This window comes from Nocardia xishanensis NBRC 101358 (genome assembly GCF_001613365.1).
In the GTDB taxonomy this organism is placed as follows: domain Bacteria; phylum Actinomycetota; class Actinomycetes; order Mycobacteriales; family Mycobacteriaceae; genus Nocardia; species Nocardia xishanensis.
In genome coordinates this window covers 1-56,146 of sequence record NZ_BDCF01000008.1, presented here as the reverse complement: position 1 = coordinate 56,146, position 56,146 = coordinate 1, and the positions used below count along the sequence as shown (strand labels likewise).

The following is a 56,146-nucleotide window of genomic DNA, read 5'->3' as shown; positions in this document are numbered from 1 at the left end:
GGTAGAACGAATTGCTCGACGGAAGGTGTTGTGCAGCAGTTCGTTCCGGTGTCAGCTGGGTTGGGCAGCGCGCAGGATGAGCTCGATCTGGGGTCTGATGCCGGAGATCGTTGTGTCGATACCGTTGTCGTGTTGCACGGCCATGCCAATGACCGCGGTCAACAGGAACGACACCACCAGGTCGACATCGATCCCCGGCCCGGAAGTATCGAAACTGACTGTGGCGGTGATCAGTTCGGTGACCGCATCACCGATGACCGCGACCCGGTCGCTGACCTCGGTGCGGCTGGTGTCGTCGAGGGCGGCCAGGGCGAGTTCCAGCGACACCCATCCGGGTCGGGTCACCAGCACACTCGCCCAGATCGCCAGGATGGTGATGAGGTGGTCGGTGTCGCGGGCGACGGTCCGCGCGACGCGGTGGGTCGTACGGGTGGCGAGGGTGTCGGCGACCTCATGAGCGATGTGGCGTTTGCGGCCGAAGTAGTGGGCGAAGCTGCTGCGACTGGTCCCGGCAGCTCGGCAGATCCTGTCGACGTTGGTGTCGGCGTAGCCGCGGGTCAACAGCAACTCGGTCGCCGCACGCAGCAAACGGCCGCGGGCCGCGGAGACGGGGCCGCGAGCGCCGGTGTCCGCAGCACCCAGCACACAGTCGGGGCGGTGTTGATCGAGGTTCACAGCGGCACAACCTGCTGTGCGGCGGGACCTTTCCGACCCTCGCCTCGGACGAACTGGACGCGTTGTTCTGGCTGGAGGGAACGCCAGCCCTCGGCCTGGATTTCGGAGTGGTGGACGAAGACGTCCCCGCCGCCGGTGTCGCTGGCGATGAATCCGAAGCCCTTGGCCTCGTCGAACCATCTGACGGTGCCGGTTTCCATGGGGTTCCTCCAAATTGGTGGGGATTGGGTTGGGGAAAAGCGGGTGGTGAATGGAGTTCGGTGGCTGTGGCTCAGCAGCGGTGGTCGGTGCCGTAGCCGCTGAGGACGTTGGAGGTGTCGGTGAGCGCGCGTCGGCGGGTGATCGTGGTGATCAGCTCGCCGATGACGACGGTGATGGCCGAGCAGGCCAAGACGGTCAAGACGAAACGCAAACGCATAGTGTGGAACTCCTGGTCAGGCATACGGGTTGTGTTGGGCGGGATAGTTTCTCGGTATACGGCGACGTTCACCGAGGATCGGTGTCGAGGACGAGCGCGACGTGGGAGCGAACTGTTGCGGCGGTGAGCAGCTGCTGGTCCTCGCCGGGTTCGGAGGCGGCGGGGTCGTTGCTGCGGTTGACGGTCACTGCGGAAGTCCTCCTCTCGGAATCTTCTGAAACTGCTGAGGGATTGAGGCAGGGAGAGAGAATCGCGGTGTCAGGGAAGGGTGCCGCGCCGCGTTGCCAGGAGTAGGTCGTGTGCGGCGGTGAGCACGCTGGTGGCCGAGGGCAGGCGGATGCCGAGGCTCGGCTGGGTCCCCAGCCACTTCCAGCCGATCGAGGAATCGGTCATCGGTAACCAAATCCGTTGACCGACATCGAGGATCCGCACGCCAGCGTCATCGAGTTGGTCCAGCACGTGACTGGTGAACCGGCGCCCGGCCGCTGGTCCGACGAGAAATATCTGCTCGGTTTCGGGGCCGGACCGCGACCGGCCGATGACCAGCGTCGTGGTCGGGGTGGCGTCGACGTCGAGCCCGCTACGCACGCCGTGGGCGAGGTAGGAAGGCACAGCGACCCCACCCAGCCGCGGGGTGGCAATCAGCGCGACGCGTCCGCCCACGCAGGTCACGGTGAACCCGAGCGCGCGATAGACGCACACGACATCATCGGGAGTATGGCAGTTCTCGAACATCACCTCGCCCGTTTCCCTGCCCGAGGGCCGATACCCAGCTCGAGACGGCGTGGTTGTGCGATCGGCGGCGCACCGTGGGAGCGGCGGCGAGGCTGGCGACGATCACGGGCAACGAGCGCGCCTGTCAGCGCGTCGTATCGTCGACCGAACTCCAGGAAGGCCGGGCCGGCGGGGCATTCGCCTTGCTGCGGCGGCCATTGGTCGAGGAACACGACCAGCATGGTGATCCGACCCACCAAATCACCCACGGTGACGAGCTCGAGGTCGTCCTCGACGAGGATCACCGCGTCGGGCCGGTTGCCCAGATGCCAGGTCACTTCGTCGTCGATCACACGTGCGATGTCGCGTTGCAGGCCGGTCGCTTCACTGGCGAGGCCGTCTGGCTGCCGGTCGCCGAGGTTCGCGGGATCGAGGTAGCTCGCCCACATGGTGAGCATGACGCAGGTTGCATGTTCCAGTGATGTCGCCGATGGCAGCGAACCGTCCCACACCGCGAGCAACCGGTTCATGTCGGGCAGCGACATCAGGGCCATGCTCACCGGCCCTCGTCACGCGACCGGCGATACAGCAACCACCGGCATCGGCGCCGAACGGAAACGACAACGAAAACACAGAAGTCACAGGGAATCCTTCACGGGGGAGAGAGTCGTCGGTCGGTGTCGCGGGCGGGGGGTGGGTCAGGGGTAGGCCGGGATCTGTTGTGGTGGGCGAGGGGCGCCGTCGTTGCTGCCGACGTCGACTACCCGGACCAGGGTGGTTCCGGTGCACAGCACAGCTCGTCCAGCGGGCAGGTGGGCATTGTCGGGGACGACGATCGCCCAGATGTCGGGGTCGCGGGCGGCGCGGCGGATCAGTGCGCCGACGGTGTCACTGCTGGGGCGGTGATCGAGATAGGTTCCGCCCCAGGCATATCCCCACCCTTCGGCGCGGTGACGCATCCGGGCACCGATCAGCGCGATGTTCGACCTTGACAGGAGCCGGGTGTTGATGTAGCCGAGGGCGATCGGCGGTGACGGAGGTGGTGGCGGCTTGCGCGGCAACAGGCTTCTCATGGCAGTATCCGAGCCTGATGGGCGGGCGCGGGCAGACGCACCCGTCCGGTGATTACCTGCTTGACCAAGCGGTTGTAGACGCGCGCTTCCTCAACGAGAATTCCCAGTGCGGTCGAGGAAGGCACCAGCTCACCGTTGTCCGCGGTCGCCAGAGCCCAACGGCGCGTGTGGCGCGAGAGCACGGTCCCGATCCCGCACGGGTGCACCGCGGCCTCGGAGAAGTCGATCCCGAGGGCGAGCACCTGGTGGTGCACGACGGTATCGACGCGGGCGATCAGGGCGCGGATGTCGCGGCTGGCGTCGGCGAAGAAGTCGGTGACCACCCGCCACTCGCCGTTCCCGAACTCTGTGCTGGCCTGGGACATTCGTGTCAGCTGACCGAGGGCTGTGTCGTGGCGGTGGTGGGCATCGAGCAGCCCGACCGCGGCGGCCACCACCTGCGGGTGGGCGTAGTCGCTGGGATCGAACACCGGCGTGCGCAGCGCACGCCACAGGACGCGCGCGCTCGGTAGCTGGTCATGCCAATCTGGGGTCACCAGGTTCCTCCCGACAGCAGCTGGGCCAGCTGCTCGACGCGGTCGCTGTAGGCGCGCTGAGCCGCGAGCGTCGCGGTCAAGGCGGTCTGGTCGCCAGGACGGGCGGCATAGCCGATCCAGCACCGCGCCATCTGCGAGACCAGCGCACCCAACCCGACCTCCGCAGCAGGTTTTTGGACGATCGCGGCGGACTCGATGTCGATGCGACGAACCGCGAACGCGATGCGCCGGTCGATGCGCGTCTGCTCGTTCGGGTCCTCGGTCGCGGCGCGGCGTGCGTGGTCATCGACAAGGTTCGCGGCGAGCATGAAGAACCACACCGGCAAATGCGCCCGCGGCCGCGGCCGTGGCCGGGCGACCACCAAGTTCAGCGCCCACCGCCACAGGGCTTTGATGGCGTCGCCGAGGCTGCGCTGGAGCGGCCGGTGGGTGGCGAACTGGCTGATCCAGTCTTTGGCCTGGGGAAGCCCACTCAGGTGCAGGGCATCAGAATCCACTGTGAGCGTTACTCCTCCGGTAGTCAGGGGGTTGGGGTGATGCCGCGCCATCCCAGCGGCAGTTCGACGCAGCGGGCGTGGATGTCGGTGACGAGATCGCTGTAGCCTTCGCGGATTTGGGCTAGGTGGAACCACGCTTCGTGGCGCAGCTGCTCGTCGTTGGTGTGGCGGATCGTCCACCAGGCCGCGGCGAAGTTCTGCGCGACGTGGCTGATCACCTCACCGAAGGAGTGGGTGTGCCTGCGCGCGCCGGTGGGGCGTGGCAGATGAAACACCGCCCAGGAGTCGATGTCGGTGATGACGCGCACGATCTGCTCGCGCAGCGCGGCTTCCTCGAAATCGGCTGGCTGCAGGCCAGGATCCCGACAGCCCGGCAACAGCGCGGCGTGCAGATCACCGAGCTCACGCGCCCACCCGACCAAGGCCGACCCGTCATCGAGATGCCCGGAAATCGCGGCCAGCAGATGCTCCGGTGCCAGCACCACTTCCGAGGCGGACACGTTGATCCGGATCTGTGGTGATCGCATCGGCTTCACCGGTCCGACCGGCCTCGCCTCGCTCATGACCGGCTCCCGAGGCATTCGACCGGTCGGGGATTCACCGTTGGCGTGTCCAGGGCGGCCAGTGTGCAGCGGGTGATCGTGCGATCGCGTTCGGTGAAACGTTCGGTGTGCTCGGCCAACGCGGTCAGCTTCGGAGACGGGTCGTCGTTGCGGTGGCGCATCTCTTCGAGCTCGACCACCAGTCGACCATCGTCGCGGAGTATCAGCCGGATCATCCCGTCGTTGCCGCCGGATCCGAACCCGAGCTGCCCGACGGCTGCGGCCGCGGCGTTGGCATCGTCGATCAGTGCCACATACAGCGCGTCGACGGCATCCACCCGTGACGACTCGCGGCGGCGGGTCAGCTCGGCGACCATGTCCAACCTGGTGACGGCGGGAATCGCGCCCACGCGAGATTCCACCAAGATCTGCTCACCGCGGCGCGAAGTGTCCGCGGGTACTGGCAGTTCCTCGCCGGCGGACTGACGATCGGTCGAGGCGGCGGTGTCGAGGAAGTAAATGTGCGCCTGCGGCATTCGTGTCAGTCGTTGAATCACCGCGTTTCCCGACGGGCCGAGCCGGGTGAGATGCTCGCGGGATGGCACGATCAAGTGGCCGCCTCCGGCGCCTTCGATGGTCTCCATGACGTGCCACAACACTTGTGTGCGAGGAGAATCAGCGGCGAACACTCGCCCGAGGTCGATGTCCCAGGACACGGCGAGCTGCTCGAGCCGTGGCATCGTCGAGGCTGCAGGGTCGCGGCGGTCGGTCTCTGCGAGCATCGCGCGCAGCACCTGTTCGGGTGCGGTCGGCTCGACGAACAGCTCACCAGAACCGAAACCGAAATATGTCGCGTACTCGACCATCGCCTGCCGGACGGCAACCCGAGCCCGACGCTCGGGCAACAGTTCCGCTTGTGCGTATCCGAACCACATCTCAGCGCCCCCGACTGGTACCCACCGGAGCGGTGGTGTCGGTCGGCATGAAGGAGTGGATGTGGTCGAGATCGGCGGAAGCTGTCAGCCCGCGGATCTGTTGGTAGAACCGATTCCTGGCTTCGACGAAATCCACCGGCACCAGCCGGATGGACGCCGCTGGCTCGGTCGTCGCTGCTGAGCCGTCCACGACCTCGGCGAGCGGGCGGCTCAAGCGGTCCTCGTTGGGGCCGTCCCATGCCTGGAGCGCGCAGTTGTAGCGCGTGAGCAGCTCGGCTGTGGCGGCACAGGAGACCGGGCACGGGGGGCCTACGAGCGCGGCCCGTTTCGGCAGTTCTCGGCGTGACATTGTGGCCGAACCTCCGGTGAATCGAGGGCTGTAGGTGCGCCCGGCCCCTGAAACAACTCCTGAACGGGAATGGAGAGTTGTTCTCCGGGCGCGGATTCAGACAACCAGCTGCGGTGGCGGAGATATACGACGTTTGATGTCGTACGTCGTCGTATGCGCCAGCGGCAGTGGAGTATTTCGTCGACTTCCTGCTGTCGTTCCGACGATCGCTCGTCAGGCGCCCAGCGCTCAGTACGATGACAGGATGAGCGAAAGGCGCTCCAACGATGCGCTCCGTCGACTTCTCAATGAGATCGGCTGGTCTCCATACGAGCTGGCTCGAGCAGTCAATCGTGTTGTGCCGCCCGACCGGCGAGTGCACGCCAAAACTCCGTTCGCGTGGCGCGACCGAGGAACGGTACCGCGAGATCCACTGCCCGCTGTCGTCGCCGGAATCCTGACGGAGGCCCGCGGCAAGGTCGTCACCGTCGACCAACTCTGGCCCGGCAGGAATCACGGAACGGAGGTCTGGCTGCCTTCGATCTCTGGGATTGCGCAGGCGCCTTGGTCTCCGGATGAGACGCTGACACTACTCAGCGAATGCCAAATCGGCCCGGGCTCCCGGACGTTCTTCGCAGTTTCGGGTGGCGAACTGAGCACCATTGCGAACGGGTGGGCATCGGCAAGTCACTCGCTAGCGGCGGACCGCACCCGCTCAACGTCCGCCGGAGGCATAACTCACGATCTGATTGCCTACCTTGAGCAGGACTTGTCGCAGTTGCGGCGATTGGACGATGGCCACGGCGGTGAACTGGTCTTGCGTACCGTAACCCACCGCTTGAGTCTGGCCAGCGACATGCTGGCGGAGTCCTCTTACGAGGCCGGAATCGGAAGACGGCTGCTGTCAGTGGTGGGCCAGATGGCGCAACTAGCCGGCTGGTTAGGGTTTGACCTGGGCCGTCACGGAATCGCACAGCGAATGTATCTGTTGGGCTTGCGTGCCGCCGCAGCCTCCGGCGACCGGCAGCTCGGCGCGCTGATACTAAGCTGCATCGCCTTTCAACAAACCTGGCGGAACCGTCCGCACGATGCTGTCGCAATCATGAGCACGGTGACAAGACAGCTGCGCGGCACGGCAACTCCACGGGTGCGGGCGTTGATCGCGATGCGCGAGGCCCGCGCCTTCGCGACCGCTGGCATGGCACGCGAGGCTTCTGCCGCGCTTGATCGCGCACACGACGGCGTTGCGCGTGGGCACCACGAAAACGATCCTGCCTGGACCTATTGGATGGACGAAACAGTCCTCACGAGCGAAGCAGGACGGTGCTTCCTGCAGCTTGGAGACATCCGGCAAGCAGAATCGAAACTCGCCAACGGCCTAGCCCAGCTCGGAGACGAAACCTCTCGTGATCGCGTCCTGTACGGGCTATCGCTCGCTCTGGCGCACGCTCGGGCCCAGGGAAGTCAGCAGGATCTTGAACTGGCCTGTTATGAGGCGAACAGAGTTTTGCCGATGTTGCCGATAGTTGGGTCTGTGCGCTGCCGAAATCTCATCGCGACGATCAGAACGGAGCTTCGTCCGCACCGCAAGACTGCTTCGGTACGTGACCTCTTCGCGAGCCTAGAAGAGCCTACGAACGCCTTCATCTGCTAAGTCTGGATACATGCAATCTTCATCGGCACCACCGCAGACCGTCGCACTCGTGACCGTGCCCTATCAGTCTTCGGACGCGGAGTTGTTGATCGCGAAGGCAAACGCTTTCAACGCCGAGTTGTACGGACACCCCGACCAGACGCCTGTGTCTCCTGACGAGTTCGATCCCGTGCGCCGGGGGACCTTCGTTGTCGCCTACCTGGCGGGTTCTCCGGTAGCGTGCGGAGGATATAGGAACCATATCGACGATTCCACTGGTTTAACAGCTGAAGTCAAACGAATGTATGTCGAGCCAGGGTTTCGTCGAAGCGGCATCGCGCGCGGACTCCTGGCGGAGCTGGAGAGTCAGGCGCGATCAGACGGCTATCGGGCTGCCATTCTCGATTGCGGTAGTAAACAATCAGCCGCACATCACCTGTATGAGAGCTGCGGATACAACCGGACAACCAGCTTCTCAATCTACAAAGACAGCCCGGGCAACCGTGCCTACCTCAAGTCGCTTGTCTGACGAAGCGAGTGCGCGACCATGAAAGACGTGACGGCCTAGCGGCATTACCGTTCGACTTGAATCCGAAGGACTCGCGCGCTGGAGCAAGATTCGTCCGATTCCGCTCCCGAACCGGTCCGGTGGGGAGCATGCGGTTACGCAACCGCATCGGGCCTCTGCCATTGTCCAACCGGGCACTTCAGAGCTCGAACAGCTGACCCGTCCACATCCCTCCCGCCGACCACGACTGGGCGGAGATCGTGAACGAACTCGTTGACCCCATGCACGGCGCCCGCCGGTTGCACAGCTTCGCCAGGGTATAGGGGTCGCCGCGTTTCAACTCGCCATCAGTCGCAGGGGTGCCGCGGGTTGGCCTCGTGCGCCGCCGACCGGCCGTGGGCGTTCCAGGTGTTTCGGGCAGGCTAATCGTCTACTTTCTGTCTGGCGTCTGCTGTTGTGCTGTGATCAGCTGGCTCTGTTGGTGGATGAGGTCACCGCGGGTCCTCAGGGTGTCTTCGTGATCCGGGCCGAGCACTCGGTTGCGCGTGTCGAGCAGTTGCTGGAAGTCGGCGGCGGCGCCCTCGTGGTCTCCGGCGGATGACCGGGTATCGGCCAGCATGTCCAGTGTTCGCAATGTGTCCGGGTTGTCGGGTCCGAGCACATTTGCTCGCCCGTCGTACACCTGCAGGTAATCGGCGATGGCTGCGGTGTAGTCACCCATCATGGCGCGGGAGGTGGCCATGTTGGAAAGCATGATCAACGTCTCCTCGTGATCGGCGCCGAGAATGCGTACTCGGGCGGCGTGTAGTTGCTCGTAGCTGGCGGCCGCGCCGGCGAAATCGCGGCAGTCGAAGTGGAATTCGGCCAGTCGGCGCAGGCTGGTCAGGGTGTCACGATGGTCAGCCCCCAGTACGCGAGTCTGGTCAGCGATCAGCTGCTCGTAGTCCGAGACGATGCTCACCCTGTCCACGGTACGACCGGAAAGGCGATTTGCTCAGCGCTTTTCGGCGCGAAATGTCGCGGTTCCTGGCGTCCTGCGGGCGGCGCGGCTCTTGCCCGCCCGCCAGGCGTTGTTCGAAGCGTTCTATCGAGGCGTGTCGGGACAGCTTCACGGGCATCGGTGTGGGCGCCGTCCTCTTCAGCGTGCGTCAGCAGGGAATGCCGCGTCCACCCCACCGACGGGTCGACTCGCTGGTGGATCCGGTCAGCGCCCCGGCGCCGACCGTCACAGCGCAGTGCGAAAGGGCGTGGATGACTCCGCTACTGGGACCACCATTCACATCGTTGCGACAGAGCATTGCGGCGGCCCGCAGCCCAAACTCGTTCACCCCGCTGGTGGATCACCGCGCCGCCACCCACATCACCGGGCCAGCGCATCATGAACTCAGATACGCTGGCAACAGGATCGAGGAGGACGGCCGCAGGTTGATAGCCTGCTTGAACCGGCCTGTTCCGACTTCGCTCGCACGACAGTAGGTGGACACCATGCCCGCGGATAGCCCCACGATCTTGGCAACTTCGATGGGATTCAACCGGGCTCGCGCCCGCTGGCAGCCCTTCTCCGATCTTCCAGTACGCCTTCGAACTGACGAGGGTGGCGTCGCGGCCCCTCTTGTGCATCCTTTCCACGGGTACTGGTGACCGACCGACGAGCATCGAAGCGTTCCATGCCGCCTTCGCAACCAGCGGTGTCGACACCAGCCACGTCAGCTTGTTCGACAAGCCGAACATCTCCGACCTATCCGAGCACCTGAACAACCAGGATGTTGTCTGGATCGACCGGGGGAGCGTGGTGAATCTGCTCGCGGTGTGGCGCGCGCACGGCCTCGACCGGATTCTGCGCGACTGCTGGGAGCGCGGTGTTGTCCTGGGCGGTGAATCAGCAGGTTCGTTGTGCTGGTTCCAGGCCGGAACTACCGACTCCTACGGCGAGGTTCAACCGTTCGACAACGGCATGGGATTCCTCCCGTTCGCGAATGCTGTGCACTACGGAGACCGTCGCGAGCAGTTCCACGAGTACGTCGCCTCTGGACCCGTTTCGATCGGGTACGCCACCGATGCTGGTGCCGGACTGCATTTCTCCGGTACCGAACTCGTGGCTGCGGTCAGTGATCGGAAAGGTGCTGGCGTATACAAGGTCTCACGCGGGCCGGATGGCCAGGTCGTGGAAGATGCCCTCGAGGTCGTGCAGCTCAAACGCCAGTCCTAAGCCGCCGGACAACAGCCCCGACATCGTCGCGGCCGCGCCACCGCTGAAGCGTCGGTAGTGCTCGGCGCAGTTCGCTCAGCGCTGACAGCGACCCGAGCCGCTCGATATCGTCCAACGCTGCGTGGGCCATCTGGGCAGCTTCATCCGATTGCCCAGCATTTGCGTAGGCTCGCGCGAGCTTCGCCCGCGTGATGGTGGCGGTGCGCGCCGAGGACACCGACAGCGCCGATAGACGTGGCTCGAGGATCGGTACGACGCGTTGCCCGCGGCCGAGGTAGATGTCACAGGTGGTGCGGAAAATCGCGAACAACCCGTCATCAATTGCGCTGCGTTGCCCGAGCAGCTCGCCGGATTAGCGGGGGAACCTCACCCCGCGGTTCGACATCCACATAGCGCGCACCCTTTGAACGCCACCCCTCTCCGTCATCCACCGCCCGGCGATCTTCAGGTTGGAAGCCAGTACTGGCAGATTCCGTCGCTGGTGATCGCGTCGAGTTCACTGCCGCAGGCGGTGATGACGCGGCGGGAGGCGAGATTCTCAGCACGGCAAGTCATCCGAGCGTGGCTAATGCCGAGATCCTTTGCCAGAGGCAGTGTCTGGCGCAGGATTTCGGTGGCGACTCCTTGCCTTCGTCGGTCGGGGACGACGACGTAGCCGATATGGCCGCCCCAGTGCATCAACTGCTCGGTGAGTACATGGCGGATATCGCTGCTGCCGATGATCTGCCCCGAAGTGTCCTCTGCCATCAGGAACGTGCTGGCCACCGCACCGGGATCGAGGTCGATACCGCGGCGAGCCCTGTCGAGCCGATCCAGGTAGGCAGCCCAGGGGCCGCTGTAGTCCTTGGCGAAGGTGAAGCCGTCGGCGTGGAGGCGCTGGCGGACCGACAGAAACTGCTGCTCGTCGCCCGCCCCGAGCAGCCGCAGCCGGATACTCACCGGGCTGGTGGTGCCGGAGATCAGTGGCAGTGACATCGCGATCTCGGTGGTGTCGGGGTCGTCGAGCGCTTGCTTGCGTTGACCGGTCTCGTTGAACCCGTGCTGGGTGTACAGCGCGCGAGCAGGATCGTTGTCCTCGACGACCCACAGGTGCAGCTGGCGATGCGTGCCTGCGCGTGCCCAGTCGACGACGGCGCCGACGAGTGCATCCGCGACGCCGGTGCCGCGGGCGCTGGGATGGACCCACACCGATACCAGCGAGGGCTGCCCGTTGTCGAGGAGCCCGCCAGCCGAACCGATTAGCACATCGTTTGCCTCGGCGACGAACAGCACCTGCTGGTCCATCCAGTCCCGCCACTGCCCCTCGCTCCACGCCGAGGCGACCTCGAACGCCGAACCGAACACACCGAACCGCGCTTCCCGCAACGCTTCCAAACGCACAGCCCGCACGAGCTGCCAATCGTCGGCAGCCACCCTGAATACCCTCATCGCCTGAGCCTGGCCAGCGCCGATCAGCAGCGCAACACATTATCGCCTGGCCCTCCAACTGCGCCGCCCTCATTCGCTCGCGCCTACTTCACCTGCCAACTCCACGAGCTGGCCTGCCGGCTGCAGCGGTACCGCACGAACATGGTGGGACAGTTCGTGGATCACCTCACCGAGGTGCTCCACGAAATACATCACAGGGTCGGGCATGTGGTACTTGAACCCGGCCATGTACTGCTGTGAGTGCGGAGAGCAGTTGGCCGAGTGGCGTTCCCGCGCGTTATGAGAGGTGCCGTGCGCGACTCGCGGGCCGTGGGCGCGGCTGAGCATTTGTCGGCATTGGTAGGACGCAGTGTTCTCCGGCCGGAGGTTACTCGGGCCTGGAAGTAGATACCCCTCGAAACGAGGCTGCTTCCGGCTGCCCCGGTGAACTCTGGAGTCGCCCACGATGGATCAGGTCAGTCACAGCGAACCTGTAGCTGCCCCGCACCTGCCCCTTTCACGGCTCGACGGCTTCCCATGCCACGGTGCGTTCGGCAGCGCGGAGGCGGCGTGATGAACGAGATGGCAGCCGCCGTCGTCGCGGCTCTGGCGCCCGGCGGGGTGGTTGGTGCAGTGGCGGTTGTGCTGGTGCGGTGCGGGCCTATGCAGTGCGCCGACGCGCTAGCCGGGTTACGGGTGTGCTCGCGATTCCTGTCGCACTGTTCACCCGGGACCCAGCACGACGTGCTGCGGCGATGGAATTGGCTCGGGGGCAGACGACTCCGCACGCACGGCGCCGGTGACGAGGGGCCAACTCGGGTGAACGTTTCGTGGTGACCGCGCTGTCGACTCCACTGCCGACCGGCTGGAACTGGACATCGTGAGGCAATGCCGCCGCATGAGCGGCTATTTCAGAACTGCTGCTGTCGGACCAGCCGCCCCTCGGTGCGATGGAGAGCACCACGCGCTGCTCTTTTCTGCACGATCGCCCACACCGGCGTCCAAAACAGGCAGGTGACCAACGACAGGATCAGATGCAAGACGTGTTTCGGGTTCGATCCGCGGACGACCACTGCGTAGCCGTCGGTATGCATCTCAACCCGCTGCCGACGGTGTACGGGCCGCGCAGGTGAACGATCTGAACAACGACACTGCCAGGGTCGTATTGCCCGACGTGTCGACGATTCCCCATGCATCGCAACGGATTTTGGCATGCTGGTGAATCATGATCAGTGTTCTTGTTGCGGTCGTCGGTGTTTTGGGAACTGCCCTCGGGGCTTCGCTCACAGCCATCATTTCGGCCCGCACCGAGAACCGCCGACAGGCTGCCTTGGAGCGGCAGCAGGCGCGGCAAGAGCTGACTCAAAAGGGCAACCAGGCTCTCGAAGTACGGATCGAGCATCTCCGGTGGCGCCGCGAGCGCCGCCAGTCTGCCTACATCGACTTCCTCGATGCCCTCAACGCTGCAGATCGGACCAACCAGCAGTACTTCCGTGACCGCCGCGCCGCGCCCGAACCGGTGCCTGTTCAAGAAGCCCGGGTTGCGGAAATCAGGCAACTGTTCAAAGAGACGGAGCACGCTGGGAACAAGGTTTTGCTCGAAGGACCAGCGGACGTTGCTGAAGCGGCCTACAAGTTGGTTGGAGTGCAGGGTGTTCTGGTCCGGGAAGTACAAGAATATGGTGAGGCACATGCAGCTTCGGCGGGAACCTCCCATGAACGGGCCAGGGCAGCCGAGACGACCGGACTCAACTATCTGGTTGCCCACCACGAGTTCATCGGCGTCGCACGCGCAGCACTCGACGAGGTGATCGACGCGAGTTGATCCTGGCGACTCCGAAATGCGGGACAACCCGAACACCATATTCCCGGAGCTGTTAGTCCGGAGAAATCGTTCCAGATCCGCGCCGACTGCGGGATGTCGGTGCGGACCAATCCCGGGTCGACCTCGCTGAAGGGCATTACGTGCCCGCCCGTCCGCTACGCCGAGCAAGGCCGGGTGGCTGCCAGGTCGAGTCGGCGCGCAGCAGCTCGAGGTGCGCACGAAACAGCGTGCGCGTTGCGTGATGCGGGCGACCTCAGCGGTGCCGCTGACCAATTCCAGCGCAGTGTCCGCAAGCGCAAGGCGACAACGTTCACCCGGACACATGCGGTAACGCTGGGCTACCTTGGCACCGTACAAGCCCGCAGCGGGCAACTCGAACAAGCCTGCGCCACATGGACAACAGCGCTAGATGTCATGGGAGGAGTGCAGTCCGCACGCACCCGCAACGTCGCCCGCGACATCCGCGCAACGGTGGCACCGCGCCTCGGTCAGCCGATCGCAGGGGTACGAGAAATCAACGAGCGGGCCGCGCAATACCTCGCCACAACAGGGAAGTAGGACAGGAACCGTATGGCAGACGAAGCGTTTAAAGTAGTACCGATTGCTCATGTGGTGGGTGGTCGCCGTGAACCGACCGACGATCACTGGGGCGGAACCCAGTCCATCATTCGCATCGATGACAGCCGGTTCTCCGAAGAGTCAGTACAAGGCTTGGAAGAATTCAGCCACCTCGAAATAGTCTTCCGTTTCCACCTGACCGACCAAACGGATCTGCATTTCGGTGCGCGCAGCGCACGCGACAACCCGGAATGGCCCAAGGTCGGCATCTTCGGCCATAGGAACATGCGGCGCCTCAATTGGCTTGGTGTATCTCGAACAAGGCTGCTACGGGTAGACGGCCTCGATCTGCACGTGGCCGAATTGGACGCCGTCGACGGCACTCCCGTCCTGGACATCAAACCCTGGTTCGCGGAGTTCGGTCCCCGAGGAGAGGTCCGGCAAGCCCGGTGGTCCACCGAGATGCTTAAAGACTATTTCTGACAGACACGCGGCCTGTATGAGTCAGGCGGCTCGACGGCTTCGCGCGATGCCGCCCAGTTGGCGTACCGCCACACCTGCACTTGCGGTGGGGCGCGGCGCGCCTGCGGATCACCCTGCAGCTGGCCTACGGCCGCGCGGCAGAATGCCGTCGTGCATGCCGCCGAAGGCCCTCGGTGATCTTGTCGTTCGAGCACCGTTAGGCGACGTGCCGGTCGGTGGCCGCGCCAGCGTTCTGCTTGAGATGTTGGAGCGAGGTGGTGCCGGGAATCGGCAGGACGACAGGCGACTGGTCCAGCAGCCACCGGAGCGAGCGGACCGCAGCGTCGGGTGACTCCACCAGGGCGCCGGCGGCCAGCGGCGCGTAGGGAACGAACGCGATGCGGGCCTTGGTGCAGTAGTCGAGCACCGCGCGGTTTCCCTCGTCGAGGGCGTTGAATCGGTTCTGCACAGCGGCGATCGGGGTGAGCTTGTGTGCGGCTTCGATCTGGGAGACGGTGACCTTGGATAGGCCGATGTGGCGGATCTTGCCCTGGTTGCGCAAGTCGGCGAGGGCGCCGATCTGGTCCTCGAGCGGGACCTGGGGATCGATGCGATGCAGGTAGTAGAGGTCGATGCGGTCGAGGTGCAGCCGTCGCAGGCTCATTTCGACGCACTGGCGCAGGTATTCGGGGCGACCCACGGGCGCCCAGAGGTTGGGTCCTTGTCTGGTCATGCCGCCCTTGGTGGCGATGACCAACTCATCGCCGTATGGGTGCAGGGCTTTCCGAATCAGCACTTCGACGGTATGCGGGCCGTAGGCGTCGGCAGTGTCGATGTGATTGATGCCGAGATCGACGGCACGGCGAAGGAGCTGCCGTGCTACGCCGAAGTCGGCAAAGCGCTCCCAGTGGCCGGGGCCAGTGAGTTGCATTGAGCCGTAGCCAATTCGGTTGACAGGAACTTCGCCACCGATCGCAAAGAGCCCACTTGCTGCTGCGGGTGATGTATTGATGGACATCGCTAACCTTCCGTTGTGTGCGAGGTTCGGGAGTGGGATCCGACGCTCGGGTGCCGTGTCGGCGCCCGAGCTCGCGATGTCGCCGTCAGCGGTCGGATTCGTCGACCTTGTCGAGGCGGCCCCTGATGAAGGCCGCCACTTCGACGAGGGCGCGATCGTGCCCGTCGGCGGGCAGCTGTTCGTGTCCGATTCCGAGTCTTTCGGTGACCTTCGCGACGTGCCGGTCGGCGAGCGCCCGGAACCCCAGATCGGTGCCCCTCGGCTTGCTCAGGTCCAATGGAATCGTCGGGTCGAGCACCGTGCGCAGAACGAGGTCGTAGTTGCGGGCGTGCCGCACTACCAGCTCCTCGAGTTGGTAGATGTTCGCCGGGTTCGGTTGCTGGCCTCGACATTCCAACGCCGCCTCGTAATATCCGAGCGCATCCGAAACCGGCCGGTCGACGAGGACCACGTCTGCCTGCATCCACGCCTGCACCTCGAGCGACATCCCGCGCGAGATAATCCACAGGGTCGATACCCAGGTGTGGTTCGCGAGGATCGGCAACCCCCGCTCCATGGCCTCCGCGCCGAGATCGGCGACGACTGCCACCTGGATGCGATCACGGTGCAGGCGGTCGGCGAGTCGCTGGAGGAAGGTGCTCTTGCCGGTCGAATGCGTCCCCGTCACCGCGATAGTGACGGGGCGGAGGAAATCAGTGCTCACCACAGCCGCCCTTGCGGCTCTCGCGGCGGCACGAATTCCGCGGGCGCTGCCGCTGCCACGAGGCCATCCCAGGCGAATTCGCCTTCCTCGACCAGCCGCGCCAGCAACTGCCAGGCCGCCCAGGTGTCCCACCCGGCGCGGTGATGGCCCTGGTCGGCGACCGCGCTGGTGTCCAGTCCCGCATGGGTAACCAGCTTTTCCAGCGAGTACCCTCCGAGACCCGGCCACACCGCCTTGGCCAGCCGCAGCGTGTCGAGCACCAGCGGCGGAGTCCAGCTCGGCAGGTGCTCAGCGATCACCCGCCGTTCGAGATTGGCGTTGTGCGCGACAAGAATTCGATCCGTCAGCGCGGTCTCGATCTCTTCCGATACCTCCGACCAGGTGGGGCAATCGGCCACGTCGGCGTTGGTGATGCCGTGGACCTTGCGGGTCACGATTGGGGTGATCGGGCGGGTCGGGCGGATCAGCCATGACCGCATCTCCTCGACGACGACCGCCTCGCGCGAGACCGCGAGGATCGAGATTTCGATGATCTCGGGCGGGGTTTGTCCGTTGCCTTCGACGTCGACGACGGCGAGGTTCTTGCCGTGCAGTGTGTCCGGAACGATCATCGTGCCGCCTCCTGAGAGTGAGTCCATCCGATGTCCGCGCGTCCATGTCGGCCGATGTGATGTGGGCGCGCGATGTCGTTGACCTGGTACCCGAGATTGTGCTGGAGGAAATTCCGTCGGCCTTCGGGGAGACCCTCCACAATCACGGCGCGTTCGGTGATCTCCAGCATCTGGCCGCCGAGGCGCTGCACCCACGTCGCGGTCGACGGCTCGTTTGGGCGGCGCCAATCGTCAGCGCATCGCTGGATTTGGGCGACCGGGCAGATGTCGCACAGCTCTCGGACGCCGTAGTGTCCGTTGTAGTCGGCGACGCCGTGCGCGAAGGTCACCCCGCAACTCGTCTTGCGGAACAGCGGCGATCCGAATCCGGCACGGTCGGCCAGGATCCGCTGCTCGAGTCGCTCGGGAAAAATCTTGCGTGAGGGGTTGTCGTCGTACAGCTCGGGCAGGCCGTTGTCCCGGTAGTAGTCGCGGATCTGGTCTTTGAAGAACAGGCCAGTAAAAACGGTGGCGTGGGCGAAGTGGCTGAGTTCACGCGCCCGGTCCAGGTGAGCGTCGGAGTCGTTGAGCCCCGGTACGATCGGGCGCCAGTACAGGATCACGCGGTAGTTCTCGGCGTGATGAAACGCGGTCTGCAACGAAGCCGCAGCGATGTTGGAGTCGACCGGTTCGATTCGCTCGTCTTCAATTCCACTGTGCGTGACCAGGATGGTCAGCCGAATGTTGTGGAAGCTGTTGAGGACGACGCAGTCTTCCGGTTCGATCCGCCACCGCGTGATGACCAGGACGTGGTTGGTGATGCCCTGCTCGTCGAGCAGCCGCAGCATCTCGAGGGTGTGCGGCTTCACCGCGGGCAGCATCGGATCGGTCGCCCGATTGAGCAGCTGTATCGGGGTCACGTGTGGCCGGAAGTGTTTGTTGCGCAGCAGCATCCGGGCGGCAGCCTGCTCGTCCATTAGCCGTCGAGGCACCTTCATCTCGAAGTTATCGAAGGTGTGGCGGACACAGTAGGTGCAGTCCAGCGGACAGCCGATGATCCAGTTCGCCGACAGCCCGCTCTTGCGGTAGTCGATCACCCGTCGCAGACCTGGATTGAGCGCGGCCTGCTGATCAGCGGTGAGTATAGGTAGTGGTCTGCGGGTGGTCGCGTGAGCTCCTAGCGGAACAGTGATCGGACCCTGAGAAGTGCTCATACAAGCGCCCCTTCATGCGAATCGAGCCGTCCTGGCGTCGATCTGGTGGCTACGATTTTGGGGACGTGACCAGCGAACGCAGAAGCGCTGAATATGCATAGGTTTTATGCATCCGAGGAATACTCATGCTGACCAGGGGAAGGGCGTGTGTGATGGTCGCTTTCGATGCAGCACCTGACCTGTGTCCGCGGTGTTCAGCGCAGGCGCCGTCGGGACTTCTCTGCGGCCGATGCGTAGCTGCTGGCGATCGGCTGCCGCCGCTACCTGATCACGCATGGTGGTCCGGGGAACTTCGCCAGGCGCTGGATGCCCGCGACATCGGAAAGGCGATCCGGGCCTACCGGCATCATCCCCACCATGGGCGGCGACGAATCGCCCAAGAGGACATGGCGCGGTGGCTGTCGATAACCCAAGGACACCTGTCTCGGATCGAGCAAGGCCGCGTGCGAGTAACCAACCTGGACACTCTGTCGGCGTACGCGCGCATTCTGAGAATTCCCCCGCTGCTGCTGTGGTTCGAACTCCCGCCTGATCGGCAGGATCAGGCTCTTGCGCCGCCGCGATCGAACACTGTGCTTCCAGAGCGGCTGGCCGCGGCAATCTCTGCGCCGACGGAAGTTCAACTGGCTGATGCGATGTTGTCCACGTTGGCCGGGCACTCGGTTCGCGACCAGCTGGCCGGGCCTCATGATCTGATCGCCGTCGTTCGGCGCGACATCGCATTCATCGACCAGCGGCTGGGCGCCAGCCGCAGCGGCAGCAGAGGACGTAGTCGACTGCGATACGTGGCGGGTCGCTATGCCGAACTGCTGGGTTGGCTACAGCAGGACTGCGGGGATCTCGAAGCTGCAGAATCCTGGTCCAGGATCGCCCTCGCACACGCCGAAGACACCAACGATGTCCAGTTTCACACCTACGTGTTGATGCGCAGCTCCAATATCGCCACCGACGCGGGGAAGCTCTCCACCGCAACAGAATTCATCAGTAAAGCACTGGTGCGTGCTGACGTCCTCACTCCACAACAGCGCGCCGTCCTGCTGCGCCAACAGGCCAACGTCTATGCAGTACGCGCGCGATCAGGCGAGCGCGCCGACGTCGTGGCGTGCGTCGATGCGCTCACAAGGGCCGCGGAAGCAGCGGCCGAGCCAGCCGAGGATCCGGATGATCTCGCTGGCTATTGCTCACCTGCCTATGTGGCGATGGAGGCCGCGAACTGCTGGATCGAACTCGGCCGCCCCGAGAAGGCGCTGGCGATCCTGGAACAGCGGATGAGCGACTGGAGTGCCGGCAGCCGCCGCGACCTAGGAATGGGACTGGCCCGATTGTCCACAGCTCACGCAGGAGTAGGTTCGTGGTCGGATGCGGTGGAAGTCGCAGGTTATGCGGCTACCATCGTCGCCGACACCGGATCACACCGCACGCTCAGTCAGCTGCGGACCACGGCGACCGTGCTGCACACGGCAGGCCAGACCGGTGCCGCGCGGGAGTTGACCCACCAGGTACGCACCGCGCAACGTGCACGAGCCAGTCACGGTAGGAGCCTCGAGTGGAGTTGATGACCACCGCCAGTTCGACCGACGTCGCCGAGGACGGCGCCCGCATAGCGGTGCTGCCTGTCGGCAGTTTCGAACAACACGGTGACCATTTACCGCTCATCACCGACACCGTCATCGCCTGCCTGATCGCGCGACAGCTCGCCGAAAACTATCCGCTACTCCTGCTGCCGCCGCTGACGATCTCCTGTTCGCACGAGCACGAGACATTCGCCGGAACCGTCAGCCTCAGCCCGGCCACCCTGATCGCCGTCATCAGCGACATCAGGCGCTCACTCGCCCGATCCGGAATCAACACCCTCGTGATGGTCAACGCCCACGGCGGCAACTACGTCTTGGCAAACATCGCCCAAGAGGCCAATACCAGCGGCCGCAACATCGTGATCTATCCCGGCCGAGACGATTGGAACCGAGCGCGCGAAGCCGCCGGAATGGACAGCGACTCACACGAGGACATGCACGGTGGCGAACTCGAGACGTCGATTCTCCTGCATGCCAGACCAGAACTGGTGCGGGCATCGTTCCGGCATGCCGATCACGAAGCGTCCGACCGTTCGCACCTGCACCTGCTCGGCATGTCGGCATACACCTCCAGCGGAATCATCGGACGCCCCTCGGCAGCGACCGACGTCAAAGGGAAGGCGGCGCTGGACGTCCTGACGAAGTCGTTTGGTGAATACTTCGCGCTGATTACGCGCCCAGAGGCAGATGGCTAGGTTCTGACCGGCTGATCGAGAAGGGAATTCGCCATGGCGAAGGAAGGCACCCAGATCATCATGTTCAATCCGAGCCGCCGCGCCGTGGTCATGTATCTGCGCGACGACTTCCCCCACATCCCGTTCCCGAACCGCTGGGCCCTGCCCGGCGGCATGCTCGAGGCCGGTGAGTCGACCGCCGAGTGCGTCCTCCGCGAGATCAAGGAAGAGATGGGCCTGGTGCTCGACCCGAATCAGGTCGAGCACTTCGCCACCCGCGACTGCGATTTCGGGATCGAGCACACGTTCTGGACGACCGTGCCCGACCTGGACATCGACGCCGTCCACCTCACCGAGGGGCAGGCCCTGGCCTGGTTCACCGCCCCCGACGTCGCGCAGACCGAGCTGGCCTACGCCGACAACGAGATCCTGGCACAGTTCTTCGCGACCCTGCCAGCCGTCGAAGACGCAGCCGGAGGGCACTAACCAGCCCGAGGAACCCGACGCCGCCCCTGGCGGATTCGGCGGCGGCGCCGGGCCGCCGGGTCGGTGCTGGCCCGCCACACAAGCAGCGCGTCCTTGGCCCCGGCCGCGCGTACTTCGCCAGCGACTGCACCGACGTATGCCCCGACAACGTCATCAGCATCGGCGTCGGCGCGCCGTCCTCCGCAGCGTGGGTCAACCGGGAGTGACGCAGCTGGTGCAGCGTGAACGGGCCGCCGGTGAACCCTACGGTGCTCTCCTCGAACAACTGCGCTGCCCGCTGATACGACAGCCGGGCCCGCCCACTGGCCGGATCCGTATCGGCCACCGCCACATGCGGTTTCGCCCTCCGATCCGTCAGGAACAATGGCCCGCGTTCGACCAGGTGAAACAAGAAGCCGGGGAGCACCTCTCGGAATGTTTCGCCGCGGCGTGCCGGGTCTCGGCTATGGGCCGAGGCCACGCGGCGCCACGCCGAATCCGAACGCGATCACCCCGAGGAAGCCGCCACAGCACTTACCACCAAGGCGGTACGCACCATGGAAGCCGAAGCAGAACGGGAAGTCCTGCACCTGGCCAGCGAAGCCGCCCACCGCCGAGACACGGCGGGCGAACCGACCGACACCGACTACGCCGAGGCGACACGGCAGGTCCCTGACCTGCTCGACCAAGCCCTATCGGCGGTTCACCGCTACCGACGCCTGCACTGACTGACCAACAGGCCCGAACCCGAAACAAGCTCGCCCCGGTCCATGCTGGACCCGGGCGAGCTTTGCGGCGGAGTCGAGGTGCCGCTTCAGGATTCGTCGAGTAACTCGAACACCCGCACCGGTGTGGTGTCCATGTACTTCTCGTACTCCTTCGGCTGATCGGCCTTGAACTTCGGGCCGTCGAACTGCAAGGCGAGGTACTGCGCGTGCACCTCGGGCGCCTCCTGGGCGAGCCGCTCGACGTTGAACTTCGCGCGGGACTTGCCGATCCGCCACATCGCGACACCATCGATACCGCTGGATTTGCCGATCGCGATCTTCAACGCCGACGTCAACCGGGAGATCTCGTTCTCAGCGTCTTTGACCTGGTTCTCCAGCCGGGCCTTCTCGGCGACCATGTCGTGGATTTGATGGTGCAGCGTCGTCAACTCCGCAGTCGCCGCCAGCACCTCCTCATCCGGGGTCGCCTCCTCGAGTTGGGCCACCGCGGCCTTATCGGCCTCCTCGCGCGGCAGCTCCCGCTCCACATACTCCTGCGCCGCAGCCAGCACACCGACCACTTCGGCGGGAGTGAACCGGAAGATCTCACTACGCGGGCGCACCAGCCGCGCCGCGTACCGCTGCTTGATGAACTGCTCACCGGCCAGCGCGTCCGCGCCGGTCGCGGTGGACACCGACCGGAACAGCGTCAACGTCGCCAGACATCCGGTCTGCAACTGATTGCGGCGCCGCTCCAGACTGTTCGACGTCTTTCCGATCTTGAACAAATCGTCATTACCCAGCTGGAACGCATAGATGTATGCCATGAGAACGATCCCTCCCTGGAACCCGGGTCGAACACAGAAGGCGGCCATCCCACACCGCCCCGAACGATCGTTAGTGTGACACACCCCACCGACACGAAATCGGCTCTCACACAAGGGAAAACAGACCACACGACATCGACCGCAAGTTCCGGACACCGTCGCGTGCAACCGGGCGTGGCACTCGCGCCACGCCCAACCGACTCTCCTTCGTCGACAAGGAGACCTATTTCGCGGCTCGGGTCACCGCCAGGATTCCCGGCACCACTACCGGGCAAGCATTGCCCCCTATCCAGCGAGTATTAGGACCGCACCGCTGCTTACGCCGTTTTTCGCCACCGACCCGACGGCGTCCGCGGGGAATTCGCGCACATCCCGACACCGACCCATGGAGTCCGTCCGGGGCGGTCGGCGATGACCGGTCATCCGTTCTTGTCTCGACCAGTGCGGATTTCGCGTAGGAAGGGGTGTTATGGCCTCGGCATTCGATCGACACTTGGACGCGTTCCGCAGCTATCAGGCCACCCCGTGGGGTCGGCTCCGGTATGAGCAGGTGTATGCCAATCTTGTCCGCCATCTGCCGGCTCGGCCGCTGACAGTGCTCGATGTCGGTGGAGGTAATGGTCTCGACGCTGTGCGTCTGGCGGCGCTGGGTCATCACGTGACCATCGTGGATACCTCGTCGGCGTCGCTGGCTGAGGCCGTGGGCTTGGCCGAGGCGCAGGGCTTCGGGGACCTGATCGACACCCGGTTGGCGGAGGCATCCGACGTGCTTACTGTCGCGGCGCGTGGGTCGATTGATGTGGTGTTGTGCCACAACGTGATTCAGTATGTACCTGATCGAGGTGCCGTCCTCGAGGCAATGGTCTCGGTGCTGCGCCCCGGCGGACTGCTGTCGGTGTTGGCACCGAACCCGCTCATCGACCCGCTGACTGCTGCGGTGCGGCGCGGAGCACTCGAGGAGGCGATGCGGCTGCTGAACACGACCAGCCGGGCATCGGTCACCTATCACGCCGAGATCGACGCGGTGACCGCGACCGACTTGGCCACAAAGATGGTGGCGGCCGGTCTGCAGCGTCCGGTCCAGTACGGGGTGCGGGCGGTGTGCGACTTGATCAGCGACGACGCGATCAAGCACGACGCGGAGTTCTTCGCGAAACTCCTGCAGCTGGAGAACCTGCTGGCCGACCGATACCCCTACGTCGAGACGGCCCGCTTCTGCCATCTGATTTCGGTCAAACCCGCAGCGACAGTGCCGGTCACATCGACCGAGGCCAGCGGTCGGCGCGTGGCGATGGACCTGGCCACCTATGAACAGCGGGTGCGATCGGAGGACTGCTTCGTGTGCGCTTTCCTGGAAGGCAAACCCGGCTACGAGCACCACATGGTCTACGACGACGGTGAGCACGTCGCGTTCTTGAACAAGTACCCCACCTTGTTCGGCTACGCTCTCGTGGTGCCGCGGCGCCACGTCGAAGATGTGGTCGCCGACCTGACCCCACACCAGTATCTTCGACTGCAATCGGCCGTGCACAAAGTGGCGCGCGCGGTTGCCGCGGTGACCGGTCCCGAGCGGACCTACTTGATGTCGCTTGGTTCTATGCAGGGCAATGCCCATGTTCACTGGCACGTCGCTCCGCTTCCGGCCAACACGCCCTACGACCGTCAGCAGCTGCATGCGGTCGATCTGGTCCACGGCATCCTCGACTACACCGAGACCGAAATGGCCGGCCTCGCGGCGCGGATTCGTTCGTCGCTGTCGGCCGAGCCTGCGGGCCGGTTGGTGGTCATTCGCGGCAGCTCCGGCTCCGGCAAGACGACTGTGGCCAGGGCATTGCAGCGGCGGTTCGATCGGGGGCGGTGTGTGGTCATTTCGCAGGATGTTGTGCGCCGAGAGTTGCTGCGGGAGAGCGATGTTCCCGGCGGATTCAATATCGAGTTGATCGGCGAGATCACCTCGCTGTGCCTGGCTCGTGGGCTGGTTGTCGTGCTGGAGGGGATCTTCTCGACGCGCCGCTACGGCGACATGCTCGACCGATTGACCTCCAATGCAGCCGTATCGCGGTTCTACGCCTTCGACTTGTCGTTCGAAGAGACGTTGCGGCGGCACGCGACCCGCCCCCAGTCGTCGTCGTTCGGTCGTGACGAGATGCGGGATTGGTACAGCGGCTGGGATCCGCTGCACTTCGTCGACGAAGTCCGCCTGGACGCTACCCAAGGCAGCGCCGACATCGCCGAGATGATCGTCGCCGACGTCGCCGCCTCGACCACACCATCGGCCGGGGCGGGCCCCGATCTCCTCCAGCCCGATGAGGGGACCACCGCCACTGTGGACGACCGGGGTGGTCGCGCCGAATCGTCTCGAACACTGGTGGTGCGGTGCTGGGGCACCAGCCACACCGAGCACCTCGTCGGTGAGTCACACCGCTTGGCCCGCGTCACCGATCTTCCCGCGCCGGGCACGACGGTCGCGGTCGACCGATGGCGCAACGGCGGGTTCATCGAGCGGCTGAGCACCAGCTTGACCGCACGGCTTCCCGATGTCGCCATGGTCTTCCACAATCGCGGCCGCGGCGGCACCACCTCACGCGAGCTGCTGGAAGCCATCGAGACTGCCGATGTCGCCCAGGACATCGCCCTGTTCGAGTGCGGCACCAACGACGTACTGCGACGTCACCAGGCTCGCCTCGCCGAGGGTGTCGACCTGCAGGAGTTCACCCGCAACTACCGAGCCGCCCTCGGCCACCTCACCGTCGGCTCCCGGACCGTTGTCTGCCTGGCCTCCCCACCGGTCGCCACGCATATCGGCCCGCAGGCAGCGGCAATCAACCGCGACCTATGCGCGTACAACCTCGCTGCCCGTGACGCGGCCCGCGACGCCGGAGCTGTGTTCGTGGACTGTTGGGGCAAATTTGTCACAACCGCCACGCTGCTGGGTGAACGCTCCGATGACTCGTCAGCCGCGCGCAGTCCGTGGATGGCCGACGGCTTGCACCTGTCGCCGGTCGGGGACGAGGTTGTCGCACGCAGCCTCGAGGCCGTCTTGGTCGACCAACACCTGATCCGCCGACTGCTTGCGGCGACGAAACCGAGCCGACAACGCCACAACACCGACGTGATGGTCCGCCACGGCCGCGTCGAAGACATCCCCGCCTGTGTCCAGTTGCACGTCGATGTCGCCACCGAAGGCAAGTGGATCGGACCGGAACCCCCGATCGATGGAGACGACGTGGCAGTCCGTTTGCGTAACCTCGTCGCCACCACCGCAGGGCTGCTCGTTGCCGAGCATTCGTCGGCCGGGATCGTGGCCACAGCCACCGCGCACTTCTTAGCGACCGATGTCGCGTCGATCACCATGATGGTCGCCTCCAGCCACAGGGGCCAAGGTATCGGGACCGTGTTACTGGAGCAGCTGATCGACTGGTGCGGAAACAACAACGCGCACAAGGTCACCTTGCAGGTCTGGCCGCACAACCTTCCCGCGATCGGCCTGTACCACCGCGCGGGATTCGAGGTCGAAGGCACGCTGCGGGCACACTACCGACGCCGCAACGGCGAACTATGGGACGCGATCATCATGAGCCGCTTGCTGCCCCGGCCGCGACGGCGATGACTGCGCTCGTGCTAGTTCACGCGTCGACAGCGCTCCGTGCACGGGAACCAGCCGCGTCGGACCGCAATGCCCACGCTGCCTTTTTCGGATGTTGCGCGGACAGTGGACAAAGGCGGCGCTGGACGCCCTGACGAAGTCGTTTGGTGAATACTTCGCGCTGATTACGCGCGCAGACTCAGAGGGCTAGGTCGGCTGACTAGTTGGGCGAAGCGCCGGAACATCCCGCCTGTCGGCCCCGCCGCCGATGCCGAAGCAGCAGGTCTCCACCTGCGCGGAGGCTTCACGGATGCCGGGCGGTGTCTGCGCTTCACAGGAAGCGGACGACGCACCGCAGACCAACGACTGCCGGAGATTGCATAATCCCATACCGTTGTGCGGTCGAATCACAGTCCGAGACTGTCATCTCGATACGACTCGTGGAGTTCGCCAATCGCCTCGCTCGACTCCGGGTAGGCGTCAAAGGTGGGCGCCATTGCGCGCAGTTGGGTCTCGATTTCGCGCTGGTCAGGGGTGAGTGTTCGGCGGCGGCGCTGCTCAGCCTGGAGTTCGTCGAGCTCGTCATTGATGCCGCTGATGCGGGTTCGTTGCTCCTTGGCCGCGTCGTTGGAGGCATGTGGTGGTGTGGGAGTCGGCGGCTCGGGTTGGCTGGTGAGAAGGTGCTCCCATCCGGATTCGGGTCCGGCGAGCATGACGGCTTCACGGCGGGCGCGGCGGGCAGCGGTCCGAGCGGTGTCGCGCTTGTGTTCGAGGGTGTTGTGCTTAGCGAGCAGCTCGCTGATCTGGGTCTGCAACTGGCGGCGTTGATTCCGTCGATAGCTGGGCGTGGCGTCGAATGCGGAGCGGGCCTGGTCGAGTTCGACGGCGGCCGTGTGAGCGGCGTGCACCGCGTCGTTTAGTTGTTGGTCGGTTTGGTGGGCTTGGCGGATGGCGTCTTGGGCGGCGCGGTGGTGTCGGGCGAGCTCGTCGGGGTCGGGTGTGTCGGGCGGGTGTGTGGGGGGATTGAAGAATGCGGTTTCGGTGTCAGTGAGCGCCAAACGCAGCTCGAGATGGTCGATGGCTCGAGCGAGTTGTTCGTCGGTCAGCAGGATCAGCGGGTTGTCCGTGGCTTGGTCGACGGGCGAGGTTTGTGTCGGGTCTGCGGTGGTGTTTTTAGTGAGGTGTTCGCGTACCCAGGTTTCGATCACGCTGCGGTGGTGTGGGTTTGGGGTGGCCCGCCAGTCACGGCGGAGGACGGCGCGGGCGGCGTCGGGTGGTTTGGTTGCGGTGAAATGGGCGCAGCGGGCTTGAATGTGTTGAGTGGGGTCGTGGTCGGGGATGCCGGTTTCGCCGTTGTCTCGGCACGGGCCACACAGTCCGTCGTCGGCTCGGCGTGGTGGAACGGGGGTGGCGTCGGTGCGTCGGCGTTCGATGCCGCAGGTCACGCAGGGCAGGCCGCGGGTAGTCGGGAGTGCGGCGAGCTCGTAGTCGAAGGCATAGCTGGTTGGGGGTTCGGGGTCGTAGGGATTCCAGATGCCGTCGTGCAGCGGCTGATCCGGTGCAGGGGTGTTGGTTTCGTCCGGGTAGGGATTCCAGATCCCATCGTGCAGCGGCTGATCCGCCGGTGTAGGGGTGTTGGTTTTGTCGTGCAGGTCGAAGTAGTTGTTGGCGAGGTCTTCACCGGCCATCTCGGCGCGTGGGCGGGGTGCTCGTCGACGTGTCGGGTCGCGGTATTCGCGGTGGTCGCGGGCGGCTTCGTGACGGCGGTCGCGTCGGTAGGCAGGTTGTGGCGATTCGCCCTCGGGTGGTCGGTAGAGGTGCGGGTCGGTGTCGGGGGTGCAGGCGTGGATGAGGGTGGCGTGTTGGGGGAAGCGTTCGGCGGCCCACTGCAGCCGGGCGCGGGCGACGGGGAAGCTGTTGCGGTGCAGGGTTCGAGCCACTGCGGTGAGGATGGCTTGTTGTTCGGCGGTCATCGATGCGGTGAGGTTGCCGAACTTGGTCGCATCGGCGAGTTGTCCGGCCTGCAATAGTTCGGCGAGGGTTCGGAGGTCGACAGGCAGAATGTCGGGCGCGGTGGGTGGCGTTGGGTCGGTTGCCGGGGCGGGTTCGGTGGCAAAGCTGTTGTTGTGGTCGGTGTCCACGGTGGTCTCCGGGGCAGGTTCGCGGTGAGATGGGGTGCGCGTTGCGGTGGGTTGGGTAGCGCGTGGTGGTGGGTGGTGCGGTGCGGTGCGGGCGGGGATGTGGCGTAGCAGGGCGTCGATGCGCCAGGCGAGAGCGGGCCCCAACTGGTCGGGGCGCAGGCTGGGGGCGTGGTCGGGTTGGGCGCTGAGGAGCAGTTCGTGCGCGGTGGCGAGGAGGTCGTGGGGTGTCCAGTGGGTGCCGGCCGCGCGGTCGATCGCGGCCACGATCCGCGGCCACGCGGGATCTGCGACCACGTGCTCGGCGGTTGTGGTTCCGAGCACGCTGTGCAAGTCGGACAGCCAGTCCGGGCGCAGGTCGCGGCTGCCGAGGGTGTGGTCGAGGGCGGAAGGTTCGAGCTCAAGGCGCGACCACAACGCGGCGGCGGGCATTTCATCCGGTAGCGGGCGTCGCGCGGCGGCCTCGTACAGGAGGCCGGTGATGTCGATTCCGGCGCGGTCGGCGAGTTCGATCTTGTCGGCCAGGGTCGGCCAGTACGGGTCGGCGGTGATGCGGGTGTCGAGTTCTTCGATGACGGCTGTCCACTTGTTCACCGGCAGATGCACATCCCCGAGCGCGTCGGCGAGGCGGTCATCGAGGGCCTGCTGGTAGTCCCGTTCCAGGACGGCGTAGCGGGTGGGCCCGGTCGGACGGAGGTCGCGTTGCGGGATGTGCATGCTGGCGCGCCATACCGCCAGCTCGGCTACCAAGGCCGGGTCGCCACCGAGCAGCGACCGCGCCCAGTGTGGTGCGGTCACTGGTGTCCAGGTGCCGGTGTCGTCGGTGATCTGGCGAGCGAGATTGGCGACGATGCGGTGGCGGGCGCGCAGCTGCTCGGCGAGTGGATCATCGGCCAGTGCGCGGGGGAGTCCGTGCGCGAACGGCAGCGGCCCAGAGCTGGTGGAGTGCGCACCCGTGGGGTCCAAACGCCAGTCGAGCACGGCGGCGGGATCATCAGCGGTGTCGAGTTCCCGCGCCGCCGCGGCGGTCTGCAACGCGGTGAGGGGGTCGCGGCCGGTCATCGCGATGATCGCCAGATGTTGACGCAGAACGGGGTAGGCGGGGCTGTCGGTGAGGTTGGTGTGGATGCTGTCGGCGGCGGTGTCGATGCGGTCGAGTCCGTGTGAGCCGAGGGCGTTTTCGGCGGCGGCACCGATCGCATCGAGGTAGATGTCGAGTGCGCGACCGATGCGCCGCTGCGGGTCGAGAGCGTCGCGCAGTTCGGTGTGCGCGGATTTCTGTGCACCGTCGCGTTCGAGAATGCGCAGCAAAACCTCGACGGCGGTGCGGGGAAAGACCGCGGGTTCGCTCCAGAACGAGGCTTCGGAGCCGTCCAGTGCGGTCGGAACGTAGGCGTGGTTGGCGTGCACGCCGCGGGTGAGTGCGACGTAGAGCTGTTGGCGGGATTCGTATCCGGTGAGCGCGACGTGGCAGGTGTCGGCGGTGATTCCTTGCGCGGAATCGATCGTTGTCGCGTAGCCGAGGCGCACATGCGTGCGCACATACGACGCGGGAAGCCGCACACTCGAACCGGTTTCACCGCCGGACCGTAGGTGCGTGGCGGTCAGACTGCCGTCGTCGTGGACGGCGGTGACGGTCCAGGCGTAACCGTTGCGCACCCAATCGTGGGCGCCGAGGCGCAGTCGTGCGTCGTTGTGGCGGGTGCGGATCGTGTCGCCGACCGACGCGCACAGCCTGTCGGTGAGCACAACTTCTGCACCGGTACCCGCACCCTCGCGAGCGATCCGGTCGGCGCGCGCTCGTTCGTTGAGCGCGGTCACGACCTCGTGGGTGGGGGCGAGCATGATGGTGTCGAGCCCGGCGAGATGGTCGGCCATCCATGCGGTGTAGGTGTCGTCGTGGGTGGCGCCGTGATGTCCGGCGTGCACGCGTCCGTTGTCCAGATACCAGCCCAGCGCAGCCGGATCGCCCTCGCGCAGCCCCAAACTGGCAGTCGCTTCGCCGGTGGAAGCGAACCGCACGACATGGGTGAGGGTCATCGAATGTTCGGGTGCGGCGGCTGCCATGTCGGCATCGGCGCCGCCGGCTTCGATCGCCGGAAGCTGGTGATCGTCGCCGATGCAGCGGATCGTCGCCCCGCGCCCGGTGAGGAATCGCAGCAGGCGTAGGCGTTTGAGATTGCCGAGCTTGACGTGCTCATCGACGATCACCAGCGTGTCGGGGTCGATGTCGAGCACCCACTGCGGCAGCGGCGGCGGCACCTCCCGCGCCAACGCGGGGTTGTCCGGGCGCGGGCTGTGCAGGTTCACGATGGTCAGCACCTTGTCCGCGGTCTCCACGCGTGCGCCGATCGACCGCCCGAGTACGGCTGCGGCCGAAGCGGTGGGCGCCACTCCGAGGACCTTCCCGCCGCTGGCGTGCCAGGCGTCGGTGAGCACCCGCATCGCGGTCGTCTTACCCGAACCCGCGGGAGCGTTGGCGGTATGCACCCGCAACCCCGAGGTGGCGAAGCCCTCCACAACGCTGATTTGTCCGGCGTTCAGCGGCCGATCCGGATTGGCGCTGCTGTAATCCCGCACCGCCTCGGTGATCGTGTGCGGTGAGAGTTGGCGTCCACCCGGTTGTATGGACAGCTCTATCAGCTGCTGCTCCACCGACAAGATAGCGGCGGTGGTGTAGAGCTGGGCGCCTGCGCGGGTGTGGACGCTGGCGCCGTCGCGGCGGCGCAGCGGCTGTGGGACGACACGCAGCTCGGGTTGTTCGGCGAGGTCGGGGTCACCGCGCGCGATCGAGTAGGTCGGTGAGAAAGCTTCGGTAGTGACCGCTTCGGTGACCCATTCCCAATCGCCCGGGGTGATGTGGCCGCGCACCTGTCGTTCCACTTCGGCGCGAATGTTGCTGTGCCGCCAGGTCGAGCGCTGCTCGGAAACCACCTCGAGGACCCGCTGCACGACGCTGTTGATCCACGCCGCCGACACCGCAACCCGGGCCGCGCGAGAAGGATTCAACGCACGAGCGACGACCTCGGCAAGCGCGTTCCGGCCGCCGAGCAGCCCGACGGCTTCGGTGCGCCACGCGCCGCGTTGTTCGGCTCGTGAGCGCAGCGAGTGTTTGGCGGGGCGGGTTTCGAGGGTGGCGCGCTGGGCCAGGTTGTACATCTCGATCGGCACCGGTTCACGCCCGAACCGGGCTTGGAACTCCGCGGCCAGCTCACCCAACCGTGCCTTGAGCGCGGCCTCGCGCTGTGACCAGCGCTCGATCAACGCCACGGGGATGCCGAGGATTTCGCGGATCGGGCGTTTCGTGGGGTCGGTGTCGGGGCGGGCAGCGAACTCCACCCCGACGGTGGTTTCGAGATGGTGTTCCAACCTCGTGTTGTAGATCTCCGACACCGTCACCACCACCTGATACAGCCCAGCGCCGTCGAGAGTGCGCCACCGGCCATCCAGGGTGCGCACCCGGTTGGCGATGACCACGTGGGTGTGCAGATCCGGATCCCCCGAACGCGACTCGCGGTGGAGGAAACAGGCCGCGACGATGCCCTCGACATCGACCTGCCGAACCCCGTTGCGGCCCAACCGGGTGAAGATCGCGTGCTGCTCCAACCACGCCAACGCATCGGAGACCGCTGCGTGGTGGGCGGCCTCGATCTTCTCCGCCACCTCCCGCGGCGCGATCGCCCACAGCGCCGAGACGGACTTGACGGGAGAGAAGGTGATGTCGAAACCCGCGACCGCGGTGGCGGGTGGGCGCGAGTTCTTCGCGATCCACCCCGACAACTCCCGCGCATCCAATGGTGCGCGTCCGTACTCGTCGGTGAACATATCGAACGCGACATGCGTGCGAATCCGTGCACGGTCGTCATCAGGAATTGCCGCGGTTGGGTCACGTCCGTGCGCAGTATTGTGTTCGCGGAACGCTTGTTCGCAGCGTTTCCGGAACGCGGAAACCTCGGCATAAACGCGAAACGGATTCCCTAAACGTGACGCATTGTCGGCAGCGCGGGCAGCGTCTTTGTGCTTGGCACCCAGGTGGATCTGCCGGTCATAGACCGCGGCTTCGATCACTTCGGCGTTCGGATGGCGACCCAACCCGAACAGCGACTTCATCTGCGCTTCAGTCACTTCCGCACCGACATCGATGCCGAGCGCGGCCAGTCCGCTGCCATGCCAGCGTCCCGGTGACTCACCATGAACGGAGTAATAGTCCGACAGGCTCGAACGGCCGCGGGAGGTAGCGTCATTCGCGGCGACATTTCGCAGGTAATACTGAAAGCCGTTGCCTGCGACGACTTTATGAATCGTCGCGGTCATAAACCCATCCAGCGCGCCCGCGGCAATTATCTCAAGGGTTGTGGCGTACCGAAATATCGGACAATCCACCGAAACCGCTGGTCGTTACCGAATCGTTACCCTGGATGCAAGAGGTGTGCTTGTGAAAAGGAGGGCGAGAGGGGAGGGAAGGGTGATTGGTGGGTGGCGGAGGGGCTGGGATGGGGCGGTGCGATGAGGGATGCAGCGGCTGGGAATGCGTGGATGAGAAGGGGGATTCGGGGGGTGAGGGTGATGGTGAGAGACCGGGACCGTGTTGCGTGGTCCCGGTACTCGTCGGGATCGGTCAGACGCCGGGAGCGGGGATCGACATCCAGCCCACCGGCGCGCAGGCGTAGTAGCGGTCATCGATGGCGACGACGTCGCCGACCGACAGCGATCGCAGTCGCTTGGCTGCCCAGGCGTCCGCGTGTAGCTGATCGTCGGGGTGGACGGGCTGGTCGTTGAACGCGGCGAAGACTCGCTCGAGCAGCATCCGATCTTCTCCGGCGGTCACGGCAGGCAGGGTGTAGCGGTAGGCGAGGATCAGTCGCGCGCCGGGGAGGTAGCCGGAGAACAGCGTGTCGGGGTCCTGGTTGAGCAAGACGGTGACGGTCAGCCTGGGTCCAGGTGTCAGCCATCGCCGGGCGGCGCGAAGAGCCAAGCGTGCGTGAAGCATCGGGGGACGGTGCATGCGGACTCCTGGAGAGGTCGTGGTGGGCCGGTCCGCCGCGGGAGCGAGTCACCGCGGCGGACCGGAGCTGGATGGTGAAGCGGGTGGGTCAGGCTGCGCTGGTGGCGCGTTCGCGCACCGTGGCGATGCCGAGGTCGATGCGGCACTGGGTGCAGTAGTTGTCGGCGTGCACGATGCCGGGGTGGGCGCAGGCGTCGCAGCGTCCGATCCGTTGCCCGGCCCCGAGGGCGGCAGGCCGCCGACGGCGCGTAGCGCGCCGCGGTGCCAGTCGTTCGGTGGGCTGGTCGAGGTTCATCGCCATCCAGCGGGTGATGATGCGCCAGGTCGGTCCGGTGGTCGCAGCGGCGGCGCGGATGCGGTCGAGGAGCGCGGGCACCTGCTGGGGGTGGGTGGCGGCGATGTAGGCGCAGCGGGACTCGACGAACTCCTGCATCCCCCACGGGGTGGGCAGCGGCGGGATGCCGGGGTGGCCGTCGGCGCGGCACACATCGCAGAGCCCGTCGTCGCTGACGCGGCGTCCGTCCCTGATGTGGATGGCGCGCCGGTCGGTGGCGGGGCGGTCGATCCAGCAGCCGATGCACGGCCACCCGAGGTAGGGCGTCATGGCCGCGAGGTCGTAGTCCAGACCCGAGCCCTGCCAGGTCTTCTCGGTGACGTCGAGGTCGGTGTAGGGCCGAAACTCGTCATAGTCGCTGGGGACCGGGAGCCCGGTCCGCTTGCTCGCGAACCGCGTCTGGTCGGCCGTGCTGATCCTCGGCAGGGTGGTCGTAGGGCGGCGGCGCGCGCGGCGGTCGTCGATGATCCCGGCGTCGGCCGTGCGCTCGCGCAGGAACGCGCGGGCGGCCTGATCGAGGGCGGAGTGCTGGCCCTGGCGGGTCTGGCCCCGCGCGGGCCGGAGGGACTCGGGAGCGAGCAGGTGACGGTCGCGCTCGCTGTAGCACTCGGCGACGTGACGGAAGTAGCTGCGATCCCACAACTCGGCTTGCACGTGTGCCCACACCAGATGCGCGGGCTTGCGCGGGTCGGGAACGGGCACCGTGCGATCTGCGGCGGTGTCGGTGTCGATCGCGAAGAGACGGTCGGCGGCGTAGGCGGCGAACTCGGCCTCGCCGAGTCGGCGGCGCTTGGTGGTGCGTTGGTCGCGGTCGCGGTGACGCAGGTTCACCGCGCCAGCGACGGCGCGGCGGGCGCGTCGGTAGGCGATGGCCTTCGGTGTGAGGCGCGCCGCGTCGGTGGCAGGCAAGGGTGTCGCGGTGAGCCGGTCACGGTTGCGACGCTCGCGAATCGAGCGTTGCACCCATTCGGCGGCCTCGATCGACACCTGCGAAGGATCGGGCATCGCGGGGCAGTTCAGACCGGGGTCGGAGTCGGCGGTGAGATCGACGATCATCTCGCGCAACTCGGGTCGGCTCTTGGCCATCCACCCCAGCTGGCGGGCAGAGACCTTGTAGGGGTTGCGGGTGAGGATTTCGGCAGCCCGGTCGAGGAACTGGCGTTCCTGCGGGGAGGCCAAAGCGAGCACGGCAGCGAACCGTTCACGCGCCCTGTCGGGGTTGGTCTCGAGTAGGTACTCGATCTCGCCGAGCGCGTCGGCGAACGGGGAAACAGTCGGGACAGCGTCGGTAGCAGCAACGTCGGGAGTGGTTGTCGGAGCAGTCATCACCGGGTCCTGTCTGTCGTTGGAAACGAGCCAGCCCCGCGCCAGGACGCACGTGCCCAAATCGGCACGAACTACCCCGGCACGGGGCTGGGCGGCTGGTCGGCTGACCCGCCTGAGTGCGGCCGACCAGGGTGGGGTCCCGACACGGCGGGAGGGAACGCGCCTCATCGGGCGGCACCGAATTTCCGGCGCTCACGGCACCGACAGGTGCCGGTGGCTGGGGCGTCGCGCGGGGAAATTCGGTGGTGTCCGGGCGCGGGCCCGGAGCCGTGGCGGGGCCCCACCCTGGTAGCACTCGAGGAGGCGGGGCAGTCGACCAGACGGTCAGCCCTCACCCACCGCTCACCACATCCCCGGGGTCAGAACCCCGGTTCGTCACCGCCGGTACCCCAGCCGCTGGCCGCGGCCCACGGGTTCTGGTCCGCGCCGACTCCGGCACCGACCAGCTGCGCGGAGTTCTCGGCTTGGGCGGCGGGCCTGTTGGTGTTCGCTGTGGACCTCGGGGTGCGGTGGACCTTGGCGGTGGCGTAGCGCAGTGAGGGCCCGACCTCGTCGACGGCGAGTTCGACGGTGCTACGCTTCTGCCCGTCGTCGGTGGTCCAGCTTCGCTGCCTGAGCCGCCCGGACACGATCACCCGCGCGCCGCGGGTCAACGATTCGGCCAGGTTCTCCGCGGCCTCCCGCCACACCGAGCACGGCAGGAACAGCGCCTCACCGTCCTTCCACTCATCGGTGGTGCGGTCGAAAACCCTGGGCGTGGAAGCCACCGTGAAATTGGTGACCGCCACACCAGCCGGGGTGAACCGCAGCTCGGGATCGCCAGTCAAGTTTCCGATCACGGTGAGTGCCGTATCTCCGGCAGCCATGGTCATGCTCCTTCGAGAGTTGTTGGCCAGAACAGGAATCGGGTGGACGTCGCTGGTCGCCGGTGCCGCGAGATGGCGCTCACCGGCGAGGTCGTGAGGATGCACACCCGCGGGTCACCAGCGGATCGGCCCCAGATCGACGCCCAGGTGACCGGCGATACCGAGGCCGTGGTCGGCGAGTCGCCGAAGCTCTTGCGGGCGCATTCCGCTGCGCAGGGCGGTGTCGAGCAGGATGGCCATCGAGTGCGATGGGTCCGTCTCCAGCGCCGCGCCCAGGGCGATACCGGCGAGGGGGCCATCGCCGCGGACGTAGGCGCTGTAGGCAAGGAGTACCGCGGCCTCGGCACGGTCGTGGCCAGGCAGCGATTGGACCAGGGTCACCCACAGCTGTTCGGCTACAGTGGCGTGCTCGCCCACCGCTAACGCGAGCAACGCATCGCGCACCATCCGATCACGCAGCACCACAGCCAGTTCCGCCATCTGTCGCGCGGTGGGCACGGCGCCGGAGTCCAGATCGGCGACCCGATACAGCACCCGTTCGAGCGCGCGCCGACGGTAGCCATCGGGATCTGCGCGTCGGATGGCCGCGACGTAGCGGTCGCACCCCGCCGCGTCTTCGAGGTGCGCGGCTACCTCCTGCGCTGAATCCCTGTCATGGGCAACCATGTCGGTCAGCTGTGAGCGGGTGCGGTATATCGGGCGACCGTTGAGTACATACGCGAAGGTCACCATCGAGGTGGTTGGGTCCGGCAGTGTCCCTTGGTGATCGGTGTCGAGCAGGCTCCACCACCGCTGGCGCGCCTGGATCACTGGGACTGCCCACGCATCGGTGAGCGTCACCTCGTCATCTGCCAAGTGCAGAGCGAACGCGGCAATGAGCGCGCCCCACGCCTTGGCGCCACCTGGTGTGCGGGGTCGGCGCGGTGCTTGCATGCGGTCATCGATGATCACCGCGAGCACTTCGGTCGCGTCCTCGGCGGCGCAGATGCCTGCGACCGCGGAGGCGATTGCGGCCGCCAATCCGCGCTTGCCGCCGTCCTGGTCGAGATCGAATCGCAGGGCTGGACCGATGGTCGGGCCGGATCCGGGTGCGGTCGGCCTGCGTAGTAGGACCGCCACCAGCGATCTTTCGGGTACGAACTCGATCAACGCGGGCAGCGCCGCAATCAACTCACCGGGATCATCCACCCGCAGCCGCGGCCCAGGGCCCCGCTCCCGGGGCGTATCAGGACTCGCGGTCGCCTCATCGACGGTTGGCGGTTGGGCATCGTCGGTGTTGTCAGCCACGGGATTTCGTCTCCTTCCGGGCTGCTTGGCGCGGTGGAGTGTCGATGTCGATGTCGTGGTAGTCGATCTCGCCGGCGGCGGCCTGTTCGACGTCACAGAGTGCGAAGTCTCGTGTAGCGCCGACTTGGCCGAGGAAGCGCATGTAGCGGCGGGTCGATCCCTCCCCGATGCGCCAGAAGCTTTTGTCGACGTCGAGTTCGTGGGTGGCCAGCTGCATGGCGAGCACGATCATCCAGGCCCGGTTGGGTGAGGCGGCCTGGATCGCCTCGAGGAGCTTGTCGGCTGATCCGGCGATCCCCAACAGCTTGGTCACCTTGTGCAGCACCGCCGAATCGATCCGGCGGGCCAAGGATTCGGCGACGAACACCGCGGCCTCGGCCGGCGGGCGGGCACCCGAGACCAGTTTGGTCAGGAACTCGTCGCGCAGCTCATAGGAGTCGGCTCCACGTTTGTTGAGTTCGATCACCCGCCGCCGGTCCTGGCGTGCCTGTTCACGCTGGGCCGCGGCCTGCTCGGCCGCGGCGACCGCAGCCTCGTCGTCGGGATCGACCGCATCGACGAGCAAGCCCAACCCTGCCTGCTCGAGCTCGTCGGAAGGTAAGTAGTACACCGGCGTCCACCGGTCGCGGCGAGCCATGGTATCGGCGCGCCGCAAACCATCGCCGGGTTCGGCTTCCGGGTTGCCGCGGGTGCTCCAGTCGACGGTGGCAGCGTCGACGAATTCTCCGGACTCGCGGTCGACGAACTCGGCGTCGCGCTCGACCTCCAGGAACACCACCCACTGGGTCGGGTCGGTGTAGATCAGCTCGGCGGTCACCGGATCACCGGCGGCGGTGGCCAGTTCGGCGGCCGGGACGTAGGCGGGCTCGCTGCCGCTGGTGTCGGGGTGGCGAGTCAGGATCCCGAATCCGTAGGCCCCGTAAGCCAGGGATTCTCGGAGCCGGTCGCGGGTTTCGGCGCGCTCGGCGGCGATCCGCCTGGCGGTCCAGTCGATCGAGTAGCGGGAGACCTCGAGGAGCTGCTGCACGGCGTCGGTGTCACCGAGGTTTTCGTAGTGGGCGATCACCGCGAGCTGGTCGAGGCTGTACTGGTTCTCATCCAGCAGCCGCTTCGCGGTGCCGGATTTGCCGACCGCGGCGATCTTGCGGACCTCGGCCGGTTTGCGCTGCGTCGCCTTGGCGACCCGGTTGGCTGAGGCGCCCAGCTCCAACGTCAGGGCGATACCGGCGGCCTGGTCGCTGGCCGGGGTCGGGATCCGGCGTTCGTTGAGATTGATCTGATCGAGAGTGCGCGCGATGCGCCGCTCGGCGGGGTCGAGGTCGGTAGGCGCGTCGGTGACCCACACCGGGATCATCGGCAATCCCAGGTGGCGGGCGATGAGAGTGCGGACCTGACCCTCATACACCCAGATCGACCCGTCGGGTTCACGCTCGGCCAGCACCGGAGCCCGAACACCGAACTGTTCGATCGTGGCGACCTGCTCCGGGTGATCGGCCAGGTCGAAACTCTTGCGCACGTTCTCCGCGATCTGCAACTCCGTCGGGTCGAGGTAGCTCGCCGTGGCGTCCGGCGGCGGCACGAACGCTTCCTCGTCGGCCGCGGTCGGCTCCGCGGTGGCGGAATCGGTGTCGATCGCCTCGGGCGCGGGTTGCTGTGCCGCGTCCGTCTCGACGGTGGCGGGTTCGGTGTTCGGGTCGGTGACAACGGTGAGCGTGGTCGGACTCAAGACAGGCTCCTCACAAGACAAGGGCGCGGCGAGCCCACCTCGGTGGTGGAGCCGCCGCGCCGGAAACGGTTATCGCAGAACCGGAAACAGCTGCGCTGTCGCGCAGTGGCGAGTGCCTGGCCGAGGTCAGGCAGCGCGCGCGGTGGACTGGCGCGCGACGTTGATCGGGCGCAGACGCAGCACATCGCCGTCGTCGCCGATCCAGGCCCAGTACCGGCCGCGCCAGCCCGGGTAGTCGGCGCGCCAGTGCTCGGCCACCGCCGAGTCCGGGATCGCCGGAACCGCTCCGGCCAGGCCGCGCTGCTCGAGGCGCGCGTAGTCCTCACGCGGCAGGGTCTGCAGTGCCGGAGCGGTCGTGGCGGGTGTGGACATGAGCGATCCTCCTGGTGATTGGTCGGGCGGACTGGTGCTGCGCTCGTGGCGGGAAGGGGCGAAACCTGCTGGGGTAGTTCAGATGCCGGGGGTGGTGTGCAGGTCGTCGATGACCCGGGCGGCGTGGGTGATCAGGCGGGCGTGCCCGTCGCGGATCAGGGCGTGCGGGCCGCCCGAGGCCGCCGAGGTGATCGGGCCCGGCACGGCGAACACCGGGCGGGCGAGCTCGCGCGCCCACCGGGCGGTGTCGGCGGTGCCGCCACGGACACGGCCGCCTTCGACGATTACCACCGCACGCGACAGGGCGACGGTGATCCGATTGCGTTGCAAGAACTGATCTCTGGTCGCCGGGGTTTGCGGCGGATATTCCGAGACCATCAATCCCTCGGCGGTGATTTGCTCGAGCAGACGCTGGTTGCCGGTGGGGTAGTAGCGGTCGATCCCTGTTGCGGTGACCGCGACCGTTGTGGCCGAGCGCACCAGCGCGCCACGATGAGCCGACGCGTCGATGCCGAAGGCGCCACCACTGACCACCGTCCACCCGCGCTCGGCGAAGTACCCGGTGATGTCGTAGGCGACCCGCTGTCCGTAGTCGGTCGCCGCACGCGCCCCCACCACCGCCACGGCGTGCTCGGCGAAGGAATCCAGACGTGCCGGGCCGCGCAACCACAACGCGACCGGGGCATGGCCACGCACCTGCGGGGCATCGAGACCGGCAAACCGAGTCGTCGGCCACTCCGGTTCGTCACGAGTGAGCAGCCGGGCCCCGATCGCGGCAGCGCGTTCCAGATCCCGCGCTGCCTGATCCGCCAGATTGGCGGGCACACCGAACTCGCGCGGATTGCCGGTCAGACGGGCAGCGGCCTGTTCGGGGTCGTCGAGTCCTGCCAGCAGCTCGGCGACCGCCGGTGCGGGCGGTCAGCGCCGCACGGGCGAGGATCGCCCACGCGTGCCGCCGCGCCTCGGTGATCGGCGGCGCAGCGGCAGGGGACGGTACTTCGGGCATGGGAACCTCCGTGGGCGGTGTGTGGTCAGTCGATGTCGATGCCGAGATCGGCCGCGGTGCAGCGCCCGGAATGGGCAATGGCGCGCAGCAGTTCGGCCGGGTCCGTGGCGGTGATCGCGGCGGCCGGGGTTTGCAGGGAGGGATCGTCGGGCTGTTGGGTGAGCGCGATCCGGCTCGTCTCGCCCGTACTGGTGTAGTCACTGCTGGTGTAGTGGGTGAGGGTGGCCAGCATCGCGGGCACGCCGCGTCGGCGGATCGGTAGCTCACGGATCAGCAGCGTCCACAGTTTCAGCGCGGTCGGTCCGTTGCGGCCGACAGCGAAGGCGTAGAGCACATCCCGCACAGCTGGGTCCTCCAGGGCCTCGGCCACCTCCGCCAGCCTGTCGATGCGTAGTTCGACGCCGGCGTTGACGGCATAGACCATGCACAACACCAGCCGCAGCCGCCTCCGCGCCAGCACACGCGCCTGATCGAGCTGGTCGGCGAAGGCGTTGGGATCATCACCGGGAGCAGACCGCCCAGCTGTCACATCGACCGCAGCGGAGGCGAGGTCGTGCCCGACGCCGGTGTCTCGCCGCGGTCGGGCTGGCGGCTCCGGGGGCGCGCTGGTCAGGACGCCGCGGTTGTCGTCGAGCAGGCTCACCCAGGCGCTGCCGGGTTCGGTCGTGGTGATCGTCCACGCCCCGACCAATGGGGTGCCGGTCGTGGTGAGCGTTCCGCGCAGCTGCATGGCCAATTGGGACAGAGCAGGGATGGATCCCGGCCGATGCGGTGGGGGTTCATCGATGATGACGACCGCTGCCGCGTCCGGAGGCTGTGGTGTGCACAGATGCTGGGCGGTTGAGAGGATCGCTGCCGTTGCCAGCTGTCCCTCGGCGGAATACAGGTCATGACTGTGTAGCGCCTGAATCGCGTAGGTGCCTGGTGCGCCGCTGTTTTCGCGGAGCCGGACCAACAGCAGCGATCGTGAGGGCGGCTGCGGCAGCCATGTCAGTGTCGCGGTGATGAAGCTACTCGGGGCATGGATGGACGGCACAGAACCTCCTGATGAGGTGGCAGCAGCGGATGCTCGGGCAGGGCTTGCTGTCCCGAGATGCAATGACGCGGGCGGAAGGCGCGGCTGGTGGGAAGGCGCGATGTGCGTGGAGGCCAGAAGAGGGGAAGGTGGGTGTGCCTGGAGGGGACAGAGCAACGCCCACCAACGCGCCTTTGCGCCGACAGATCGTCGCCGAGCATCCCGGCGCGGGCGGCATCGGGATCCAACCGCGCGAATGCGGTCAACGAGAGTGTGTGAACCCCCTGAATGACCCGACCCTGGCCAAACTCTAACGCGCCAGCCGATTCCGCGGCGGCCGAATCCCGGGGACAGCCCCGCAATGTGGCCGCCGCGGAGGCATGTTCGGCGAGGTGCCGGTCACTGGAAGGGGCCGCCGACGCCGAAGAAGACGCGGGTGGCGATGAGCGCCGCGAGCAGATCTACCGGCTGGTCATCTTCGCTGCCGGGTGCGGCGTCGCGTACTTTGCGCAGGCGGCGAATCCGTGAGGACGGGCGCAGGTCGACCCCGACCGCCGGGGCGACGGCGTTGTTGCCGGGGTCGGTGACGATCATGTAGTCGTTCAGGTGCAGCCACGCTTCGTACCAGGCTTCGGCCGGTTGGCCTTCGCGGTGGCCGCCGCGGGGGTCGGGTTCGGGGACCATCCAGCGGCGGCAGTCGCAGACCGGGTCGTCACAGACGGTGAATTGTTCGGGTGGATGCGGGTTGTAGCGGTCCACGCGACCGGCCAGCATCGGACAGGCCTGTTTGGAATACAGGCCGCATTCGGGATGGACTCCCGGTTCGGGCGTGAGGCCGCGTAGGTAGTCCGAGGGCCGGATGTAGAGAACGACGCGGTCGGCGAGCGGGTCGCCGCAGATCTGACATAGCTTGCGGTGCAAGGTTTCCCGCAGGCGTTTGGGGTCGAGTTTGCCCCAGACCGGGCGGGTACGGTCGCGGTGGGCCAAGGTGACGAAGGGAACGACCATGCCGTGGGCGCTCGGCGCTGCGGTAAGTCGGTGGGGGATCGGTGCCCGCGCGGGAACAGGCTGGCGGGCAGCGGGATTGGGGTCGGCCATGTTCACCTCGATTCAGTGGGCGCAGCCCGAGGATGAGCGCGGCGGTTCGGGAGCCGGTTCGTCGTGGATCGGGGCGGCGGTGAGAGTGATGCTGGTGAGGGCATCGGCGCGGCCGGGTGTGCGGATGCGCACCTGAACCCACGCCACCAACGCGCCGGGCACGGGTGGTTCGGCTTGCCAGGGGTGGTATCGGTGTTCGTCGAGTTCTGGCAGATGGTTCTGGATCCAAGCCATCAGCTCGGCGGCGTTGGCGATCACGAGGACCAGCGCCGTCCGGTGCGGGCATCGTGGTCGTGGAGGGCCACCACGCGGGGTGCGCCGGGTACCTGCGCGGTGACCGAACGCGGAAGCACTGCCTGACGGCCCCCAGCAGCCCAGCGGCCTGCGCCGAGGACCCACCGCCCGGTCGCCGCGTCGAGTTCGGTCGGGTGCAGATGCCAGCTGATCCCGGTCGGCAACCCTGGGAACAGGACGTGCTCCCAGCGGGTGGTGCTGGTGCCGTCGTGTCCGACGGTGATGAGGGCGGTGGCGTGCTCGACGCGCACCAACGCCATCACCGGATGAGCGAGCGCTGTCGGGGTTCGTGTGCCGGGGAACACCGCTACCGGTGTCGCGGGCCGGGGGCGGGTGGCGAAGGCGGCGTGCTGGCCGACGATGAGGATCGGCCCGTCCGGGAGCGCATGATCGGGCAGGTACGGCGCGTAGTGCGGGTCGGGCTGCACCGCAGCGAGGTAGCGGGCCAGATCAGCGGGCATCGGCGCCACCGGTGTCGGTGCCCGGCGGGGTCTTCAGGGCCCGGTGGCTCAGGCGTACGAGCCGGTCGGGGCGTTCGTGCTCGGCCAGCAGATGCTCGAGCACGGTGAGCGGTTCCCCGCCCACGGCGGTGGCCATGCCGCGCGCGAACTCGATGATCCGATGCACCGAGGCGAGGTAGTCGGGCAGGCCGTCGAGCAACAGCGTGAGGGTCTCCTCACGCGAGAGTGGAACGATCGTGTTGTCGGACATGAGCTTTCACTCCTGTCGGGTGGGAGGGGTGAGGCGGTGGACGGATTCGATGAACACCAGCGGCAGCAGCACTCCGGGGTGGGTGTCGCTGGCGAGCACGGCGTGGTGGCGGTGCACGGCCTCGATGTGCACCCGGTGGTAGGTGTGGCCGCCGCGGGTGATCACGGTGGTGAGTTCTCCAGCGCGGCGCAGCTGGTGCAGCTCGGCGGCGACGACGGTGGTCACCGGATCGGCGGCGAGCCGGTGATCACCCGCTGCGATGGCATCGACGCGGCCGCCGGTGGAGACGCGGTTGTCGAACCATTCGTCGATGCGTTCGAGGACGCGGCGGGTGAACTCGGCGTCGGTCTCGGGATCGATGGGTTGCGGGTTGGTGAGGTTGCTCATCAGCGGGTTCTCCTGTTTCGGGGCGTCAGCGCAGCGCGAGGCCGCGATTGGTGGCGTGTGGTGAGGGCAGCGGCGAGCGCGTCAGCGGCTTCCAGTGGGCGAGACCGGCGTAGCGCCAGTCGATTTCGGGATCGGACCGGCCACGGGCCAGCGCTGGCGATCAACCCCGTGGTCGGGTCTGGCCGGAAGCGGCTCGCGGGCATTTGTTCTCGGGAACGGCAAGGCGAACCCGCGCACCGGTGAACGGGCCGGTGCGCGGGTTCGGTGGGTCGAGCAGCTCGGCTGAGGGTGAGGGTCAGGTGTATTCGAGTTCGAGCAGGTCGGCGTAGCGTTCCTCGCCGTCGAGGGACGGGCACACGCATTTCGGAAACGTGCGGATGCATTCGGTGCAGAAGCCGCACCAGGGGCAGTGCGGGCCGAGGCGGTCGTAGTCGGGTTCGCCGCAGTTGACGCAGTACTCCTCGCAGTCATCGGCGGCCTCGCGCCACTGGTAGGGCCGGTAGTCGGTGTTGGAGTACCAGGACTCTGCGTCCCAGTGGCCGCGGTGTTCGTTGAAGATGTAGGCGCGATGCTTGTAGGCCGGGTCGACGGTCAAGATCACGATCTTGTCCCTGCCCAGCCAGCGTTCGAAGTGTTCGCGGCCTGCCCAGGAATCCAGGGAGCCGAACGGTTGGGTGGGCAGGTAGTCCTCGGCGGCGATGCGGGTGTCCGAGCGGGGGTCGTCCGCGTGGGGGTGGACGTTGGTGGGCAGTATTCCGTTGTGGGCCAGGACGGTTCGTTCGTCGCCGCCGAGTCGGAAGGGGTGGCAGTTGTCGATCTCGCGCAGGCCGTGGGTGGCCAGCCGGGAATGAAACAACGCCGGACCATCGGGGTACTGGGCGCGTACTTGGGCGAACTCGGCGATCACAGTGGCGGCGTCCATTCCGTGGCCGACGGTGATCGTGTTACCAGTGATGACCGCGTAGCCGTGGCCGTGCGGATTGGCTGCCGCCCCGTTGCTCAAGGCGTCGAGGTCGGGGGTGATTCCGGGTTTGACGAAGGTCAGGATGCACACGCGAGGGCCTCCATTTCGGCGAGCAGCGGGGAGTAGTCCGGGCGCGAGCGCACCCAGGTGGTGAAGGCGGTCCATTCCCAGCCGCGGCGGCGCGCGATCTGCGCGGCCGACAGGTGACGGGTGTAGTCGACCGAGGCGGCGGCGAAGGCGAGGGCGGCCTGAACCTGCTGGGGATGCAGGGAACTGGCGAACACCCGCAACTCGAAGGTGTGCTCGGGGCGGACGTTGACCGCTTCGTAACGCCACGCGAAGTCCTCGGTTCCGTGGGCGTAGTCCCACAGCCTCGAGCGAGCCTCGTCCGAGAACATCGCCCACTCCGGGGAAGAACGCCGCGCCAGCGTGGTGACCGCGGTTTCGTTGCGGTACACGAACTTCAACCACCGGTAGATGTGGGCGGAAGAGTCGAATCCGGCGCGGGAGAGGTGGACGTGGATGCCGACATGCTCATCGGTGTAGGCGCCCAGCAGCCGCAGCTTCTTGAGCAGCCGCCACGGGAACTCGGTGAGCGCGTACTCATATGACATCGGGTGGGTGACCAGCTCGAACCCGCACGGACGGATCGAGGAGTCCTCCTTTAGATACGCGAGCTGGCCAACGTGGTCGATGGTGGTGTCGACCGCCTCGGTGAAAACACCACGCGGGATTTTGATTTCCAGCTCAAACCCCAGAAACAGCGGACCGTTGCCGTGGAATTGGGGGGTGGGTTTGTAGCTCCAGTCGTGCACCTGGGAATGGGTCGGGGTGTGGTTGTCGCCGCAGGACTCGCAGTAGGTGTCTTCCCGCGGGATGAGGATGTAGCAGTCGGCGCACTCGCGGTAATCCTCTTGGCAGTTGTCGCAGACCCGGCCTCTGCTGTCGACGGCGTAGGTGTCGCTGGCCCGGTTCCCGCAGTCGGCGCAGCTGTCGTAGTTGTCGAGGCACTGCTCGCACGCATCGCCGCCGCCGACGATCGCGGTGGCCTCTCGGGTGTAGCGGTCGCAATCGGTGCAGCGCTGCCAGTCGATCAGGCATTGACTGCACAGGTAGGTGTCATCGACGGTCACCCGCGGGTCGCGGGTGTGGGCGGCGCATTCGTCGCATCGCGACACCTCGGCCGCGCAGTCGGAGCACAACTTCTCGCCCTCGACCGTAGACACCACCGTCGCGGCGGTGATGGGATGAGAGCAGTCCTCGCACAGCGGGTCGGCCAACGTGGAGGCGGGCATGAACGATCACGACCTTCCGGTGGGAGAAATGGAAAGAACCCCGCACGCCAGCCCGGAAACGGGCTGTGGACGGGGTTCTCGGATCAGGGATGAATCAGCAGCTAGGCGCCGAGGACTGAGACTGTCCTGTGGTGGAGCTGCGGCGGGTGAGTGCGACAAGACGACCACGGCGCTGGGTGCGCGCGCCGGTGCCGGCGGGGCGCGGCGGCTGGCATGCGCAGTCCGGGAAAGCGATCTCACAGGTGAAGCACCAGCCGCAGGCGCCGCAGTAGCGACTGGCGCGATGTGGGTCGAGGTGCCAGCAGTGCCCGCACATGTACTGCCAGCGGGCCGGCCACCGTTGGGCCGGTGACTGGTAGCTGGTGTTGGAGTACCAGATGCCGTTGTCCCAGGTCCCGGCCTGCTCACCGAACAGATAGATCTGATGGCGGTAGGTGGGGTCGACGGTGAGGATCACCAGCTTGCTCGACCCCAGCCAGGAGGCCAGTCCTCGCGCGCCGCGGTAGGTGTCGATCGACCCGAACGGTTGACCCGGTAGGTAGTCCTCGGCGGCGATGCGAGTGTCCGACCGCGGATCGTAAGCACGAGGGTGGACGCGTTTGGGCAGGGTCCCGTTGTGCGCCAACACTGTTCGTGGGTCGCCGCCGAGTCGGAAGGGGTGACAGTTGTCGATATCGCGGATGCCTTTGGTGGCGTAGCGGGAATGGAACAACGCCGCACCGTCCGGGTAGCGGGCCCGCACCTGGGTGAACTCCTCGATCACCGGTTCGGCGTCCATCCCGTGCCCGACGACGACGCCGCGTCCTGCGATGACCGCGTAGCCGTGCCCATGCGGGTTCATCGTCGCCCCATAGGCCAGCGCGACCAGGTCGGCGGTGATGGTGGGCGGGTAGTAGGTCAGCAGGCACATGCCAGGTCCTCCATCTCCACGGCCAGCGGCTGGTAGTCGGGCTGGCGTGCGACCCAGGCGGCAAAGGCCGACCACTCCCACGCCCCCGCCCGCACATCCGCGATCCGCAGCCCGCGGGTGTAATCGACCGAGGCGGCGGTGAACGCCAGCGCGGCCTGCACGCACTGGACCTCCAGCGAACTGGCGAACACCCGCAGCTCCAACGTCTTTCGTGGGTAGGGGTTGATCGCTTGATACCGTTCGAGCCCGAGTGCGTGCTGGTGGCTTTTGGCGGTGTCGCGCGCCTTGGCGCGTGCGATCCGGTCGAATGGTGCGTAGTGCGAGCGCCGCCGCGCCAGGGTGGTGACTGCGGATTCGTTGCGGTAGAGCAGTTTCAGCCAGCGGTAGATGTGGGCGGGGGAGTCGAACCCGTCGCGGCTGGCGTGCACGTGCAACCCGACAGTGTGGTCGGTCTCGCAACCCAAATCCCTCAGCGCGGCGAGTAGGGCCCAGGGGAAGTGCTCGATCGCGTGCCGATACGACATCGGGTGGGTGACCAGCTCGAATCCCTGCGGCTCGATGGAGGAGTCCTGCTTGAGATAGCCGAGGTCACCGAGATGATCGGCGACCACGGCGACGCATCTGCTGTAGCGGTAGTCCGGGACGATGATCTCGAGTTCCATGCCCAGATACAGCGGCCCGTCGCCGTGGAAGATCGGGTCGGGTTTGTAGCTGTAGTTCCACACCCACGCCTGCCGCGCGCACGGCTCACATGCCCGCCCCGCGCGCAGCAAGGTGCCGCAGTCCGGGCAGGAGTCGTAGAGGGTTGCGCAGCGGGTGCAGGCACGATGCCCGCCGGAGACATACCGGCTCGCGGCACTGTAGCGGCTGCAGTGGAAACACGAGTCGAAAAACACTGCCGCGCAACGCAAACACACCGGCTCATCGGTGTCGGTGCGTACATGCGGGTCGGTCAACTCACGGCAGGACGCACACCCCACCCAGCCGGAGGTGCAGGACCGGCACAGTTGGTGGTGGTCGGCGACCACGGCGAGGCTGCGAACCGTCGCGTGGCAGCGCTCACACTCCGGGAGCGCAACGAAGCAGCTCTGGCAGACCAGCCGAGGGGAATCCTCGTCGAGCTGGTACCAGCTGCTGGCCTCGCGGCGCCAACACACCGCACACGGCGGATCCGGGGACAGAATGGGATGAGGCATGAGGGCACACCTTCCAGAAATCGAAAGAACGCCAGCGCGGAGCTGACGCTCCGAGCTGGCGTTCACAGGACAGGACAGGATCAGGAACTATCGGTGAGCCGGTTTCGACCGCTCGTGGTGGATCAGGCTCACGCCACCGCAGGTGTAGCTACCACCGTGTGGGCGGCATCCTCGAGGGCGAGCAGCCGATCGTCTGCGTGGCCGTACCAGCGCGCTTCGAAACCCTTGCGCGCCTTGGGCATCACCGAATCCGGGGCCGCGACGAAGAACTCCTCCAACCGTGGATAGGTGGTCGACGGCTCGGTCAACCAGACCCGGATATGCTGATCGTCGCGCTGAGGTGTGATCCGCAGCGGTGGCGAGGTGATCGAGGAACGCCGTGGTGTGGGCGCGGTCGCCGCGGTAGACGACATCGACCGCGCGCCAGGCACGAGCGGGAGCGCTGTAGCAGCGGCGCACCCGATACACCGCCCACCGGCAGCGATCGAGTTCGGCCGCTGCCAGCGCCAAGACTTCGTCGGCGCCGTCACGGCGCAGCCGATCGGTCAGCGACTTGCCTGGCCCGAACAGCCCAGAGTTGCGATTGAGAGCGACCGCGAGGTACTCATCGACCAGATGCTTGAACGCCTCACCCGGTGCGGCCTGGAAGCGGGCGAGCTGCTCGGGCCAGCCCGGCTGGGACACGAAACCGCATTTTCTCGCCGCAGTGATCGTGTCTACATGAGTATGTGTCCAGGTACCGCACTTTGGCGCTGGTCGGCCGCGACGGTAGATCGGACGATCGTGTGTCTCGTTTCGGGGTGAGTCAGTGTGCGCAACTTCATACTGTCCGCACTCGCTGGGGTTGGGCTGTTGGTGGCGCGGTTCAGCGCGGGTCCGCTTCGTGGATGAGTAGAGATGCTGGAAGGACGTGGGTTCGGGTGATGATCCAGGTCTGCATCCGTACCTTCTGCTGTGTGGTCAGTCCGACGATGATCGCGATGAACCGGTCGAGACGAAGTTCGGGGTCGTGGACGTGGCGTAAGTAGGAGGTGAGATCGAGTTCGCTGGGTGTCAGGTCTCGGGAGGGATGCGTATGCCATTCTCCGATCCATTGGCTGCCGTCGTTCTGCCACGCGAGGGTGGCGAGTTGGTTGGCGTGGTCGAGATCGCGGTGGAAGGAATGAGACGCTCTGCGTGCCTTGGGGCCTGGTGTGCCCGCGCTGGTAATGACGACGTCGCTGGTGTGGTCGGTTCCAAGGAGGATGCCGCCGGTTTCGAGGCCGTCGCGGGACTGCTGGGCTGTGTTCGCGATGGTCTTGAGGGCGGTGTTGGTGATCCGGTATGTCATTGGAGCGGGGTCGGGTTGCACGTCGGGCACGTGGAGCGCGGTGGCGGGATGGTGGCCCAGCGGATGTCGGTCGTGTGGGTGAGATCGAATGGCGCTGTCAGGTTGTTTGCGGGATGCAGTCCGATGATGGCGTGTTCTCCAGGGAGGCGCTGGGTGTGGTCGCCGTGGCGGGATTCGAGGATGGTTGCCACCGTGACCTTGGCTGCGAGGGTGCCGATGAGGTGTAGATCCGGGGGGATCGCAGTCATCGGTTGGTGGGTATCGCCGGTGCCGTAGTCGAGTTCCTGGTCGGCTTCAGTGTCGATGGCCCCGAGACTCGCGAGGTGCTGTCGTGAACACAGCAAGCATCCAAAGCGTGGGGTCGGTCGCAACCGAAGGACTTCACCGAGCGAGCCTTGGTCGAGTACACAGGCCAGGACGGCGGGTCTGTCTGCTCGGCGTGCGAGGTGGCTGACGACGCGTCGCGGGGCGATGCCGTCAGCAGTGCAAACGACAATGTCGACCGAGTCGATCAAGGATCGTATGTGGTGGGCGTCATCGACCACGTCGAGCCGGTGCGCGGTGACGGTCTGCTGGGGCCACATTTGATCATGGCGGGTTTTGAGGGCATCGACTTTGTGGCGACTCACGCTCTCGGGGCCGAGAACGTGGCGAACGATGTTGTGCCACAGGAAGCGGTCCGGGTCCACCAAGTGAAGGTCTCCGACGCCGTACGCGGCGAGAGCTTGTGCAGCGGCACCGCCGATGCTTCCACACCCCACCAGCATGACCGACGCTGGGGCGAGCAGGTCCACAGGCCAGTCATCTCGAAGCTGCGCGATACCGAGGATTGCCGGTTCGACGGCGACGTGGACAGGTCGGACTCCGTCGCGCTCGATGAGCCATCCAGCGAATTCGGCTGCACCGGCTGCACGCAACTGCGGGTCCAGATCCGGATCGTAGGTGATCAACAACCCGAGGCCAGTGCTCGGATCCCTTACTCCTGGCACCATCGCGCGGAAGGCTTCGTATGAGATCGCGGTACCTGGGCGGCGCAGCACGGCGAGATGATGGAGATGAATGTTGGTGCCCGCCTTGTTCATCCATTGTCCAGCGTGTCGGGTCTCATCTGACCGCAGTGCGGTGTAGTCCCGGGGGATGCCAGCTTGGATTCGAGTGTGGCGGGCGTTTTCGACGCTGTGGACGACGTATGTATCCGAGGCTGACACATAGCGCAGGCTGAGGTCACCAGCTGTGATGGTGGAGTTCGCTATGAGCCTGGCGCCGTCGCGGGTCAAGACGATGAACGGGTCAGTGTGGTCCATCGGCATCGTGGTCCGGGCTTTCTTCGTCAAGGTCGGTTTGCCGGTGTGCGGCTTGAATGATGAGGTGGTCGTGTGAGGGGTCGGACACGATGCCGTTGACCGACATCTGGTCGATCACCCCGGCTTTCATCAGTGCGTACTCGATTCGCCAGCCCGCTGCTTTTGCGAGGAGTTCGGTGATGCTCGCCTCGGGCAGCCACGCTCCGACCGATCTCAGCAGGCACAGTGATCCTCCCGGAGCGACATGCCATGTGGTCTGGGTCCACTCTTCGAAGGTTGGAAGCGGGTCGAGAGGGTAGATGAGCGGTGGCACCATCGGATACGCCGCACGATATACGACAGCCACTGGCACTCCGGCCGCACCGATCAAAGCGTCCAAGCTCTCGGGGACTGGCCGATCGAAAGGCCATCGCGGTAGTTCCCCCTTCCAACCACCGTGCGGGATCCCGCTGTCCGGGTCGGGCGGGTAGTACATGAGATGGGGCGCGAAGTCTGCCACCTCGGTCAGATCCCGTTGCAAGCGATCGGGTTCGGCGTCGACCCACAGAATCGGTGTGGTCGTTCGGTCGCGGTCCGGCGCGGCGGTGGTCATGCGGGGCGTCATCCCTGTGGAGTGTCCTTCACCGGACGGGGACCCACTGGGGCGGCAGCGGGCAGTGGACTCCCGTCTGAGGCGGTAGGCGCGGGAAAATCGGACCCAAAGACAGCACCCCAATGAAGAATCGCCGAGTTCGCATCATTGTTGCCCTGGGCCTGCGCCGCGGCCACCGCATTGTCGCGGGCGTCGGCGAGCCGGGCCGCGAACTCCGAGTAGTCGAGATCGGACTGGATCGGACCACAGATGTTCGCGGGATCGGTGACTTCGCTACCGCCGTCGATGAAATAGCTGGCCGAGACGAAAAACTGCTTCACCGCAGCGGATTGGGTCGATGCGAGCGGGAGATGTTGCAGGGCGAGGACTTCCATCACCAAGGACTTGATCTTGATGTCCTGATCCGCTGCCCACTTCTTCAGCATCCGGACAGTGCCCGCGAACTTGTTCCATTCCGCGTGCCTGGCCGCCGTCTCTGCGATCAGGTACTCCGGATGGCAGTACACCCACTCCTCGGACTTCGCTTCAGGAATGAACAGCATGCCGTCACGCCGGAACGCCGGCATGGCATCGACGGTGAACTCGTTGGGATCGTTGGGCGCGTCGATGAAGCACTTCACGGCATGGTTGCGCCAACGTGCGAGCCGCACCGCGGTCTCGACTGTCCCGTTGGTGGTGCCGAGTAGTGCGTTGACCCTGGCTCGGGTGTAATCGAGGGCGTCGGCGGCGGATTGGCCTGGCTCGCCCCAGCCTGGGTGTTTCACAGGGTCGAAGATCAGGATGACGTCGACATCGTGGATGGGTTCTTTGTGCGTGCCGCGGGCCAACGAGCCGGAGGGAACGACTTCAAGGATGTCGGGCTCGGGTAGGAAGGCTTTCTTGAACAGATCGCGGCGGGCGCGCGCTTCGCGCACATCCTCGATATCAGCGTTCACGATCTGCTGGAATGCCGCGAAAGCAGTAGCCACGCTCACGTTGTGCTCCGATCCGTTGCCGACGAACTCGTGCAAAACTAGCCGATGCCACCGACAGAGCCGGGCAGCGATAACGAGGCGTACGACCCTGGCGCCGTAAGTGGGCAGTGGGAGTCCGGCGCCGGTGCCTATTCGCGAAACCGCGAGAAAGGTGTGACGCGGTCCAGTAGCGTGGCGCCGGTTGTCGGCCACTGTTTCTGGTCTTGCGATGAGATGAGTTGAGACGTGCCAGTTCCGAATCACGAGATGCCGCGGATGATGGTCTCCGCTGCTGGTTCGCCCCTGGGCGGTGGCGGTTTAGGGGCGCTGTTCGCTGATGGCTCGGCGCTGATCAGCATCGGCGGGCTGGTCGCAGGCGGTTTCGCCGTCGAAGCCGCCAAGTCGTTCATGACGTACGAGCCCAAGGGCCGCATCTGGTTCGTGCTCGCATTGGCAGCAGGCACCATGGTCATCATCGCCGGGTTCTGGCAAAGGGCATGGCGCCGCCGCCGATCACAGGTCGGGATCGTCATCACCGCGGCCGACAATCTCGCGACCGCACGGCAGCGAGAGCAGCAGGCCGAAGCATTCAGCAGCCAGGAATGCGTGCTGACCCTCAAAGCCGCCGTCGACCTCCCCACCGATCAGCCACAACGACTGGTATTGATGGAAGCGTTGGTCGAGGAGACCCTACAGGCGATCATCACCGCCCAGCGTCTTACGCCGGATGCCGCCCGAATCAACCTCATTCCGACCATGCGGTTACAGATCGCATTCTGGTACGGCGCATGCTTGGGCCACACCCACTCCCGCGAAATCGCGGTCTACTCCGTCCGCCAAGGCAACGGGAACCCCGCCTACTTCCACGCCAGCGGCCTACGTGCCAGCCGAAACCGCAAACAAATTCTCACCGTCGCTCCCCTCGAAACAGTGCCCGGCGGCGACCCTTCACGTGTCGCATTGGCGCTGGATTTGCAGGGACGCGGCACCAGTTTCCACGACCAGGTTCTCAACGACTGCCGCAGCCGCGGCATCGGAACTCTCCTGCTGCTCAGTCACACGAACCCGACCCTTCCGGAGACGAAGAAGGTCTTCACCGCCGTCACCGACCAGATCTGCCAGGTCTGGCGTGACGCCACCCTGCCCGTCGGCGCACGGAACTCACAACACGCGATCTACCTGAGCGGTCCGGTAGCAATCTCGGTCGCCCTCGGGGCGCGCTTGGCCGCCGCAGACCGAAACCGGTGGACAGCGCTGTCCTACAACACGGTAACCAGCACATACGAGCCATTCCCGTCGTAGGCGCAACTTCAAGTGCCGTCGTTGCAGGGCCATACTACCGCCGCCTCGTTCGGTTTGACGAAGCCACGGACGGTGCTGGAGGAGGACAGCGCGCCACGCAGTCGCGTGATCTCGTCGTACTGAGCCGCCAGTCGAGACACGGCCTGAACCCGGAAAGCGGCCAGTTCGGCATTGCGCTGCTCCTCGACGGCCACCCGGTTCTCAAGGTGCTCGACCCGCTGCGTCGGCAGCCACGTATCGACGTGGCGACGGCTGTTGGAGACACTGCCCCTGGGCGGGCACCCCTGCGAACGTGCCCTGTGGCAGTCCGGGCACAGGCACGTTCGCCCAGGTTCATGGACGAACGGGGGCTTGTTGCTGCGCTCGCGGGATTCTTGGGCTCGGTGGCCCATGATGTTGAGCACTCGCACCGGACGGTCGATCACCCCCGCCGCGCGTGACTCGGCGACCAACGCGGTGATCACCCGACGGATCGGGCCTCGTTTGAAATCAGAAGTGCACCAACGCCTGTTCCGGTCCGGCCACTTGCCGCGCTGGGCGACCCGGTCGAGCAGATCTCACCCGGTGCGAGACACCAGAACGTGCCGCAGCCGATAGTGTTCGGCGTGTTCTCGCGCCAACTCGACCGTGCCCGGCCAATCCGAGCGACCAATATCGGCGTGAACGGTGGTGACCTGATCGAGGACACCGAGCTGGCAGAACCGCTCCGCGAGGACGTCGAGGCTGGCCTGGCTGTCCTTGCCGCCGCTGATCGAGATGACGTAGTGGTCGTAGCTGAGCAGATCCGGCCCGGGCGCCACCGCGAAATCGACTGCACCGCGCGGCACCAGCAACCGCTGAACACCGCCGTCGCGATGACCGCTTCGTCGGGGCGGGGCAGCGGGGGTGGGCATGGGACCGCCTTTCTCTGCGTCAGGGGGAGCGAGCGTGAGCTCGACAGGATTCGTCAACGGATTCACGCGCCGCGACGGCGGCGATGGATACCAGCAATCGGCGTGGCTGAAGACGTTGTGGCGGAGGGGCTTCCGGGGCGTGCGGTGATCCGGGGGCCCCGACCTCTGGCGGTCTTGCGCTATGCTCGGGTGCGGGAGAATCAGGCAGACGGGCCCCGGAAAACATGGAGTTCGCCCATGCCTACATCACGTCCGAAGCGACCGTCTCGCACACCGCGGCGTCCGGAAGTCCGTGCCCGCTTGGAGCGTTCACGTGAGCGAGTCCGAGCCCGCCGCCAGCGAACTCGGCAACGCGAGCAACTCATCACCGCGGCGGTCAAGCAATACATCGCCGCCTGGGAGGCCATCACCGTCTGCGAAACCACCCGCGACCACGAGATCGATGACCTGCGCGAGCAGATCGCTCGCGTGCAGGAGCGGACCGCCGAACAGATCGCCGCACACCGCGCCCAGCAAGCGCTCGCCGCGGCAGCGATCCGTGATCAAGGCCAAACCGACGACGACGTCGCCGACCTGCTGGAAATCACCGCCAAGCAAGCCCGCCAACTCATCACCGCCGCACGCGCCGACACCGACAGCGGGGCCAACCCGGCGGCGAACCTGCCTGGCTCAGCGCCCCCGGCACCGAAACGCCCGACGGCCGCCGAGGCGTCGCCGTCGCCAGTCACGGGGCCAGCCCAGAACGGTGGTGGCGTGACCGATGCCTGGCCGACTGACCTCTAATCGGCGGTTTCGGATCCGGCGGACTGATCGGTGGCGGGCACGAGGTGCGCCACCGGGATCGACCAGGGATAGATTCCCGGTCGGGGCTCGCCGATGGCCTCGATCAGCGCCCTGCCGGGGTCGCCGTCGACGCCGAGTTCGAGTACACGAAACACGCTTACCCCGCCGCGTCCGATCCGGACGAGGTCACCGCTGTTGAACTCCACGGTCTGTGACCCTAGCCGCAGAGACCGACAGGTCGGTATTTGCATCGAGATGCGCTGACACTTGTGTCCGTGCCTGAGTCGATGCTGGGCAACCGCCGGATGACCCTCCGCTGACACAGGCCAGTGGGTGATAGAGATGAAATGGGACGGCATGCGAACCGCCATTTGCCGGACCTGGGGTGGGTGCGTCGACTTCTGTAGCTGCAACCGCAACAAGGTCACCGCATCGTTCCCCGAGCTGTTCCCGGCCATCGCCGAGTCTGCTCGGAGGAAAGAGTTGATCTTGGACGGAGCTATTGTCGCTCGCGACCCGGCCACCGGTGGCGTCGTTCCCGCGCCTGCTCGTGCTCGATGCCTCCGACGAGAACAGCCGTCTGGTCTATGCGCGGTCTCCCGCGCTAGCCGAGAACGCCGTCGACGCGCATCGCACTGTCAGTAGATGGGACGGCGTCAGGATGCGCGCCGCTCAGCTGGCAAGGTAGCCACCTGCGTTCCACACCAATGAGCGGAACTGGTGGGGCTCATAGGCATACCGCGCGGGAACGCCTGGCGCCGGGGACTGCGGCCAATAGCCGACACCGCAGCGATGGCAGTAGAAGCCCGCTCGCCACACCACATCCGCCGCACGTTGCCCTCGAACGACCTTGGCGTTGTAGCGCATGCGAGTGACAGCAGCACCGAGCACCAAGGCCCCAGGTACCGCAAGGACCACGCTGATGCCCACGGCGACGAATACTGCCAACCATCGAATGGTCCCTGGCTCAGGATCAGCCAGGGACACAATGCCCGCCGCGAGCCACATCACTGCTGGAAGAAGCAAGACGACTCCACCCGCGGTCAACCGCGAGGCGCGCCTTCGGGCAGGCTCGCGCGCGAGACTGTGCGCCAGTGCAGTCGTGTGAGTACGTTCGACCGTTGCCAACCCTACGACGGGCACCAGACCGCCGGAGGTCACACCGGCCGCGGTGTAGGTATTGGTGCCGTAGCTGGTGGACACGCCGTCGGCGTGCACTGCGGGCACGCTTTGGACCAGGTCGACCTGTCCGCAACGTGGACAGGAAATGTCAATCTCCATGCGGGTGCGCCCCTCCCAAGCCTGTCCGCTGTAGCGGCCTGCGTGTGGTGTGGATGCCTGCGATGAAAGCTCTGCCGGACATCCAACACCCTCAGTCGAC

At 66.2% G+C, this 56,146-nt stretch carries 61 protein-coding genes; 15 read left to right on the top strand and 46 right to left on the bottom strand.

Annotation, left to right across the window (positions count from 1 at the left end):
* Positions 1-51 precede the first annotated feature (51 nt).
* From NX1_RS08290 to NX1_RS08245, 11 genes are all read right to left on the bottom strand, one after another.
* Positions 52-675 carry a TetR/AcrR family transcriptional regulator gene (locus NX1_RS08290; RefSeq protein WP_068056289.1) on the bottom strand — a complete coding sequence of 208 codons (624 nt, stop codon included), beginning with the start codon at positions 673-675 and terminating at the stop codon, positions 52-54.
* Positions 672-875 carry a cold-shock protein gene (locus NX1_RS36845; protein ID WP_068056287.1) on the bottom strand — a complete coding sequence of 68 codons (204 nt, stop codon included), beginning with the start codon at positions 873-875 and terminating at the stop codon, positions 672-674. The genes NX1_RS08290 and NX1_RS36845 overlap by 4 nt, the downstream gene beginning before the upstream one ends.
* Positions 876-946: 71 nt before the next feature.
* Positions 947-1,093 (bottom strand): hypothetical protein, encoded by a 147-nt coding sequence (locus NX1_RS36055; protein ID WP_157119609.1) that lies wholly within the window; start codon positions 1,091-1,093, stop codon positions 947-949.
* A 258-nt stretch (positions 1,094-1,351) separates the two neighbouring features.
* The gene (locus NX1_RS08280; protein WP_157119608.1) at positions 1,352-1,831 is read right to left on the bottom strand and encodes a hypothetical protein; all 480 of its coding nucleotides are present in this window, start codon (positions 1,829-1,831) and stop codon (positions 1,352-1,354) included.
* On the bottom strand, positions 1,828-2,352 hold the full coding sequence (locus tag NX1_RS08275) for a hypothetical protein (protein WP_157119607.1): 525 nt from the start codon (positions 2,350-2,352) through the stop codon (positions 1,828-1,830). Before NX1_RS08275 ends, NX1_RS08280 begins: the two co-directional genes overlap by 4 nt.
* Positions 2,353-2,505: 153 nt before the next feature.
* Positions 2,506-2,880, bottom strand: coding sequence for a hypothetical protein (locus tag NX1_RS08270; RefSeq protein WP_157119606.1), 375 nt, complete (start codon positions 2,878-2,880; stop codon positions 2,506-2,508).
* Complete coding sequence (locus NX1_RS08265) at positions 2,877-3,416, bottom strand: hypothetical protein (RefSeq protein WP_068056280.1); 540 nt, start codon at positions 3,414-3,416, stop codon at positions 2,877-2,879. Before NX1_RS08265 ends, NX1_RS08270 begins: the two co-directional genes overlap by 4 nt.
* On the bottom strand, positions 3,413-3,913 hold the full coding sequence (locus NX1_RS08260; protein WP_068056279.1) for a hypothetical protein: 501 nt from the start codon (positions 3,911-3,913) through the stop codon (positions 3,413-3,415). The genes NX1_RS08265 and NX1_RS08260 overlap by 4 nt, the downstream gene beginning before the upstream one ends.
* A gap of 23 nt (positions 3,914-3,936) precedes the next feature.
* Positions 3,937-4,476 (bottom strand): hypothetical protein, encoded by a 540-nt coding sequence (locus NX1_RS08255; protein WP_068056274.1) that lies wholly within the window; start codon positions 4,474-4,476, stop codon positions 3,937-3,939.
* A complete protein-coding gene (locus NX1_RS08250) occupies positions 4,473-5,390 on the bottom strand; it encodes a hypothetical protein (protein ID WP_068056272.1) in 918 nt (305 codons plus the stop codon). Before NX1_RS08250 ends, NX1_RS08255 begins: the two co-directional genes overlap by 4 nt.
* Position 5,391: 1 nt before the next feature.
* Complete coding sequence (locus NX1_RS08245; protein ID WP_068056270.1) at positions 5,392-5,739, bottom strand: hypothetical protein; 348 nt, start codon at positions 5,737-5,739, stop codon at positions 5,392-5,394.
* A 244-nt stretch (positions 5,740-5,983) separates the two neighbouring features.
* Here NX1_RS08245 and NX1_RS08240 point away from each other — a divergent pair, with 244 nt between their 5' ends.
* Both NX1_RS08240 and NX1_RS35185 read left to right on the top strand, forming a co-directional pair.
* Positions 5,984-7,372 carry an NsdA family TPR-like regulatory protein gene (locus tag NX1_RS08240; RefSeq protein WP_157119605.1) on the top strand — a complete coding sequence of 463 codons (1,389 nt, stop codon included), beginning with the start codon at positions 5,984-5,986 and terminating at the stop codon, positions 7,370-7,372.
* A gap of 49 nt (positions 7,373-7,421) precedes the next feature.
* Complete coding sequence (locus NX1_RS35185; RefSeq protein ID WP_169812199.1) at positions 7,422-7,880, top strand: GNAT family N-acetyltransferase; 459 nt, start codon at positions 7,422-7,424, stop codon at positions 7,878-7,880.
* 409 nt (positions 7,881-8,289) lie between these two features.
* Here the strand turns inward: NX1_RS35185 and NX1_RS08235 are convergent, their stop codons facing one another.
* The gene (locus tag NX1_RS08235; RefSeq protein WP_169812198.1) at positions 8,290-8,820 is read right to left on the bottom strand and encodes a tetratricopeptide repeat protein; all 531 of its coding nucleotides are present in this window, start codon (positions 8,818-8,820) and stop codon (positions 8,290-8,292) included.
* A gap of 633 nt (positions 8,821-9,453) precedes the next feature.
* Between NX1_RS08235 and NX1_RS08230 the strand changes: the two genes are divergently transcribed.
* Positions 9,454-10,068, top strand: a complete 615-nt coding sequence (locus NX1_RS08230) for a Type 1 glutamine amidotransferase-like domain-containing protein (RefSeq protein ID WP_218024079.1) — start codon at positions 9,454-9,456, stop codon at positions 10,066-10,068.
* Between the two features lie 444 nt (positions 10,069-10,512).
* Here the strand turns inward: NX1_RS08230 and NX1_RS35180 are convergent, their stop codons facing one another.
* Positions 10,513-11,496 carry a GNAT family N-acetyltransferase gene (locus tag NX1_RS35180; protein ID WP_084501233.1) on the bottom strand — a complete coding sequence of 328 codons (984 nt, stop codon included), beginning with the start codon at positions 11,494-11,496 and terminating at the stop codon, positions 10,513-10,515.
* A gap of 1,204 nt (positions 11,497-12,700) precedes the next feature.
* On the opposite strand from NX1_RS35180, the gene NX1_RS08210 reads away from it, so the two are divergent.
* From NX1_RS08210 to NX1_RS08205, 3 genes are all read left to right on the top strand, one after another.
* Entirely contained in the window at positions 12,701-13,300 is a 600-nt protein-coding gene (locus tag NX1_RS08210; RefSeq protein ID WP_068056261.1) for a hypothetical protein, read from the top strand.
* A gap of 93 nt (positions 13,301-13,393) precedes the next feature.
* Positions 13,394-13,858, top strand: a complete 465-nt coding sequence (locus NX1_RS38855; protein WP_507762097.1) for an NsdA family TPR-like regulatory protein — start codon at positions 13,394-13,396, stop codon at positions 13,856-13,858.
* A gap of 12 nt (positions 13,859-13,870) precedes the next feature.
* Positions 13,871-14,341, top strand: coding sequence for an SAM-dependent methyltransferase (locus NX1_RS08205; protein WP_068056260.1), 471 nt, complete (start codon positions 13,871-13,873; stop codon positions 14,339-14,341).
* Between the two features lie 196 nt (positions 14,342-14,537).
* On the opposite strand, the gene NX1_RS08200 is transcribed toward NX1_RS08205, so the two are convergent.
* The 4 genes from NX1_RS08200 to NX1_RS08185 all read right to left on the bottom strand — a co-directional run bounded on the left by NX1_RS08200 (position 14,538) and on the right by NX1_RS08185 (position 17,845).
* Positions 14,538-15,338, bottom strand: coding sequence for an aldo/keto reductase (locus NX1_RS08200; protein WP_068056259.1), 801 nt, complete (start codon positions 15,336-15,338; stop codon positions 14,538-14,540).
* Between the two features lie 85 nt (positions 15,339-15,423).
* A complete protein-coding gene (locus tag NX1_RS08195; protein ID WP_169812197.1) occupies positions 15,424-16,041 on the bottom strand; it encodes an AAA family ATPase in 618 nt (205 codons plus the stop codon).
* A complete protein-coding gene (locus tag NX1_RS08190; RefSeq protein ID WP_068056255.1) occupies positions 16,038-16,652 on the bottom strand; it encodes a 3'-5' exonuclease in 615 nt (204 codons plus the stop codon). The genes NX1_RS08195 and NX1_RS08190 overlap by 4 nt, the downstream gene beginning before the upstream one ends.
* Positions 16,649-17,845 carry a radical SAM protein gene (locus NX1_RS08185; protein WP_084501230.1) on the bottom strand — a complete coding sequence of 399 codons (1,197 nt, stop codon included), beginning with the start codon at positions 17,843-17,845 and terminating at the stop codon, positions 16,649-16,651. Before NX1_RS08185 ends, NX1_RS08190 begins: the two co-directional genes overlap by 4 nt.
* 125 nt (positions 17,846-17,970) lie before the next feature.
* Between NX1_RS08185 and NX1_RS08180 the strand changes: the two genes are divergently transcribed.
* The 3 genes from NX1_RS08180 to NX1_RS08170 are packed head-to-tail and all read left to right on the top strand — an operon-like array spanning position 17,971 to position 20,579.
* Positions 17,971-19,401, top strand: a complete 1,431-nt coding sequence (locus NX1_RS08180; RefSeq protein ID WP_157119603.1) for a helix-turn-helix domain-containing protein — start codon at positions 17,971-17,973, stop codon at positions 19,399-19,401.
* Positions 19,401-20,114, top strand: coding sequence for a creatininase family protein (locus NX1_RS08175; RefSeq protein WP_218024092.1), 714 nt, complete (start codon positions 19,401-19,403; stop codon positions 20,112-20,114). The genes NX1_RS08180 and NX1_RS08175 overlap by 1 nt, the downstream gene beginning before the upstream one ends.
* 33 nt (positions 20,115-20,147) lie before the next feature.
* Positions 20,148-20,579: an NUDIX hydrolase gene (locus tag NX1_RS08170; RefSeq protein WP_068056250.1), complete on the top strand. Its 432-nt coding sequence runs from the start codon at positions 20,148-20,150 to the stop codon at positions 20,577-20,579.
* Here NX1_RS08170 and NX1_RS35175 read toward each other — a convergent pair.
* On the bottom strand, positions 20,470-20,904 hold the full coding sequence (locus tag NX1_RS35175; RefSeq protein ID WP_245668390.1) for a tyrosine-type recombinase/integrase: 435 nt from the start codon (positions 20,902-20,904) through the stop codon (positions 20,470-20,472). The two genes, NX1_RS08170 and NX1_RS35175, sit on opposite strands and share 110 nt — an antisense overlap.
* Positions 20,905-21,115: 211 nt before the next feature.
* Here NX1_RS35175 and NX1_RS36050 point away from each other — a divergent pair, with 211 nt between their 5' ends.
* The gene (locus NX1_RS36050; protein WP_157119602.1) at positions 21,116-21,286 is read left to right on the top strand and encodes a hypothetical protein; all 171 of its coding nucleotides are present in this window, start codon (positions 21,116-21,118) and stop codon (positions 21,284-21,286) included.
* Between the two features lie 86 nt (positions 21,287-21,372).
* Here NX1_RS36050 and NX1_RS08165 read toward each other — a convergent pair whose 3' ends face one another.
* A complete protein-coding gene (locus NX1_RS08165) occupies positions 21,373-22,092 on the bottom strand; it encodes a GIY-YIG nuclease family protein (RefSeq protein ID WP_068056249.1) in 720 nt (239 codons plus the stop codon).
* Positions 22,093-22,561: 469 nt separating this feature from the next.
* On the opposite strand from NX1_RS08165, the gene NX1_RS08160 reads away from it, so the two are divergent.
* Positions 22,562-25,702, top strand: coding sequence for a GNAT family N-acetyltransferase (locus NX1_RS08160; protein ID WP_068056247.1), 3,141 nt, complete (start codon positions 22,562-22,564; stop codon positions 25,700-25,702).
* Between the two features lie 383 nt (positions 25,703-26,085).
* Here NX1_RS08160 and mobF read toward each other — a convergent pair whose 3' ends face one another.
* The 19 genes from mobF to NX1_RS08065 form a co-directional block, all read right to left on the bottom strand.
* Entirely contained in the window at positions 26,086-32,130 is a 6,045-nt protein-coding gene (gene mobF / locus NX1_RS08155; protein ID WP_157119601.1) for a MobF family relaxase, read from the bottom strand.
* A 304-nt stretch (positions 32,131-32,434) separates the two neighbouring features.
* Positions 32,435-32,806 (bottom strand): hypothetical protein, encoded by a 372-nt coding sequence (locus tag NX1_RS08150; protein WP_157119600.1) that lies wholly within the window; start codon positions 32,804-32,806, stop codon positions 32,435-32,437.
* Between the two features lie 103 nt (positions 32,807-32,909).
* Positions 32,910-34,481, bottom strand: coding sequence for a hypothetical protein (locus NX1_RS08145; RefSeq protein WP_157119599.1), 1,572 nt, complete (start codon positions 34,479-34,481; stop codon positions 32,910-32,912).
* 359 nt (positions 34,482-34,840) lie between these two features.
* The gene (locus NX1_RS08140; RefSeq protein ID WP_068056713.1) at positions 34,841-35,347 is read right to left on the bottom strand and encodes a single-stranded DNA-binding protein; all 507 of its coding nucleotides are present in this window, start codon (positions 35,345-35,347) and stop codon (positions 34,841-34,843) included.
* A gap of 114 nt (positions 35,348-35,461) precedes the next feature.
* On the bottom strand, positions 35,462-36,634 hold the full coding sequence (locus tag NX1_RS08135; RefSeq protein ID WP_169812196.1) for a DUF4192 domain-containing protein: 1,173 nt from the start codon (positions 36,632-36,634) through the stop codon (positions 35,462-35,464).
* Positions 36,627-38,360 (bottom strand): ParB/RepB/Spo0J family partition protein, encoded by a 1,734-nt coding sequence (locus NX1_RS08130; protein ID WP_068056237.1) that lies wholly within the window; start codon positions 38,358-38,360, stop codon positions 36,627-36,629. The genes NX1_RS08135 and NX1_RS08130 overlap by 8 nt, the downstream gene beginning before the upstream one ends.
* A gap of 126 nt (positions 38,361-38,486) precedes the next feature.
* Entirely contained in the window at positions 38,487-38,732 is a 246-nt protein-coding gene (locus NX1_RS08125) for a hypothetical protein (RefSeq protein WP_068056235.1), read from the bottom strand.
* A gap of 78 nt (positions 38,733-38,810) precedes the next feature.
* Complete coding sequence (dprA, locus tag NX1_RS08120) at positions 38,811-39,557, bottom strand: DNA-processing protein DprA (RefSeq protein ID WP_068056233.1); 747 nt, start codon at positions 39,555-39,557, stop codon at positions 38,811-38,813.
* Between the two features lie 206 nt (positions 39,558-39,763).
* A complete protein-coding gene (locus tag NX1_RS08115) occupies positions 39,764-40,774 on the bottom strand; it encodes a DUF4192 family protein (protein WP_084501221.1) in 1,011 nt (336 codons plus the stop codon).
* Positions 40,775-41,152: 378 nt separating this feature from the next.
* Positions 41,153-41,761, bottom strand: coding sequence for a hypothetical protein (locus NX1_RS08110; RefSeq protein WP_068056226.1), 609 nt, complete (start codon positions 41,759-41,761; stop codon positions 41,153-41,155).
* 102 nt (positions 41,762-41,863) lie between these two features.
* Positions 41,864-42,109 carry a hypothetical protein gene (locus tag NX1_RS08105; RefSeq protein ID WP_068056224.1) on the bottom strand — a complete coding sequence of 82 codons (246 nt, stop codon included), beginning with the start codon at positions 42,107-42,109 and terminating at the stop codon, positions 41,864-41,866.
* Positions 42,106-42,606, bottom strand: a complete 501-nt coding sequence (locus NX1_RS08100; RefSeq protein WP_157119597.1) for a hypothetical protein — start codon at positions 42,604-42,606, stop codon at positions 42,106-42,108. The genes NX1_RS08105 and NX1_RS08100 overlap by 4 nt, the downstream gene beginning before the upstream one ends.
* A complete protein-coding gene (locus NX1_RS08095) occupies positions 42,596-42,856 on the bottom strand; it encodes a hypothetical protein (RefSeq protein ID WP_068056221.1) in 261 nt (86 codons plus the stop codon). The genes NX1_RS08100 and NX1_RS08095 overlap by 11 nt, the downstream gene beginning before the upstream one ends.
* Positions 42,857-42,862: 6 nt before the next feature.
* A complete protein-coding gene (locus tag NX1_RS08090) occupies positions 42,863-43,243 on the bottom strand; it encodes a hypothetical protein (RefSeq protein ID WP_068056219.1) in 381 nt (126 codons plus the stop codon).
* Between the two features lie 295 nt (positions 43,244-43,538).
* Positions 43,539-44,297, bottom strand: coding sequence for a class II glutamine amidotransferase domain-containing protein (locus tag NX1_RS08085; RefSeq protein ID WP_068056217.1), 759 nt, complete (start codon positions 44,295-44,297; stop codon positions 43,539-43,541).
* Complete coding sequence (locus NX1_RS08080) at positions 44,285-45,502, bottom strand: hypothetical protein (RefSeq protein WP_068056216.1); 1,218 nt, start codon at positions 45,500-45,502, stop codon at positions 44,285-44,287. Before NX1_RS08080 ends, NX1_RS08085 begins: the two co-directional genes overlap by 13 nt.
* 94 nt (positions 45,503-45,596) lie before the next feature.
* Positions 45,597-46,412, bottom strand: coding sequence for a class II glutamine amidotransferase (locus NX1_RS08075; RefSeq protein WP_068056213.1), 816 nt, complete (start codon positions 46,410-46,412; stop codon positions 45,597-45,599).
* Entirely contained in the window at positions 46,400-47,608 is a 1,209-nt protein-coding gene (locus tag NX1_RS37795) for an amidoligase family protein (RefSeq protein ID WP_245668389.1), read from the bottom strand. Before NX1_RS37795 ends, NX1_RS08075 begins: the two co-directional genes overlap by 13 nt.
* Positions 47,609-47,736: 128 nt before the next feature.
* Positions 47,737-47,916 (bottom strand): hypothetical protein, encoded by a 180-nt coding sequence (locus tag NX1_RS08065; RefSeq protein ID WP_068056208.1) that lies wholly within the window; start codon positions 47,914-47,916, stop codon positions 47,737-47,739.
* Between the two features lie 55 nt (positions 47,917-47,971).
* Here NX1_RS08065 and NX1_RS08060 point away from each other — a divergent pair, with 55 nt between their 5' ends.
* Entirely contained in the window at positions 47,972-48,412 is a 441-nt protein-coding gene (locus NX1_RS08060; protein ID WP_157119596.1) for a hypothetical protein, read from the top strand.
* 61 nt (positions 48,413-48,473) lie between these two features.
* Here NX1_RS08060 and NX1_RS08055 read toward each other — a convergent pair whose 3' ends face one another.
* The 4 genes from NX1_RS08055 to NX1_RS08040 form a co-directional block, all read right to left on the bottom strand.
* The gene (locus tag NX1_RS08055; protein ID WP_157119595.1) at positions 48,474-48,968 is read right to left on the bottom strand and encodes a Mov34/MPN/PAD-1 family protein; all 495 of its coding nucleotides are present in this window, start codon (positions 48,966-48,968) and stop codon (positions 48,474-48,476) included.
* A complete protein-coding gene (locus tag NX1_RS08050; RefSeq protein ID WP_245668388.1) occupies positions 48,935-50,020 on the bottom strand; it encodes a ThiF family adenylyltransferase in 1,086 nt (361 codons plus the stop codon). The genes NX1_RS08055 and NX1_RS08050 overlap by 34 nt, the downstream gene beginning before the upstream one ends.
* A gap of 208 nt (positions 50,021-50,228) precedes the next feature.
* Positions 50,229-50,834, bottom strand: a complete 606-nt coding sequence (locus NX1_RS08045) for a hypothetical protein (protein WP_068056202.1) — start codon at positions 50,832-50,834, stop codon at positions 50,229-50,231.
* An 8-nt stretch (positions 50,835-50,842) separates the two neighbouring features.
* Entirely contained in the window at positions 50,843-51,802 is a 960-nt protein-coding gene (locus NX1_RS08040) for a nucleotidyltransferase family protein (protein WP_245668387.1), read from the bottom strand.
* A gap of 231 nt (positions 51,803-52,033) precedes the next feature.
* Here NX1_RS08040 and NX1_RS08035 point away from each other — a divergent pair, with 231 nt between their 5' ends.
* Entirely contained in the window at positions 52,034-53,089 is a 1,056-nt protein-coding gene (locus tag NX1_RS08035) for an SAVED domain-containing protein (protein WP_218024078.1), read from the top strand.
* An 8-nt stretch (positions 53,090-53,097) separates the two neighbouring features.
* Here the strand turns inward: NX1_RS08035 and NX1_RS36045 are convergent, their stop codons facing one another.
* Together NX1_RS36045 and NX1_RS08025 are read right to left on the bottom strand one after the other, a co-directional pair.
* The gene (locus NX1_RS36045) at positions 53,098-53,553 is read right to left on the bottom strand and encodes a hypothetical protein (protein ID WP_157119594.1); all 456 of its coding nucleotides are present in this window, start codon (positions 53,551-53,553) and stop codon (positions 53,098-53,100) included.
* A 93-nt stretch (positions 53,554-53,646) separates the two neighbouring features.
* A complete protein-coding gene (locus tag NX1_RS08025; protein ID WP_157119593.1) occupies positions 53,647-53,982 on the bottom strand; it encodes an adenine nucleotide alpha hydrolase family protein in 336 nt (111 codons plus the stop codon).
* A 300-nt stretch (positions 53,983-54,282) separates the two neighbouring features.
* Between NX1_RS08025 and NX1_RS08020 the strand changes: the two genes are divergently transcribed.
* A complete protein-coding gene (locus tag NX1_RS08020) occupies positions 54,283-54,765 on the top strand; it encodes a hypothetical protein (protein ID WP_068056195.1) in 483 nt (160 codons plus the stop codon).
* On the opposite strand, the gene NX1_RS08015 is transcribed toward NX1_RS08020, so the two are convergent.
* Positions 54,762-54,971, bottom strand: a complete 210-nt coding sequence (locus tag NX1_RS08015) for a hypothetical protein (RefSeq protein WP_245668386.1) — start codon at positions 54,969-54,971, stop codon at positions 54,762-54,764. The two genes, NX1_RS08020 and NX1_RS08015, sit on opposite strands and share 4 nt — an antisense overlap.
* A gap of 127 nt (positions 54,972-55,098) precedes the next feature.
* On the opposite strand from NX1_RS08015, the gene NX1_RS38640 reads away from it, so the two are divergent.
* Positions 55,099-55,410, top strand: a complete 312-nt coding sequence (locus NX1_RS38640; RefSeq protein WP_084501219.1) for an ATP-dependent DNA ligase — start codon at positions 55,099-55,101, stop codon at positions 55,408-55,410.
* Positions 55,411-55,437: 27 nt separating this feature from the next.
* Here NX1_RS38640 and NX1_RS36040 read toward each other — a convergent pair.
* Positions 55,438-56,146: hypothetical protein (locus NX1_RS36040; RefSeq protein WP_218024077.1), on the bottom strand; the 709-nt coding region annotated here is incomplete at its 5' end.

Bases quoted from the DNA above. Each gene is read 5' to 3' on its own strand.
- NX1_RS36845 (WP_068056287.1), bottom strand. From the start codon at position 875: ATGGAAACCGGCACCGTCAGATGGTTCGACGAGGCCAAGGGCTTCGGA.
- NX1_RS36055 (WP_157119609.1), bottom strand. From the start codon at position 1,093: ATGCGTTTGCGTTTCGTCTTGACCGTCTTGGCCTGCTCGGCCATCACC.
- NX1_RS08275 (WP_157119607.1), bottom strand. From the start codon at position 2,352: ATGTCGCTGCCCGACATGAACCGGTTGCTCGCGGTGTGGGACGGTTCG.
- NX1_RS08270 (WP_157119606.1), bottom strand. From the start codon at position 2,880: ATGAGAAGCCTGTTGCCGCGCAAGCCGCCACCACCTCCGTCACCGCCG.
- NX1_RS08255 (WP_068056274.1), bottom strand. From the start codon at position 4,476: ATGAGCGAGGCGAGGCCGGTCGGACCGGTGAAGCCGATGCGATCACCA.
- NX1_RS08250 (WP_068056272.1), bottom strand. From the start codon at position 5,390: ATGTGGTTCGGATACGCACAAGCGGAACTGTTGCCCGAGCGTCGGGCT.
- NX1_RS08245 (WP_068056270.1), bottom strand. From the start codon at position 5,739: ATGTCACGCCGAGAACTGCCGAAACGGGCCGCGCTCGTAGGCCCCCCG.
- NX1_RS08240 (WP_157119605.1), top strand. From the start codon at position 5,984: ATGAGCGAAAGGCGCTCCAACGATGCGCTCCGTCGACTTCTCAATGAG.
- NX1_RS35180 (WP_084501233.1), bottom strand. From the start codon at position 11,496: ATGAGGGTATTCAGGGTGGCTGCCGACGATTGGCAGCTCGTGCGGGCT.
- NX1_RS08210 (WP_068056261.1), top strand. From the start codon at position 12,701: ATGATCAGTGTTCTTGTTGCGGTCGTCGGTGTTTTGGGAACTGCCCTC.
- NX1_RS38855 (WP_507762097.1), top strand. From the start codon at position 13,394: ATGTCGGTGCGGACCAATCCCGGGTCGACCTCGCTGAAGGGCATTACG.
- NX1_RS08205 (WP_068056260.1), top strand. From the start codon at position 13,871: ATGGCAGACGAAGCGTTTAAAGTAGTACCGATTGCTCATGTGGTGGGT.
- NX1_RS08200 (WP_068056259.1), bottom strand. From the start codon at position 15,338: ATGTCCATCAATACATCACCCGCAGCAGCAAGTGGGCTCTTTGCGATC.
- NX1_RS08190 (WP_068056255.1), bottom strand. From the start codon at position 16,652: ATGATCGTTCCGGACACACTGCACGGCAAGAACCTCGCCGTCGTCGAC.
- NX1_RS08185 (WP_084501230.1), bottom strand. From the start codon at position 17,845: ATGAGCACTTCTCAGGGTCCGATCACTGTTCCGCTAGGAGCTCACGCG.
- NX1_RS08180 (WP_157119603.1), top strand. From the start codon at position 17,971: ATGCTGACCAGGGGAAGGGCGTGTGTGATGGTCGCTTTCGATGCAGCA.
- NX1_RS08175 (WP_218024092.1), top strand. From the start codon at position 19,401: ATGACCACCGCCAGTTCGACCGACGTCGCCGAGGACGGCGCCCGCATA.
- NX1_RS08170 (WP_068056250.1), top strand. From the start codon at position 20,148: ATGGCGAAGGAAGGCACCCAGATCATCATGTTCAATCCGAGCCGCCGC.
- NX1_RS36050 (WP_157119602.1), top strand. From the start codon at position 21,116: ATGGAAGCCGAAGCAGAACGGGAAGTCCTGCACCTGGCCAGCGAAGCC.
- NX1_RS08165 (WP_068056249.1), bottom strand. From the start codon at position 22,092: ATGGCATACATCTATGCGTTCCAGCTGGGTAATGACGATTTGTTCAAG.
- NX1_RS08160 (WP_068056247.1), top strand. From the start codon at position 22,562: ATGGCCTCGGCATTCGATCGACACTTGGACGCGTTCCGCAGCTATCAG.
- mobF (WP_157119601.1), bottom strand. From the start codon at position 32,130: ATGACCGCGACGATTCATAAAGTCGTCGCAGGCAACGGCTTTCAGTAT.
- NX1_RS08150 (WP_157119600.1), bottom strand. From the start codon at position 32,806: ATGCTTCACGCACGCTTGGCTCTTCGCGCCGCCCGGCGATGGCTGACA.
- NX1_RS08145 (WP_157119599.1), bottom strand. From the start codon at position 34,481: ATGACTGCTCCGACAACCACTCCCGACGTTGCTGCTACCGACGCTGTC.
- NX1_RS08140 (WP_068056713.1), bottom strand. From the start codon at position 35,347: ATGGCTGCCGGAGATACGGCACTCACCGTGATCGGAAACTTGACTGGC.
- NX1_RS08125 (WP_068056235.1), bottom strand. From the start codon at position 38,732: ATGTCCACACCCGCCACGACCGCTCCGGCACTGCAGACCCTGCCGCGT.
- NX1_RS08110 (WP_068056226.1), bottom strand. From the start codon at position 41,761: ATGGTCGTTCCCTTCGTCACCTTGGCCCACCGCGACCGTACCCGCCCG.
- NX1_RS08100 (WP_157119597.1), bottom strand. From the start codon at position 42,606: ATGCCCGCTGATCTGGCCCGCTACCTCGCTGCGGTGCAGCCCGACCCG.
- NX1_RS08095 (WP_068056221.1), bottom strand. From the start codon at position 42,856: ATGTCCGACAACACGATCGTTCCACTCTCGCGTGAGGAGACCCTCACG.
- NX1_RS08090 (WP_068056219.1), bottom strand. From the start codon at position 43,243: ATGAGCAACCTCACCAACCCGCAACCCATCGATCCCGAGACCGACGCC.
- NX1_RS08080 (WP_068056216.1), bottom strand. From the start codon at position 45,502: ATGCCCGCCTCCACGTTGGCCGACCCGCTGTGCGAGGACTGCTCTCAT.
- NX1_RS08075 (WP_068056213.1), bottom strand. From the start codon at position 46,412: ATGTGCCTGCTGACCTACTACCCGCCCACCATCACCGCCGACCTGGTC.
- NX1_RS37795 (WP_245668389.1), bottom strand. From the start codon at position 47,608: ATGCCTCATCCCATTCTGTCCCCGGATCCGCCGTGTGCGGTGTGTTGG.
- NX1_RS08050 (WP_245668388.1), bottom strand. From the start codon at position 50,020: ATGAACAAGGCGGGCACCAACATTCATCTCCATCATCTCGCCGTGCTG.
- NX1_RS08045 (WP_068056202.1), bottom strand. From the start codon at position 50,834: ATGACCACCGCCGCGCCGGACCGCGACCGAACGACCACACCGATTCTG.
- NX1_RS08025 (WP_157119593.1), bottom strand. From the start codon at position 53,982: ATGCCCACCCCCGCTGCCCCGCCCCGACGAAGCGGTCATCGCGACGGC.